Below are 54,139 nucleotides of genomic sequence, written 5' to 3'. Positions count from 1 at the left end.
TCGGGGACGAAGAGGTCCCGGACGGTGTAGTCGCACGAACCCGATCCGGCCAGTCCGGTGGTGGTCCAGGTGTCGATGATCTCGACCTGCTCGTGCGGCATGAAGAACTGCCGCCAGTGGGCGGGGCCGCCGGTCGGGCTCGGCTCCTTCTCGCCGTCGCGGTAGACGAGCGCCCCGCCGATCACCCACTCGGCGTGGGTGACGCCGGAGCCGAAGCGCCAGCGTCCGGTGAGCCGGTAGCCGCCGGGGACGCGCTCGGCCTTCCCCGCGGGCAGGATGAGCCCGGCGGTGATCTGGTCCTGGTCGGCGAACATCTCCTTGGCGGTGGCCTCGTCGAGGTAGGAGGCGTAGATGCCGGTGTCCATGCCGATCATGGCGCACCAGCCGGCCGAGGGGTCGCCGTAGGCGAGCGCCTCGACGACCTCGGTCTGCTCGGGGGAGGTCAAGTCGGGCCCGCCCCAGGAGGCGGGGAAGGCCATGCGGAAGACTCCGGTGTCGCGCAGGGCCTCGACGACGTCTCCGGGGAGGCGCCGGTTCTGTTCGATGCGGTCGGACTGCTCGCGCAGCCAGGGGGCGAGGGCCTTGGCGCGCTTCAGGATCTCCGAGGCGTCGCGGGGCGGCTCGCCGTAGTGCGGGGTCTCGGTGTCGGTCGCTGTGTCAGACACGGGTGGTCGCTTTCTGTTCGGTGCCCCTGGGCGCACTCCCGTCCCGGGTAGGAGGTGGCGGAGTGCGGCGTGAGGGCCGTGAACGATCGGTTTGAACGGTATCCGCTCCCGGGACGGCGCGGTGTTGAGAAATGGCACGGGGTCTGTTGCGTTCGCGTACGCGCTGGAAGGGGCTGTTGAAAGGGGCGGGCGGCCCTGTTGATTTCGCGAACGGGCCGCCCGTGCGTCTATTCTTCGAGCAGGTCGGGCTGTTCGGCGATGATCTCCTCCCACAGCGGCTGGAAGGAGAACCACCCGAGGTGGGGGTTGCCGAACCCGTCCTTGGCCTTGCGGGCCTCGTCGGCGGTCATGGCGTTGACGCCGCCGGCCTGGGAGGCGAGGACCTGGACCTGGGCGCTGGACTCGTAGGTGAAGTACCAGTGGGCGGCCTCGTCGATGGAGCCGCCGACGGTGATCAGGCCGTGGTGGGAGAGCAGGAGGGCGCGGTTGCCGCCGAGGTGCTCGGCGATGGTCCGGCCCATGTCGTAGTCCACCGCCGGGCCGTCGTAGCGGTCGAAGAGCACTTGGTCGCCGTGGAAGGCGGCGGCCTCCTGGTCGACCGGTTCGAGGAGCCTTCCGGCGACGCCGAGCGCGCGGGCGTAGGTCGTGTGCCCGTGGGCGACGGCCTCGACTTCGGGGCGCTGTTCGTGGATGTGGTAGTGGATGACGAAGGCGGAGGGGTTGACGAGTCCGTCCCCTTCGACGACCTTCCCGTCGGGGTCGACGCAGATCAGGTCGGCGACGCGGACCATGGCGAAGGAGCGGCCGAAGGGGTTGACCCAGAAGCGGTCGGGGTACTCGGGGTCGCGCACGGAGAGGTGTCCGGAGATGCCTTCGGCGTAGCCGAACTTTCCGAACAGGCGCATGGCTGCGGCCAGGCGCTGTTTGCGGTGGCGGCGTTCGTCCTCGACGTCGTCGAAGACGGGCCGTTTCGGCAGTGGCAGGCCGGTCTCGTGGTCGGACAGGTGGGCGCGGTGGCCGGTTACGCCGTTCTCGACGGGTTCGGGCGTGCGCTGTGCCGGGATCCCCGGCGTCCGGGAACCGTGCTCTCCGGGCGCTCCCCGTGCGGGGAGGCGGGTCTCCTGCGTGCTGTGTTCCATTGCGGGTCCTTTCATGTCGCGGTGCGGGCGATCGGGGGCGCGGCCGGGCGGGCGGACCGGTCGTGGGCGCTGTGGCAGTCGATGGCCTCGGCGATGTCCACGGCCCGGTCGACCAGGGAGGGCACGCCGAAGGTGAAGAAGAGGGAGCCGGCGGCCAGGTCGCCGAGGACGTACAGGCGCCAGTCGGGGCCGTCGGGGCCCTCGACGCGGCTGGAGGTCGCCTCGATCGCCAGGCCGCCGTAGGCGTGGCTCCGGGCGGTCCCGGCCTTGAGCAGCGACTCCACCAGCGGGGCGGCCAGGGCGGGTATCCGGTGGCGCGGGGCGCTGACTGCGTTGACGACGACGTCGGCGGTGAAGGAGAGCCCTTCGGCCTCCACGGTGAACCCCCCGTCCGCGGGGCGGACGTCGAGGACTCCGCGCACGATGGAGAGCTGTCCGCCGTTGACCATCTCGACCAGGGCGGCGGCGTGTCCGGGGACCATGGGGCAGCACAGGCTCATGAGGGTGCGGTGGTGGACTCCCACGACCGACTCCTTGTCCTTCTCGGGCAGGTGCGGCCACAGGTCCGGGCCGGTCTCGGGGACCGCCTGCTGCAGGATGCGCAGGCCCGGGTCGGTACTGTCCACCAGCGACAGCTGGCGGCGGAGCCGTTCGGACGGCGACTCGGCGGCGACGGAGGCGAACTCGTCGCCGAGCCCGGAGAGGTCGGCCCCGGCGGCCTCCAGCTCGCGGCGCATGAGTTCGGTCAGTTCTTCGATCGTCAGGCGCTCGCGGTCGGCGGCGCGCTTCCTCAGGTAGTCGACAGTGAAGTACTTCAGGTCGTGCGGGCCGTACTTCTGGCGAACGGCGGGCAGGACGCCGTGCCGCGACACCAGGGAGACCGGTCCCCGGTGCCCCTGGGCGCGCAGGGCGGTGACGGTGTCGACGGCGGTCAGGCCGCTGCCGAGGACGGCGACGGCGAGCTCGGGGTCGAGCCCGCGGAGGCGCCGCACGACGGGGTAGGGGTCGGCGATGAAGCCGGCCTCCCCGGAGAGGCGGTAGTGGTCGGACGGCGTTCCCACGCCCGGAGCCAGGACGCCGTAGTCGAAGCCCAGGTGCAGCCCCTTCCCGGTCTGGAGGACGATCTGGTTGGGCGTGCGCGTGGCCGAGACGACCGCGTCGCGGCGCATGACGACCTCTCCGCCTATGCGGCGCAGGCGGTCGGCGGCCTCGGCGGCGGACGCCGCCAGGTAGCGGCCGTAGAACTCCCTGGTGGGGAAGAGGTCTCCGGTGAAGGGGTCGGTCCACTCGGCCAGTTGCGCGGAGGTGGCCTCGTGCTTCGTCCACGCGGTGAAGTGGTCGGGTTCGCCCTTGCGGACGGTCATCTCGCGGGGCGGGGCGTTGACGCGGATCTCGGGGCCGTCCTCGCGGTACGGGCGCCCGCGCCACGGGTGTTCGGCGGGGTCGAAGACGGTCACGTTCGCCCCGGCGACCTCCTTGTCGGCCAGGGCGGTCAGCAGGCAGACGGCCGAGGCGCCGGCCCCCACGACGGCGATCCTCATGCGACCGCCTCCGCGACGCGGCGGAAGCGCCCTTCGAGGAAGACCAGCGGGTCCTCCTCTTCGCGGACGCCGGCGGCGACGACGCGGCCGACGGCCATGGTGTGGTCGCCGAGGGCCAGGGTCTGTTCGAGCTCGCACTCGATCCAGCCGGGGCCGTCCAGGACGAGGGCGCCGGTCGTCCGGCCGGGCGTCCCCTCCATGGCGGCGACGGCCTCGGAGCGGGCGTCCTTGTCCTTGGCCAGCGCCAGTGCGAGATCGGCGTGGCGGGAGGAGAGAATGGACAGTGCCCACCCGCCGGCGCGGCGGAGTCCGTCGAGGAAGCGGGAGTCGTGGCGGAGGCAGAGCGACATCAGGGGCGGGTCCAGCGACAACGAGGTCACCGAGTTGACGGTGACGGCGTCGTGCGGGGAGTCGACGGGCCCGGGGTCGTGTATCGAGGCTACGCACACGCCGGTGGCGAACTGGCGCATGACGAGACGCTGATCGTGGTCCATGGTGCTCGGTGTCCTTCGGATCAGGGTGGAAGGGGATTCTCTCCCCCAATGCGAGATCTTTTCGCGAATTTAAACTTAGGCCCGCGCGCTTGTTCTGGCCATGACAGAAGCGAACCACTATACTTGGGATTGCGAACCCCCTCGGTTCTTCACGAATACCCAAGAGAGAAGGGGAATACCTGGGCTGCAGGCCAGTTGCCCACGGGTCACGATCAGGTGGCCCGGCTCCTTTTCCGCCGGGGAGAGAATTGATCGACCTTAGTGACACCTACCGCGATCGCGTTCTCAACTCATTCTCAGGAATTGTTCCGGAAGCGAACGCGGTCCGGCTCAAGGAGAGGTTCTAATGACAAGGTTGTACACCCCGACGGCCTTCCCGGGGAGGCGCCGAGAGTGCTCCCTGTTCACACTGGCGGGGGAAGTGTCGGACCAGGACACTTTCTCCCACAACACCATCCGTCTCGGCACCGCGTCGATCACGGAGATCCGGCTGCGGCACACCGAGGCCGCCGCCTCCAACCGGCCCGCTCCCGGGTCGGAGTCCGAGCTCGTCGACTTCTGGGTCGTGCGCTCGGGCCGCATGTCGCTGTCGCAGGCGGGCAACACCGCGATCCTCCACAGCGGAGAGATCGTGTCCGCCGTGCGGCGCGACTCCTATGAACTGTTCGCCATGGACAACGCGTCCATCACCCTTTTCTCCATTCCCTACTCCTCGATCGGCATAGAGCCGTGCGGAGTCGGATCGCTCGTCGCGCGTAGCTGGCAGGAGGGCGGCCGGCCGGACCGCTTCCGCGCCCAGGTCGTCTCCTTCGCCGAGAGCGTCGCGACGCTCTGCGAGTCGGCGTCCGTCCAGTACGGCTACCACTGCGTCGAGCTCATGGCGGTGCTGCTGCAGAGCGACTTCGCGCACTGCAAGGAGTACCAGATGAAGGTCCGCGCCCAGACGCTGCAGCGGATGAAGGCGTGGGCCCAGGACCGCCTCGACGACCCCAACCTGTCCATCGGACAGCTGGCCACGGCGCACAACGTCTCGGCCCGCTACGTGCAGAAGCTGTTCAAGGAGCAGGGGCAGAGCCCCAGCAAGTGGATACGCGACCGGCGGCTGGCCCGCTGCCTCGCGGACCTCCAGAACGAGAGGAAGAGACACCAGACCATAGCCCGCATAGCGCGGGAGTGGGGTTTCTGGAACCCCTCCTACTTCACGCGGATCTTCCGCGAACACTACGGAATAACGCCCGCCGCGCTGCGGGCCGGCGAGGCCGTCGCAGTCCCGGGAACGCGGGACCTGGCGGGAGCAGTGGCCCCTTAGACGGCGAGAAGCGGCGGACGGCCCGCGCGATCAGACCGTCCGCCGCTCTCCGACACCCGATCCTCCGCGTCAGTAACGTCCCGGAGCGATGACTCCGGCCGGATCGAGGTGATCTTTGAGCCCGCGGGCCAGGTCGGCCGCCTCCGGGCTCGGGGCGTAGCGCGCACTCTCGCCGGCGTGTCCGACGTCCAGCCTGTAGGGCATGTATCCGGCATCGCCGAACCTCTTGTGCAGGGCGTCGAGCGCCCGGTGCGCCGTCCGCGCCCCCTCTTCCGTGCGGGGGAACCGCACATTCACGACGTAGTCGATGATCTCCGAGTCCAGCGGGTGCAGGGTCGACCCGCAGCGCAGCCCGAACTCCTCGCGGACCTCGCCCAGGAGCCGCTCGGCCCGCAGCACGTCCTCGGCGGTGAAGGGCACCAGGGGGAGGAACAGCAGGAAGCCGACCTCGGCGTCCATGCGGTCGTACGTGGTCCTCACCTTGCGGCGGAAGATAGTGTCCTCCACGTCCGGATCGCCGCCGTAGGCCCTCTCCACCAGGAGCGACAGTTCGTCGTGCTCCTTCTCCCGCCCGTCGACGACGTCGGTGCAGAGGTCGGACTCGCGCGCCTGCGCGACCATCGTGCGCACCGTCGCCTCCACCAGCGGCAGGGACCCGTCGACGCACACGTGCAGCAGGTACCGTCCCTCCGGGCAGCCGTAGGGCGCGGCGGCCGGCGGGTCGTACAGCTTCGGGACCGAGCGCGTATAGCCCTGCGAGACCCAGTAGTGCAGCAGCTCGGTCACCCCGCCCAGCGACTCGGCCTCGAAGTGGAAGGCCAGCAGCCGGACCTCCTCGGGGCGGGGCAGCAGCCGGATCGCCGCGGCCGTCACGATCCCGTAGTCGGACTGGGCGAACAGCCCCAGCGTCGAGGGCCCCAGCCCGTGCGGATAGGGGGAGGCCGTGGACGTGCCCGGCCACCAGCCGACCCGGACGGTGCGCCCGTCGGGCAGGACGACCTCCAGACCGAGGACGTCCTCCGTGCGCTGAGAGCGCAGCCCCACGCCGCGGTCCAGCGCGTTGCCGAGGAAACTCGTGTGGGCCGACGCCACCGTCACATTGGCCATCCGGTCGGTGCCCTCCAGCATCGTGGAGAGCACGCCCTGGGTTACGCCCGGCTCGACCACGGCCCAGCCGCGCTCGGCGTTCAGGTCCCGCACCCGGTCCAGACCCGACAGGTCCAGGGCGGCGACGTCGTCGCGGGCCGGCTCCTTGGAGCCCAGGCCCCAGTTGAAGCCCGTGCTGTAGGGGTGGACGCGCAGCCCGGTCCCGGAGTCGGCGATCGTCCGCAGGATCTCCGGAACCTGGCCGGCCCGGCTCGGGCGCACCCGCACCGGAACCCGCCGGGGGCCGTACATGCCCGTGTCGGGGCCCAGGACGTGCCCGCCGGACTCGGAGACGTCCAGGTTCTCCGCTCCGACGAGAGAGGCGAGGTCCCCGGCGAGCAGGCCGAGGGTGGACTGTTCGGTCATAGCGATCCTTTGCTTCAGAGGCGCGCGCCGTCGACGTCGACGACGGCGCCGGTCATGTGGGAGTTCTCCATGAGGAACAGGGCCGCGTGCGCGGCTTCGGCGGGGGTGCCGGGCCGCCCGAGCGCGTTCGCGCCGGCCGCCTCCGCGAGGTACTCTTCGTGCCGTTCGGGGGACATCCGGTCGGCGAAGGTGTCGATCTGCCCGGGGCTCACCGCGTTGGCGCGCACCGGGGCGATGTCCAGCGCGAGGCCGCGCACCAGCCCCTCGACCGCTCCGTTGGCGATGGCGAAGGGGACGGTGCCCGGCTTGCCCCTGCGGTTGAGGAAACCGGAGAACAGCACGACGGAACCGGTGGGGGACAAGTGCGGCAGGGCGGAGGCCGCGCAGTTGTACTGGCCCCACAGCTTGGTCTCGACGAAGGATCGGACGCGCTCGCGGTCGAGCTCGGCGAACGGCCCGGCGTAGCTCTCGTACGCGCAGGCGGCGAGGTGGTCGAGCGGCCCGATCGCGGCGAAGGCCTCCGCGACGGCACCGGCGTCGGTGACGTCGACGGCGAGGAGGGAGGCACTCGGCCCCAGCCGTTCCACAGCCTCGTCGAGTGCGGACTCGGTGCGCCCCAGGAGCACCGTCGAAGCGCCCCTCGCGACGGCGGCTTCGGCCACGGCGAATCCGATGCCGCCGGCCCCGCCTGTCACGGCGATCTTCTGCCCTCGCAACGACTTCACGGGCACCTCTCCCTCTTCCGTTCGGGCTGGTCCGGGGAGAAGTCTATTCCGACGGCGGGCAGAGGCCACCACTGCTGCGAACGGGCAGCGGTGAGAATGCGAATCCGGGAGGGCGAACGCGGGGGCGCCGACGAGTTCGTTCGCGGACGTGCGCGCGTGCTCGTCGGTCAGAGCGGGTCCGGCGCTTACGAGCCCACGCGCGAACGCGCCGACCCGCCCGTCGGGCGGGAAAACCTGACGCGGCGCCTACACCTCGTAGACGTCGCCGGGCTTGACGATGTCGATCGGCCCGGTGAACGCGCTGCGCGACTCCGCCATGGTGGCGTCCGGCGAACCCCACGGCTCGACCAGGTGCGTCAGCAGCAGGCGGCTGGCGCCGGCCTTGGTGGCGAACTCGCCGGCCTCCTTGCCCGTCAGGTGCACGTCCGGCGGATTGACCCGGCCCTCCAGGTACGAGGCCTCGGCCAGCAGGGTGTCGCAGTGCGCCGCGAGCCGCTCCAACGCCTCGCAGGGACCGGTGTCCGAGGTGTAGCACAGCGACGAGCCGTGGTGCTCGACGCGGACCCCGAACGTCTCCACCGGGTGCGCCACGCGGTCGACCCGGATGGTGAACGGCCCGAGCTCGAACGAGCCGGGCTCCAGGACGCGGAAGTCGTAGACGTCGGTCATGCACGGGCTCTTCAGCTCGCCCTGGCCCCCGTAGGACTGCCGGATGCGGTCGGCCGTCGCCGCCGGGCCGTACATCGGCACCGGGTAGTCGGGGGCGTCGGGCGCGTAGCGCCGCATGACCGCGTAGGCGCAGGCGTCGAAGAAGTGGTCGGCGTGCAGGTGGGTCACGATCACGGCGTCGACGGTGTGCGGGTCGATGTGCTTCTGCAACTCCCCGAGCGAACCGGTGCCGTAGTCCAACAGCAGGCGGAATCCCTCCGCCTCCACCAGGTAGGCCGAACACGGAGTGTCGGGCGCGGGGAAGGACCCCGCGCATCCGATGATCGTCAGTTTCATAGGGAGTGGCACCTCTTAAGTGTGGGCTGAACTCTCGCCGTCGGGTCCAGTCTGGGTGGCCGATTCCGCTGAGTGGGTGACGGAATCGGGGCGGGGAAACACGGTTTCGTCTATCTCGCCGCCGTCTTCCAGGGGTTTGGCGCGTTCCACGAACGCACCGCCGAGGAACCTCTGCGCGTTCTGGGTGAACGCGTCGGGGTCGCCGGTGGCCCGGAAGTCGTGCTGCCCGAGGCCGCCCTGGGGTGCGAGCAGGTCGGCCTTGGTGAGGACGCCGTACAGCTCGCGGGCGCATTCGGAGTCGGAGGACACCAGCGTGACGTCCTCCCCCAGGACCAGGCCGATGAGGCCGGCCAGGAGCGGGTAGTGCGTACAGCCGAGTACGACGGTGTCGACGTCGGCCTCTTGCAGCGGGGCGAGATAGTTCTGGGCCAGCCCGAGCAGCTGGCGGCCGGTCGTCACGCCGCGCTCGACGAAGTCGACGAACGCGGGGGCGGAGACCGTGGTCACGTCCAGGTCGGGGACGGCGTTGAAGGCGTCGGAGTAGGCGCCCGATCCGATGGTGGACTGGGTGGCGACGACGCCGATGCGTCCGCTGCGCGACGAGGCCACTGCGCGGCGGACGGCGGGGCGGATGACTTCCACGACGGGGATGTCGTAGCGGGAGCGGATGTCGGCCAGGGAAGCGGCCGAGGCGCTGTTGCAGGCGACGACGAGGGCCTTGACGCCGCGCTCGACGAGCCTGTCGCAGACGTTCAGGGAGAAGGCGCGCACCTCCGAGATGGGGCGGGGCCCGTACGGCAGGTGGGCCGTGTCGCCCACGTACAGGAGGTTCTCGCCGGGGAGCAGGTCGGCGACCGCTCGGGCGACGGTCAGGCCCCCGATTCCGGAGTCGAATATCCCGATAGGCGCGTCGTTCATCAGGTTGTAAGCCTACGTCCACGACCGCCCCGGTTGCCGCAGCAAACCTATGCAATGTCATCAAAATGACATGGTGTCCGTGAACACACCGGGGCTCGGATGTCGGCGGTCCCCCCCTCGTCAGGCGTTCTTGACCAGGAACGACGCGACGACCAGCGTCAGCGTGGCGCCGAGGAGGAAGAGCCAGGGCGCGGCCTTGAGGCGCGCCGTCGCGAAGGATCCCATCGTGAGGATCATACCGGCCACGCCCGTGCCGGAGAACGCCCAGAGGAACCAGTCGGGGGCCTCCCCTCCCATGATCGGGACGGCGGCGGTGGTCGCGGTGGCGATCCCGGCGACGACCAGCAGGAGCGCCCAGGCGGAGATTCCGGCGAGGACGAGGAGGCGGGGGCCGTCCGACTGCGGTCGAGTCGCGCTCGCGGCGGGCGGCGGCACGCTCTGCGCGTAAGGATTGCTCATGCCCTCAGGCTACCGCCCGGTCGGGAAAACGCGATAGCCGCCGGGGGCTCGTACAACGGAACCGCCGACGTCCGGAAGGTCACGACTCCACCGATCGCCCCGTATAGCGGAACCGCCGACGCGCTCGCGTCGGCGGTTCCACGGGTGTCGGTACGGCGGAGGCTCAGGCCCAGACCTGGCCGTCCAGGTGGGCGGCGGCCTCGTCGACGGGCTCGGAGTAGGCCCCGGTCGAGAGGTACTTCCATCCGCCGTCGGCGACCAGCACCGCGATGTCGGCCTCGCGGCCGGCCTCGACGGCCTTGCGGCCCAGCTGGTGCGCCGCGTGCAGGACCGCGCCGGTCGAGAGGCCGACGAACAGCCCCTCCTCGGCGAGGACCTCGCGGGTCCACCTGAGGGCGTCGTCGGTGCCGACCGACAGGCGCCGCGAGAGCACCTCGGCGTCGTACAGCTCCGGGACGAAACCCTCGTCGAGGTTCCGCAGTCCGTAGACCAGCTCGCCGTAGCGCGGCTCGGCGGCCACGACCTCCACGCCCGGCTTGTGCTCGCGCAGGTAGCGGCCGACGCCCATGAGCGTGGCCGTGGTGCCGAGCCCGGCGACGAAGTGGGTGACCTCGGGGAGGTCGTCCAGGATCTCCGGTCCGGTCGTCTTGTAGTGCGCCGCGGCGTTGGCCGGGTTGGCGTACTGGTTGAGCATCACCCATTCGGGGTGCTCCTTGGCCATCTCGCGGGCCTTCGCCACCGCGGCGTTCGAGCCGCCCGCGGCGGGGGAGAACACGATCTCCGCGCCGTAGGCGCGCAGCAGCTGCGCGCGCTCGACCGAGGTGTTCTCCGGCATGACCGCGATCAGCCGGTAGCCCTTGCGGCGCGCCAGCATCGCCACGGCGATGCCGGTGTTGCCGCTGGTGGGCTCCAGGATGGTGGAGCCCGGGCGGAGCCTCTCGTCGGCCTCGGCCTGGGCGATCATCTCCGCGGCGACCCGGTCCTTGACCGAGCCGGTCGGGTTGAGGCCCTCCAGTTTGGCCCACAGGCGGACCCCGGGTCCCGGGGACAGCCTCGGCAGACCCACCAAGGGAGTCCGGCCTGTGGTGGCGGCCAGATCTTCGTAACGGGCCATGGGAGCGCCTCCCTACATGCCCCCGGCGACGGCCGGGAGGATGGTGACGGAGTCGCCGTCCTTCAGCTCGGCCTCCAGGCCGCCGATGAAGCGGACGTCCTCGTCGTTGACGTAGACGTTGACGAAGCGGTGCAGGGCGCCCTCGTCGGTGATGATGCGGCCCTTGACGCCCGAGTGGCGCGACTCGATGTCGTCGAACAGCGCGGCCAGGTTGTCGCCCTTGCCCTCGACGAGCTTCTCTCCGCCGGTGTAGCTCCGGAGGATGGTGGGGACGCGAACTTCGATGGCCATTGGTCTTCTCCTACTGGTATTTCTCTGTTGGGACGGGTGGAGCGGCCGCGCCGGGGCGCGGCGGCGGCCGGGTACGGGCCCATGACCCCTCAACGGGGGAGAACGGGAAAAAATTTCGAGGACCGACCCGGCCGGAGCGGGTCAGCGACAGTCGTAGACGGTCTGCTCGGGAGTGTGGGCGAAGCGGTAGGTCTGGACCGCGTCAGGGGCCCCCAGGACTTCGATCGGCTCCTCGGTGATCTCGGCGTCGGCCGCGTCTCCGGCGATGGTGAACGAGCGGACCTCGGCCTGCTCGCTCTCCCGGGTGGACACCAGCACGTAGTGCGCGCCCGGAAGGCCCAGCGAGGCGGCGATGCCGGCGTCGGAGCGCGACGGGTACGCCTCGGTGGCCGTGTGCGAATGGTAGGCCACCACGACCTCTTCGTCATTCGCCCACATCTCGTCGTAGACCTGCTTCCACTCCTCCGAGTCGAACTCGTAGAAGGTGGTCGACCGTGCCGCGTTCGTCATGGGGACATGGCGCAGCGCCTCACCCGAACCCTCGGGTCCCACGAGCAGGCCACAGGCCTCCTCGGGGTGGTCGGCCCGGGCATGGGCGACCATCGCTTCCACCAATTCATGCGCTACTCGCAACACACGCCCAGACTACACGGTGTCCCGCTCGGCGCCCTCGTCCTGCTCACGTTGTGAGACGGCGTCGCCGGCGGCCGCTCCGAAGGGCTCGGGAAGCGGGACGACCAGGGACGCGACGAGGACCACCAGCGGCAGGGCCGCCGAGATCCACAGCACTTCGGTGAAGCTCCCGGTCCAGTCGTGGAACACGGAGTACAGCAGCGGCGCCACCGAAGTGCCCGCGATCATGACCGCCGACATGACGCCGCGGATGGCGCCGATGTTCGCGGTGCCGAAGTAGCGGGGCGTCATGCCCGCCTCGATGGCCTTGGCGGTGTTCGCCCCGGCGCCGAAGACCAGGCCGAAGGCGATGGCGTTCCAACCCGGCGCGGCCGCCGTCGCCATGGCCAGGCCCGCCGCGAGGAGGAACATCGACACCGCCAGCAGGACGCGCGGCCCCATGCGGTCGACCAGGTAGCCCGTCAGCAGCGTGGCGGCCGTGCCCGCGATGGTCTGGGGCAGGAAGTTCGCCGCCGCCTCCGTCGTGGACAGCCCGTGCTCGCCCAGCAGGGCGATCTGGTGGAAGCCGATCGAGGTGCCGAAGAACCCGGCCATGCCGACCGCGCCCACCAGCACCCAGTAGAACGGCGTGCGGACAGCCTGGCGGCGCGTCGCCCCGGACTCCGCCTTGGACTCGTGCGCCAGCGCCGGGTCGCCGTCCACGTACTGGCCGACGTCGGCCGGCCGGTTGCGGATCCACAACAGCGCCATGGGCACGGCGACGAGGGCCACCACCGCGGCCTCCACCGCCATGGCCGCCCGCCAGTCGCCGAAGTGCTCGATCAGCCGCTCCAGCCCGATGGGGGACAGGGATATCAGCCCCGCTCCCAGGGCCGCCTGGATGCCGAGCATGAAGCCGCGCTTCTTGTCGTACCAGCGCGACAGCAGCGCCGAGGCCGCCAGCACCATCGCACCCTGGCCCATGGCCCGGATTCCGATGAAGCCGGCCGTCAGCCCGAAGACCTCGACGGCCATGGACAGCCCGCCCAGCGCCAGCGCGAGCGCCGCGCCGATCCACGCCGTCGACACCCGCACGCCGAAGCGGTCGACCAGCTTCCCGATGGTGGGCAGCGCGATGGCGCCGGCCAGAGTGCCCACGAGGTAGGCCGTGGAGATCACCGTCCGGCTCACGCCCAGGTCGGCGATCATCGGGTCGAGGAACACGGAGATCGTCGCCGTCTGACCGGGTGCGGACAGCCCGTACATGAGCGTGGCCATGACCACCATGCGCGGGCCGGAGAACGGGGGCCCGCCGGCGGCGGAGTCGACGCGGCTCGGCGTGGAAGCGGTGTCAGTCAAGGCGGTACCTGGGGAGACTCGAAGCGGGCTCGGACCGGTCCACACTACGCTCGCGCCCGCTCGGCCGTCACCCGGCGGGGTGCCGCCGGTCACCGATGGTGCCGCATTTCACGTGCTTCCTGCAGTCCGGTATTCCCGAACCGGCGGCCGAAACCAGGCGTTAATCTCTATGTCATGCCTTATCTCGACGAAACCGTCGCGCCGGTGCCGACCCGCACCGACCACTACGAGTTCACGATGGTCGACGCCGCGCTGGCCGACGGCACGGCGGACCGCCAGTGCGTCTTCGAGGTCTTCGCCCGCCGCCTTCCCACCGGCCGCCGCTACGGGGTCGTCAGCGGCATCGGCCGCTTCGCCGAGGGCGTCGCCCGGTTCCACTTCGACGACGACACCATCGCCGGACTCCTCGAGAGGGAGGTCATCGGCACCCAAGCCGCCGACTGGCTGGCCGACTACTCCTTCGGCGGGGACATTGACGTCTACCCCGAGGGCGAGCTCTACTTCCCCAACAGCCCCATCGTCACCGTCTCCGGAACCTTCGCCGAGTGCGTCGTCCTGGAGACCCTCGCCCTGTCGATCCTCAACCACGACAGCGCCGTCGCCTCTGCCGCGGCCCGCATGGTCACCGCCGCCCGCGGACGCCCGATCCTGGAGATGGGCACGCGCCGCACCCACGAGGAGGCCGCCGTCGCCTCCGCCCGCTCCGCCTACATCGCCGGCTTCGGCGCCACCTCCAACCTCGAGGCCGGACGCCGCTGGGGCGTGCCCACGGCCGGCACCGCCGCCCACGCCTTCACCCTCCTCCACGACACCGAGCTGGAGGCCTTCAAGGCCCAGGTCGACCGCTACGGCACCGACACCACCCTCCTGGTCGACACCTACGACATCACCCAGGGCATCGAGAACGCCATCGAGGCCGCCGGGACCCGGCTGCGCGCCATCCGCATCGACTCCGGCGACCTGGACGTCATGGCCCAGTCCGCGCGCGAGCAGCTCGACTCCCTGGGCGCCACCGAGACCCGCATCGTCGTCTCGGGGGACCTCGACGAGTACGCCATCGCCGCGCTCGCGGCCGCCCCGGTGGACATGTACGGCGCGGGGACCTCCGTCGTCGTCGGTTCCGGGCACCCCACCGCGCAGCTGGTCTACAAGCTCGTCGAGGTGGAGGGCCGGCCGGTGGCCAAGCGCTCCGAGCACAAGGGGACCGTCGGCGGGAAGAAGACGGCCGTGCGCCGGCACAAGCCGACCGGGACGGCCACCGAGGAGGTCATCGTCTCCCAGGGCGAGCCCGAAGAGCGGCCCGGCGACCTGAAACTGCAGGTTCCGCTGTACCGCGACGGGGAGTTGGTCCATGTCACGAGCCTGGACGCCGCGCGCGAGCGCGTGCGCAAGCGCCTCATCTCCATTCCGTGGGAGGGGCTGAAGCTCTCGCCCGGGGACCCGGCCGTCCCCGTCGTCGCCGAGTGACGGCCCTGGCGTAGCGGGGCGGCCGCTCCGCTACGCCCGTAAGCGCTGTGGCTGTCCTTGCGGTCGTTAGGCCATTTTGGACAACGTTTCGATACGCCCGGAGGCGCTGTGCGGCTCGGGGCCGGTCGCGGCCCCGGCGATGGCAGGCCGTCCGGCGGGCTCCGCTCCCCGGCAATGGGATTGCCAGGGTGGTCGCGCTCACCGACAATGGGGCGCATGGACATCGTACGCATCGGGAGGGACGACCCCGAAGCCTTCGACTCCTTCATGGACCTCGTCGGCGCCGTCCGCCTCCACGACCACCCCGAGAACCGTCCCCCGGTCCGGCGCCTCCTCCAGGTGATGGCGACCGTCCCGAGCCCCCGCTTCCGCCACGAGGTCGACGTGGCGTTCGTCGACGGCCGCGCCGTGGCCGCCGCGAAGCTCATGGTCAATCTCGGCTCCAACGCCCATGTCGCGTCGGCCGAGCTGATCGTCCACCCGGACCACCGCCGCCGGGGCATCGGTTCGGAGCTGTACGGGCGGCTGGCCGCCCGCGCCGTGGAGCAGGGCTGCACGATTCTGAAGGCCACCACGCACGAACAGGTCCCCGACGGTCCGCGCCGGGGTACCGCCGGACGGGACTTCCTCGTGGGGCGCGGCTTCTCCCGGACGCTCTCGATCGTGCAGCGGAGGGCGCCCGTCCCAGAGGAGCCGGGGAGCCCGGACACGCCTCCCGCCTACGACCTGCGGTCGTGGACCGGGGCGATCCCCGAGGAGATGCTGGAGCCCATCGCACTGCTGGACGGCATGATCAACACCGAGATGCCGACCGGCCGGGTCAAGCGGGAGGCGGAGACGTACGACGTGGAAGCGATACGGCGCCAAGAGGACTGGCGGGCTCTAACGGGGTCCGACATCGTCCAGACCGTGGCCGTCCACCGCGCCACCGAGGATGTCGTCGCCAATACCGTCGTCTTCGTGCCGCGGGAGGATCCCGCCCATGTCAACCAGGCCATCACCATCGTCCGCCCCGACCACCGGGGCCGCCGTCTCGGAACGGCGGTCAAACGCAAGAACCTGCGCGCGCTCAAAGAGGCGCACCCGCGAGCGCGGTGGATCTGGACGGGCAACGCCGACGTCAACGTGCACATGAACGCCGTCAACGCCGAGTTCGGCTTCGAACCGGTCGACCTGAGGGTGGAGTACGCCCGCGACCTGTGACGTCCCGTTACCGGGAGCGCCGGTCCTCCTCGACGACCGTCGCGATGACCCGCCGATGCGCGTCCACGTCGCCCGTGTTGTCGTCGATCCCGCTCAGGCAGATCAGGGCCTTCCACAGAGCCCAGCCGCGCGCTCGCCGCCAGGCCCCTTCGTCCAGATCCACTTCCCTGCGAAATGCTTCGCGGCTCTCGCCGGTGAAGAAGGTCCAGGCGATGACCAGGTCGCAGGCGGGGTCTCCGACGCCGCAGGTCCCGAAGTCGATGACGGCGGACAGGCGGCCGTCTCGCACGAGCAGGTTGCCCGGCGCGATGTCGCCGTGGAACCAGGCCGGCGCGGCGTCCGACTCCGCTTCGAGGGCGGCCTGCCAGGTGGTGGCGGCGCCTTCCGTGTCGATGTCGTCTCCCAGGATGTCCAGCGCCTCGACCGTCTGGTCGTGGTAGCGGGCGGGCGGTGCTCCCCGGTGGAAGCTGTGCGCCCCGGCCGCCGGGCCGCCGTCGGCCGGGACGGACCGCAGCGCTTTTAGGAACCGGGCCAGGTCGACCGCGAACCGCGTCATGTCGTTGACGCGCTCGGCCGTGGCGGTCTCCCCATCGAGCCACCGCCGCACCGACCACGGATGCGGGAACTCCTCGTCGGGGGCGCCGAGGCCCAGCGGGACGGGGATCGGCAGAGGCAGCCCTGGCGCCAGTACCGGGAGCCACTCGTTCTCCTTGACCACGGCCGGCGCGTAGCCGGCGGCAGTGGGGAGCCGGACGCTCATGTCGTCCCCGAGCCGGTAGGTCCGGTTGTCCCAGCCGTCCCACTCCACGGGGGTGACCGGCAGGCCGCTCCAACGGGGGAAGCGGCGATCGATCAGTCGCCGGACTAGAGACGCGTCGATCCCGGCGCGACCGTCGGCGAAAGCGTTGCTGGACATGGCGATGAGCCTAATCGCCTCCGAGGAGGGCCGCAACGGGGTTTTCCGCGCCGGTGGTCTACTGGGCGGACCGACCAATGCGAGGAGCAGGACCATGGACCGAGGACTCGATCTGAAGGGCGTCGACCTGGAGGCGCTGGGAAAACTGTCCGACGAGTACCACGATCGCGAGGTGAGGCCCGTGGGAACGCGTTCCCTGGCCGGACACGTCGCGAAGCTCTACGGGATCGAGGCGCCTGGACGAACCGTCACACCCGAACTGATCGACCTGACCGCGTCCATCGCCGAGGACTGGCTCCGGCTGGGCCGCACGCGCTCCTCGACCGGGCTGGCCACCGTCATCACCCACCTCGGCGGCGACGGCGACTACCTGGTCGTCCACTCGTGGATCGGCGGGTTCATGTCCGACATGGCGGTGTTCCACCGGACCGGAGGCGGGGAGTTCCGACCCGGCTGGACCGGGCTGGCCCCCTGCGTCTGGGAGGCCGCCGTCCTCGACCACGAACGCGGGGCCTACTCCCGGCTGCTCGACGGCGACGGCGACCTGCCCCGCCGCATAGAGGCATGGTCGGCCGACGTCCTGTCGGGACCGGTGCGCTGAGGATCCGGGTGCCGATCTTCTGACACTCCAGGGCCGCGGGAGGATCGGAACGCCTGCGAACCCGCGATACCGGGGAGCGCCGTCCCCTACCTCGGGGCTCAGCCTTACGTCGGCCGCGACGAACGCCCCTGTCGCGCCCTATCTCCTTGAAGACGGCGTCCTCGGGACGCGGCGCCGGTCCACCGTCCCACCTCGCCCTCCGCTCGCACCCTCCCCCACAGGGGTTGACAGTTCGCTACACAGCGTTGACACTACGAGTCGTGAAGGGCGACAACCACAAAGACCGCGCACCGGCATGCCCTGCGGGCGGTGCCGGCCATGCCGCCTGCCCTGGCGGCACCAGTACGCCGCGCCGGTCGGAGAGCGGCTCATCGTGGTAGTCGACCGATTCCCCCGGGCGGTTCGCGACCCCTTCGCGAACCCGCACCGACCCGCGGCCGCCAGAAGCCGTGGGAGCCTTCCCCACCCACCAGCGGCCGCCTCCCGTGCCCGTGCGGTCGCGCGACACCCGGAGCGAGGTATCCTCCTTGAGCACCAGCGAGAACCAGACCGCGAACAACCGGCCGATGTACTTCCGCGGAGAGTCGGTCGTCGGGGTCTTCACCGCCGAAGACGGACGCGACTACACCATCACCCTCCCCGACATGGAGGGGCGCAACGCCAACGTCTGGCGGACGGACAGCGCCTACCGCGACAGCGCCAAGGCGCTCGCGATGATGCTGCGGCACCTCCGCGTCGGAGAGGACGGCCGAGTCCAGGCCGACACCCACTTCAACCGGCGCTACTACTCCGACCCGGAGGGCAGGGCCCTGGGCGAGCGGATCGCGCACGACGCGTTGGCGTGCGTGGACGAGCAGAACTCCGCACGGGGATGACCCTCTGATCCGTCCGAGCCGGCGGATCCCCCTCCGCTTCGCATCTTTCCGTCCTTTCACCCGGGGCGGAGGGACTTCTCCTCGGCCGCCGGCCCGGCGCTCTCGGCCCCCGCGTGAGGAGGTGGGGGACCCCGATCCCGCCAAGGGCATGCCGTCCACATCTCCGCCCCCACGTGAAGGGGTGGAGGTATTACCCGTCAGTAGATAGACTCAAGTCTATGACTGGCAGCACCTCGCCCCGCCCGTCGCGTGCGCGGCACCGACACTGGGTCGCGGCCGCGCTCTGCGGGGCCGCGACCTTCGCCGTCCCCGCCGCACTCAGCGCGGCGACCTTCCTAATCGTCCACACCGTCTACCATCCGACGTGCGACCCGATGGAGAACCGCCTCTGTAGCCCCGACGGCAGCGACACGTTCGCGCTCATGGGGGTCGCCGTCGCCGTCATCGGTGTCGTCTGGCTCGTGGCAGCGCCGTTGACCGCCTGGGCCCTGCGATTGCGATGGCCTCCGCTGTTCCTGGTTCCCTTGGTCGTCGGCTGCGCGATCCGGCTGGACTTCCTCTACGGCCGATCCGTCATCGAGACGGCCGTCCTGGGCCTGGCCGTCACCTTCGTGCTCACCGTAGCTCTGGCAGTGGCACTCAATCATTCGCTCCGGCCCACGGCGGACGGTGACCCCGGATCGCCCGCCTGACCGCCGGCGTCGGTCGTGCTCGGTCCATTCCGGCCCGGCCCTGGACGCCCGCCCTCTCCGGGGCTTGACGAACCACAGCGGACTACTTACGGTGATCGAGCAAGTTCCCAAGTCTCCCAATGGATTCGGGAACATCAGAAGCCTCAAGGGGCTTGCGCGGCCCCACGACCCCGATCTCAGGAGTTCCACGATGAAGAAATTCCGAAGCCTCGCCATCGCCGCCGCGGCCGCTCTCGGCGTCGCCCTCACCGCCTCGCCCTCACTCGCCGGACCGGCCGCCGCCGCCAACGTCTGCGGTTCGTCCTTCGCGCAGATCGGCTCCTACAACGGGTCCGGCAACGGCCACTCGGCCCGCCTGGAGGTGTACTACTCCAGCGCCTACAAGCAGAACTGCGCCGTCCTGGTCAACACCAGCAGCGACACCGGCTCCCACCACGGCCTGGCCGTGGAGATCCGGCCCACCGGCGGCTCCGTCGCCCAACCCGGCGGATCCGACGTCGGCCGCTACACCTCTTACGCGGGACCGGTCTACACCGACAAGAACGTGAACATGTCCGGCAAATGCGTCGACGTCGTCGGCCAGGTCTTCGACGAACTGTTCAACTCGAAGTTCGTCGAGATCAAGAAGAACCGCGTCCACTGCGGATGAGGAAGGAGCCCGTCATGAAGAACATCCTGCGCAAGACCGGCCTCGTCCTGGCCGTGGCGCTCGCCGCTATGACCGTGGCCGGCCCGGGCACGGCCCAGGCGGCGGTGACCGGGAACTGCGGCTCCTCGTACGTCCGCGTGGGCCACTGGCCCATCGACGACTCCAAGTACGGCAGGGTCGGCTACGTCGACGTCTACTGGTCGTCCACGGCCAAGCGCAACTGCGCTGTCATGAACGCCACCGGGGCGGCCTACGACTTCGCCGCCGTCAAGTCGGTCGGCATCTGGCCGAGCTCCGACTCGTCCAAGAACGACAACGACTACGGCAACTACCGCTACTACGCCGGGCCGGTCTACACGCCGAAAGGCTATGACATGACCGGCAAGTGCGTCGACATCGGCGGACAGACACAGGTCCCCGACGGGTCCATGGCCTTCGAGGACTTCGCGAACAAGCACTGCGGCTGAGGCCCCTCGGGGCCCCTGGCCACGCACGCTTCCTTCCTGGGGCAGTTTCATAGGAGATGTTCCCCGAGTAGGGATTCTCCGCCCGCTCCGGCGGGCGCACGGACTATTGACGAGTACCGGGGGCGGCCGTTTCGAACGGCCGCCCCGATCTGTGTGCCCCGGTGTAGGGAAATCCCTTGAGTCCGTAGTCCAGGGGTCGACCGATGGTGGCCGTCCGCTGATTCCCCGTGGTCGCCCTGGGCTCGAGGCGGGAGAATCTCCTGCTCAATGGTGGGATTCCAGATGTTCATGAAGGAATCTTGTCAATCAATCATTGAAATCTGCGTATCTATAATCGGTGGCTGAACGACCCCTGCAGCACACTCCCTCTGTACCACAAGGAAAGAGGTACCGATGCGCCCGAGAAAGACAGCCATGGTGCTGGCAGGCGCCGCCGTCCTGGCCGCGTCCGGCCTGGTCGCGGCGAACTCCACGGCCGAACCGCTGGCCGGCGATCCGCCCGACGGCGGACCCGCCATCTGGGAGGTCTCCGACCTCAGCCCCGACGAGGTGCGCGATCTAGAGGAGACCGGTTTCGACGTGGCCGAGTACCACGACGGCACAGCCGACGTGATCGGCGGCGAGGCCGTCGCCGACTCCCTGCGCGAGCGCGGACTGGATCCGCACTTCGAGGACTCCCTTTACAAGTCCGTCGCCGACACCGGCGTCGCTGCCGAAGGCTCCTACTACGGCGGATACAAGACGCCGGACCTCCACATCGACCATCTCGACGAGGTGGCAGCGGACAACCCGGAGCTGGCCACCGCCTACGACGTCGGCGACTCCTGGCTCAAGACCCAGGGCGAGGGCGGGTACGACATCAAGGCCATCTGCCTGACCGACAAGCAAGAGGGGGACTGCGAGCTGTCGCCGGACTCTGCCAAGCCGCGGATCTCCATCGTCGCCCAGATCCACGCCCGCGAGATCGCCACGGGCGAGATCGCCTGGCGGTACATGGACTACCTGGTCGAGGGCTACGGCTCCGACGACCGGGTGACCGAACTACTCGACACCACCGAGGTGTGGATCGTGCCCATCGCCAACCCCGATGGCGTGGACATCGTCGCCTCCGGCGGGGACAGGCCCGTCCTGCAGCGCAAGAACGCCAACGACTCCGGCGGCGAGTGCGGTGGACGGTTCGGCATCGACCTGAACCGCAACCACTCCTACCAGTGGGGCGACGAGACGACCGATCCCTGCGCCGAGACGTATCAGGGCGAGGGCGCCGCGTCCGAGCCCGAGGTCCAGGCCTTGGAGGGCCTGTTCGACAAGATCCACCCCGACCAGCGCGGCGAGGGCGACGGCGAGGCGGCCCCGGCAGACACTCGGGACGTCATGATCTCTCTCCACGCCTATGGCGAGTACGTGATCGTGCCCTGGGGATACACGCCCGACACTCCGCCGAACGACGCCGAGCTGAGGGAACTGGGAGGGGCGATCGCCTCGCACAACGGCTACCGGGTCGGCAGCGGGAGCGAGACCGTCGGATACACCTCCAGCGGCACCACGGACGATTACACCTATGGCGTCATGGGGATCGCCAGCTACACCTTCGAGGTTGGCGGCCAGTCCGGCGAGTGCGGCGGCTTCTTCCCGCAGTACTCCTGCCTGGAGGGCGACCTGTGGAGCACCAACCGCGACGCGCTGACGGAGGCGGGTCTCGCCGCCGGCGCACCCTACGGCGGATAGCGATCAGACCGCCGGCGGCCCGGGGGAGCGGCATTGCCCCCGGGCCGCCGGTATGTCCGCCGTTCACGACGCGTCGACCGGCCCGGCTCTGCTCCAACGGGCGGAACGCTCTGCGGCGGTCTTTCTCGGCGTATCACAGGAGTGGAGTCATTACCCGTCATCCGGCCTGGGCTTTCGGCCGAAAACCGGCCGGCTTCGACGGAACGGCGTCATGTAGAGCCTCGGCCTATTAGGACTCATAGGTGGACATGCCGAGGGAGGGCGACCTCTCCCCGCCGAATGACGCACTCGAAGGGAACCCGATTCTATGAGTTCACGCCGCAGATTCGGCCTGAAACTGGCCACCGGTGCCGCCGCGGCGGCCCTCGGGACGGCGTTCATCGCCGGGCCCGCCGCCGCCCAGCCTTCGCCGCCCGTCGACGACCCGGTCGGCGAGGTTCCGGACCTCCAGGACCTGCTCTGCACGGTCATCTCGCTCGACGTGGTGCTGGAAGGCCTGGTGCTGACCGACGAGGCGGGCAACGAGATCCCGCTCCAGGACTTGACCGGCGCCATCAACGCCACGCCGAGCCTCGGCCAGGACCTCCCGACCGACGACCTGCCGGTCGATGTGCCGCTGGGGCACCAGGTTCCGGACCTGCCGACCGGGGAACCGGTCGATCTCGACATCGCCGATATCGTCCTCGGGTCGGACCCCTTGGCCGGCGGAGAGGCGGAGGGCGCTCCCGCCAGTGCCGTCCTGTCGCAGGTGGAGGACGCGGCCAATGGCGTCCCAGAGCAGGCCTTCCCGAGCGACGAGATCTCCGAACTGCTGTCCCTGGTGGTGAGCGTTCCCAGTGATGTTCTCGCCCAGGCGTCCGACGCCACGGACACTGGGACGTTCGAAGAGCCGACCGCCGAGCTCGTCACCGAGTTGAAGTCGACCGAACCGGTCGGTCTGGACGTCAAGGCCTTTGCCGACGCGGCCGTCGGCAGCGGTGGCGCGGGAGTGCTGGACCTGGGCAACCTGTTGGCCGGACTCGAAGGCCTCGAACTGAAGGACCAGGCGGGCACCGTCTATACGCTCACTTCCGGGGCCGCCAACGGCGGAATCGGCGACCGGCCCGAGTAGTCGATCGCGGGTCTGGTCTACTCGCCGCAATGCGGCCTGAGTCTCCAAGACAACGCGGACAGGGCCGCCGGGGCAACCACGTGCCCCGGCGGCCCTTTTCAGCCGTCCCCGTTTGAACTGACGCCCTCGATTGCAAGACCGAGGGACATCGCTGTCGGGTAGTCATGGTGCGAGCCGGTTGTAAGATCCGTGGAGAACCCGGTTCCGGAATCCCCGGGAGAGACCGGTCGTTCGGCAGGAGACGAAACGGACAGTGGACCACCGCAGAAGCATGCGCGCGAAGACGGAACTCCTGCGCGACCCCGCGAATTATAGCCGGGCCCTGGGCGCGATGCTCTGCGAGTACGACATCGAACCCCTTGTGGATAAGGGAATCGAAGAGTCGGAGATCTACGCTGAGACCGAGGAGGCCTTTCACCTCCCGCTCTTCCGCTGGGAAGGTTCGCCGGGCGCGTTCGGCGGCTCCGAGAAGGACGGCCTGTCCGCGGAGCTGTTGGAGTTCGTCGATGAGTTCGGGCCCATGGAACTGGCCGACTTCGCACTGCACGTCGAAGTGCAGCCGTGTTCCCCCGACATGGACGGATTGAATTACGGAAGGAACGGCGGCGACCTGGTCGAGATCGGGACCATCGGATCACAGGTTAGCTACGGGGACTTGGCCGTTCTGGAAGACCGTGGGGACCACAGCGTGCTCGTATACTCGCGGTTCTGGAAGCAGGAGGGGGTCTCCACGGGAGTCCTGGCCGAGTATGACGGCTTCTGCGCGTTCATGGACCGGTTCGTTCTGGGAGGCGACTACCTCAACGAGTACTCTCGCTTCCACGATTACGATGGCGGCGGCATGTGGACGGACTTCCTGGAGAAGCTCGGATTCAGGGAATGACCGCGATGGGGCACCCTCGAGCTGCGGGGTGCAGCCGGCGGCAACCGTGTTCATCAAGGACCGGTGGTCGAACGTCTCCATCAGGAAAAGGACCAACTGAGTCCGCGAATCTTGCGGGCGCCTTCACCACAGTCGGCCATAGACTGGAGCCATGGCACCGAACCAAGCACACCAGTCCGACTCCGGAGAGCCCGCCTCGACGGGCACCGACGAGTACTCCACCAAGGGAGCCTACGTCACCGGCGAGGAGTTCACGAGGGACACCAACTACATCGAGGACCGCGTCGTGGCCGACGTCGAGGCCGTCAGGGCCGCGCCGGCCGAGGAACCGTCCAAGATCGGCGATCCGAGGATCTCCGGCCTCACCGAGGGGGCGGAGGCCTGGCCGGTGGAGCCCGGCCGCTACCGGCTCGTCGCCGCGAGAGCCTGCCCGTGGGCGCACCGGTCGATCATCATCCGCCGCCTGCTGGGGCTCGAAGAGGTCATCTCACTGGCCACTCCCGGGCCGACCCACGACGTCCGTTCGTGGACCTTCGACCTCACCGAGGACGGCAGAGACCCGGTCCTCGGCACGGAGCGGCTGCAGGAGAACTACTTCAAACGCTTTCCCGACTATCCCCGGGGCATCACGGTGCCCGCGCTCGTGGACGTCCCGTCCGGCGGCGTGGTCACCAACAACTATCCTCAGTTGACCTTCGACTTCTCCACCCAGTGGGCCGCCTTCCACCGCGAGGGCGCTCCGAACCTGATTCCGGACGACCTGGCCGAGGAGATGCTTCCGGTGATCAAGCGGATCTTCACCGAGGTCAACAACGGCGTGTACCGGGCGGGGTTCGCCGGTTCCCAGAAGGCCTACGAGGACGCCTACGCGCGGCTGTTCGAGGCGCTGGACTGGCTGGAGGACAGGCTGGCCGACAGCCGGTACCTGATGGGGGACACCATCACGGAGGCGGACGTCCGGCTCTTCACCACTCTGGTGCGGTTCGACCCCGTCTACCACGGGCATTTCAAGTGCAATCGGAACAAACTGACGGAGATGCCGAACCTCTGGGGCTACGCGCGGGACCTCTTCCAGACCCCGGGATTCGGCGACACCGTCGACTTCGACCAGATCAAACGCCATTACTACGTGGTTCACGAGGACATCAACCCGACTCAGGTCGTGCCGTCCGGACCCGACCTGGAGAACTGGCTCTCCGACCACGGACGGGAGAGGCTGGGCGGGACGCCGTTCGGCGACGGTACGGCTCCCGGCCCCGTGTCCGCTGAAGAGCGGCCGCCGGGAGCCAATCCGTTGTACAGGGGCTAGAAGCGATCCCGACCGCGATCGCCGCCGGAGCGGGAGTCACGGCCCCTTCTGTCCTGGATGATTCTCGTTCCGTAGGGGCCGAGACCGGTACTCGGCCCCGGATCTCCGGCGGACGGTCGGGGCAGTGCTCTGCTGTCCAAAGTGCCTGTTGCGCGGATATTGGTATTCTCAGTATGCGTGTTACCGTAGTCAATGGTGCGTGATCCTATGTGACAAAACGACTCTCGTTCCCCCGCTGCCCCCGAATAGGCGAGAACGGCATGAGGCGGGCGATATTCGCCCAGTGCCGCTATGCAGTACCTGTGAAGAGCGAAGCAGTCCATTGCGGAGGTCAGGTCTCCAGAAGGCATGGAGGTATCGGCACGAAGCGCCTCCAGTGGGAGTGTCGAAGTCGCTGCGGCTCAGGGGAGCGCGCCTGCCTGGGCTGGTGGTTCAGGCAGTGGAGCCAGGTGGTGCGAACAATTCCGCTTGAAAGCGCACAAGGGCCTTCAAGCGAAACAGGCAGTGCGACGAGCCGAGATGGAGAATCAGATGGATGACTTGAGAACGGCGGTAGGCCGGCTTGAAAACGCGCTGTGGATCATCGGCACGACCGCGTCGAACCTCGTTATTCCGGGCATCGGCGTCATTGTCGCCATATGGCTCTCGTGCACTCTATTGCGAGAGGCGTCCAGTGCGGTTCGCACCGGGATGATCACCATTAACATCGTTTTCGCCGTCTACCCTCTCATGGTCTTCTTCTCGTTCTAGAGTTCGCAGAGCTGGAACCGGCTTCGAGTTCGGACCGCGCGTCGTCGACAACAGGCGAGCACACAAGCGATCTGAGCGAGTTCCTTTTTGGGTTCCAATGATGGTTCACCGCGCCCTTCCCTGCCGGTTCCGCTCCATCCGCTCGGAATCCCACTTCATCTGGTGCCTCGCGCGATCAAGGCCCATCATGGAATGTCCGTTATGGATCTGGTGGAGTCATGGAGATCAGTATTGAAGGACCGTCAACGTGTTCACGTGGGGAGAACGCTCCATAATGGATGCAAATTTCATTGCCGAGGCGAGCGCATTCCGGGCGGTATCGACACCCCTCGTTTGAGTAAAACTTCATTCTAGGGTCAGTGTCTGACAAGAAACCTTCAGGTGTCTATACGGATAAAACACCAGCTAGTGGCCTGCACGGACGCCTGAGTAGCCACAAAATGTGACTTATGTCATATAGACAGGACTCCTGTCGCATCGGCATACTCAGAATGACCGAACCGACGAGTTCGGGCTCACTACAGGACTCCGTTCCGGGCCGACCGGATCGGACGCGAGCCTCCTCCGATCTAGACGGAGAACGGCTCGACACCTTGACACCTTCCGGCACACCGATACAGTAGGCACCTGATTCCAAGTCTCCCAATGGATTTGGACAGCGACAGCCTCAATAGGACCTTCAAGAACCGACCCCGCTCTGACCAGGAGAACCGCCTTGAAGAAATTCCGTCGCCTCGCCGTCGCCGCCGCCGCTCTCGGCGCGGCCTTCGCTCTCTCCCCGGTGCTCACCGGCACCGCCGCCGCAGCGAACGTCTGCGGCTCCTCCTTCGGACTCGTCGGCAGCTACGACAAGTCCGGCAACGGCCACTCCGGGCGTCTGGAGGTGTACTACTCCAGCTCCTACCGGCAGAACTGCGCGGTCCTCGTGAACACCAGCAGCGACACCGGGTCCCACCACGGCATGGGAGTTCAGATCAAGCCCACCGGGGGTTCGGTCGCCTCGCCCGGCGGTACCGATGAGGGTCGCTACCTGTCGTACGCCGGCCCTGTATACACCTCTGCCAGCGTCGACATGTCCGGGCGTTGCGTGGACGTCAAGGGCTACATCGCCGACGAGCTGTTCCAGACGGAGTTCGTCAGCTGGAACCTCAGTGGAGCCCATTGCGGCTGACGCATCGGACGGTGCGAGCCGTGCACGGCGGGCTTCGAGACTCCATGTGCAAGTCGAGCCGTCTCGCCGTCGATAACTTCGCGGTACCGACGAAGGCGAGGACTCCTTCTCCTACTCCGGCTCCGCCCGCACTGATGCCGACCATGCCATGTCCGGGAAGTACGTGTCCGTATTCGGGCTCGTCGAAAAGGCCCGATTGCGGCACCGCCGATGGAATGGCCACTGCGGGTGGCCGCAGCCCATCGCCGATCAAAGGAGGGTGACATGACGTGAGCCCCGAGTTCCAGAAGACGACACGATCCGAACCCCACACCGTCCGTTTCTAGGAGGGAACATGCAAGACATCCCATCGAAGCGACCGCGCCTTCTGGCGCTGCTCCTCGCGACCCTGGTCGGCCTGGCCACCGGTCTCTCCGCGATATCGCCGGCGTCGGCCGCCACCGCCCGCAACGGCGTCTGCGAGTCCGGCGAGTTCTGCCTCTACTACAACAGCGGCAACCAGGGCTCGGTGAGCGACTTCGCCGGGTCCGTCACCAACTACGGAGCCTCTCAGCCGACCTGTTACGAGTACAAGGGTTCCGGCGCGGGAAAGGGCCAGTGCGTCAAGAACAACGCCGCCTCCGCGTGGAACCGCACCGGCAAGTACGTCACCATCTTCTACAAGAGCGGGTACAAGGGGGCGATCGACAACTTCAGCCCCGGTGCGAAGGCGAACCTCCGCGCGGCGCTCAAGAATGACAACGCCGGGCACCGGTTCGGCGTCAGCGGCAAGGCCAGTGACGCACTGAGCTACGGCACCTACCACTCGACCTCGGCGAGGGTCACCGCGTACTTCGACGGTTACCTCAACACTTCGGGCCGCCATGAGGGCACCGACGTCCGCCTCAGCGTCGGCTCCTCCGTGTACGCGCCCGTCTCCGGCACCGTGACCCGCAAGACCGAGGGTTACCGGGGCTCGGGAGGCCTGTCCACGCTGGCGATCTACAACTCGAACCTCAATAAGACGATCGTGTACCTGCACCTGAACCCGAACAACGGCCTCTCTCCCGGAGACAGGGTCTCCAAGGGGCAGAAGATCGGCATCGAGGACTGGAGGGGCGTCAGCTCGTCCGGCGCGGCGCACACCCACGTGGAAATGCGCAGCGGCCGCCACACCGCCGCCGCCAAGAGCGTCGGCGACCCCAACCTGCAGAACCCGAACCCCACTGGCTTCTGGGAGGCCAGGGGATACAACATCTGCTGCCAGTTCTCGTAGAACACCCTCGACACTGGGCCCGTGCCGCGTGCGGTGCGGGCCCCGCACTCCCGACACCACCACACCTCACGAGGAGCACACAATGAACGATCCGCAATCGCCGGCCTTCTCTCGTCGCCGGCTGCTCACCACCGGGCTGGCCGCCGCCGGCGCGGTGGCCGTACCCCAGCTGTTCGGCTCACCGGCGAACGCCCAGACCACGGTGAACATGGAGCTGGTCGTCGTGGCCGCGACGGTGGACCCGCCCAAGGCCGGACAGGACACGACCCTCAACGCCGGGCCCCACGTAGAAGCGGTGGAGGACGGCCTGGCCTCCAAGGGACACCTCAGTTCGGCCTATGTAGATGGACACTACGGGTCTTCGACCGTCAACGCCTATGCCGCATGGCAGCGCGCCCTCGGCTACAGCGGTCTGGACGCCAACGGGCTGCCCGGTCCCACCTCGTTGAACCGGCTCGGCCAGGACTCGGGCTTCTCCGTGAGCCGCGTGATCGACATCGGTACCCGGACCGACTCCTACAGCGGCATGCAGGTCAACACCCGCACCAAGAACATGCTGGCGGCCGCCGACTCCAAGGTGTCGTGGAACCTCGTCCTGACACAGGGGTCGTACAGTACGAGCGACCCGACCTCCGCCGGAACGCACGACGGCGGCGGAGCGGTCGACCTCAGCGTGAACGGACTGACGACCGCGCAGCGGTGGAGGACCGTGAAGGCCCTGCGCGAAGTGGGTTTCGCCGCCTGGCTGCGCACCCCGTCCCAGGGCAACTGGCCTTATCACATCCATGCCGTCGCGGTGGCCGACACCGATATGTCCGGGCCGGCCCAGCCGCAGATCCACGACTACTTCGTCGGGAAGAACGGGCTGGCCAACCACGCTCCCGACAACACGCCTCCCGAGTACCGGGTGGCGTTCACCTGGTGGGAGAAGTACAACCGCGGCTGACCGCAGAACGGTGGCCCGCCGGGGCCACCGTTTTCGCGTTCCCACCCGCCGGACCGATCGTCTGGGGCGGCTCCGCCGATGGCACAGGCTACTTCGACCAAGCCCGCTTCGGCCACGAGAGTCGGTCGTTCACCGGGCTCACGCCGCTACGTCGGAGTCCGGAGGTGGCTCCCGTGCGAACATCCCGGCCGCGAGCTCGAGATCCGGCCGCTGCCGGTTGATTGATTTCTTGCAGGTCCGAGAGCTCACGACACGATAATCTGGGGGCGACCCAAAGCAAAGGAGAACCTCGTGGGCAAGGTAGTCATGTACAGTTCGGTGTCGGTGGACGGCTTCATCGCGGACCGGAACGACCAGCCCGGACCGCTGTTCGACTGGCTGCTCAACGGTGACGTCCCGCTGGACGAGAGCGGCGAGTTGAATGTTTCGCAGGAATCCTACGACTACACCCGGCCGTACTGGGACCAGGTCGGGGTGACGATCGCCGGCCGCCACGTCTTCGATCTCACGGACGGATGGGACGGGACGCCTCCGAGCGGGATCGACCACGTGGTCGTCGTGACGCACCGGCCGAAGCCCGAGGGTTGGGACCCCGAGGCGCCGTTTCACTTCGTCGACGGCGTCGAGGCCGCCATGGCCAAGGCGCAGGAGCTTGCGGGTGACCGCTTGGTCGAGGTCGCCGCCGGAGACGTCGGTGGCCAGATGCTCGCCGCAGGCCTGGTCGACGAAGTGAGAATGGACGTCGCACCCGTCGTGTTCGGGTCCGGCAAGCGCTACTTCGGGGCGGTCGACGCGCAGCACCTGTTGGAGGATCCTGACGCGGTGATTCAGGGGAATAGGGTGCTCCACCTGCGCTATCAGGTGCGTCGTTGACCGGTCTGAGTGGGTATGCGAGAAAGGCACGGAAGAACGGTGATGCAAGGGCGAGCCTCTGGCTGAGGGTGCATATCGCTGTTCCAGGTGTGGCTGCCGACGTCGATCCGCCTCGGCACCCCACCTGCGGCACGTTCAACTCAAGATCACTGGTCGTCGGTTCCCATCGCATCTCGGGCCGAACCCAGGAAGAGCAATTCTTCCCCATTGGCGGAATTGACGTAAGACCCTCCTAGCGGTCAGCTGTGAACTGCCTTTAGGTGAACTGTCGCAACGGGCCGTCGATCTCGGCTCTCGTCATCCGGTTGGCGAACGTGGACAGCGTGTACGCGGCGATGCCCAGGACGACTTCGAGGGCGTTGGCCGTCGAGTATCCCTGTGCCAGGAAGGCCTCCATCGCCTCGTCGGACACTTCGCCACGGGTTTCCATCGCCTCGACGGCGAAGAGCCTCATGGTCTCCAACCTGGCCTTGCCGATGGCCCGCTGCTCTTTCACGGCGTTCACCGTCGCGTCGTCCGCTTCGAGTCTCACCATCTCGGCGGTGTGCATGGCTACGCACACCTCACATCCGTTGCGCACCGCGACCGTCATGATGAGGACTTCGCGTTCCAAGGGGGCGAGATCGGTGGAGGCGAAGACCGCGTTGAGGCGCTGGAAAGCTCTGAACACTTCAGGGGATCGAGCCATCCGGGCGGCTGCGTTCGGGACGAAACCGATCTTCGCCTTGACGGCCTTCAGGTCTTTGGACGACGCTGCGGGGACTTCGGGGAAATACGTCATGTGGACTCCTGTGTGAGTAAAGTGGCTTTCCTTACTTGAGTAAACCTGTTTTACTCGTATGTGTCAAGATGGATTCATGGACGATTCCAGGGAGCCCGAACTGCTCTTCCAGCTCGGCATGGCCTTCCAGATGCTGTTGACAGAGTTCACCGCGCGGATGTCCGAGGCCGGGTACGACGACCTCCGGCCTGTGCACGGTTACGCCTTTCAGGCGCTCAAGGAAGGTGGGGCCACGTCGACCGAGCTGTCGCAGCACCTCGGCGTGACCAAGCAGGCCGCGGGCCAGATAGTCGACCACCTCACCGGGCGCGGGTACGTCGAGCGTCTACCCCATCCCGACGGCGGGCGGCGCAAACTGGTCGTCCTCACGGACAAGGGGTGGCGGCACATGGCGGACGCCGGCCGGATCCTCCGGAGCTTGGAGGCCGAGGTCGCCTCCGGATACGGAGACCTGAGCGGCTTGAAGTCGAATTTGTCCTCGCTCCTGGGTGCCCTGGGCGACGGCGAACTCCCACCCTTCCGACCGGTCTGGTGAACGGGTACTTGAGCTGCCTGGCGGCGTCCCCGTTCCTGAGGAACTGGCCCAATCGCATTCATTACGTCGTGGTGGCCGACACGGACTTGTCCGGCCGCAGTTCAACGATTTTGTCGTCAGCGAGATCGGGCTGGCCAACATCATGATCGGAATGGATCATTGTGATGGGCTGGACTGAGGTAGGCAGTTTCGGCCACAACATTGAAGGCGGCGAGCGAAAAATACGCCAACTATCGGTTCCGGCTCTGCGCATGGAGGATGATGCAAGAATCGTATTTTGATCCGACGAAGGTCATGGCATTCGATACTCTGATGACTTGCGTGGATCTTCCCGAACCCGGAGACCAACTCTTCGAAAGTCTAATGGTGACGATGGGAGTCTCTTCAGTGTCGAAGGGCATTGCGGCCACGGCTGAGGTAATCGAGCTTCTACTGGACGGCGGGTGGGCGACAATAGATCCCGGAGGCTTGAAGACAGCCGACATCAGAACCATGAGCGAGCGGGCGGGCCAAGGATATCTCGCGGTTCTGCATGAACTGATGGGCTTTGACATTCAGGCCACAGAAAGCGGACGTGGCCTTGTCCATGAGGCAGATGCGATCCTGAGGGCCGGCCTGTCCAGCGCCCTCTCGCATGGCTCGTGCGATACGGCTAAGGTCGCAGAGGTCGCATGTCAGGCATACCTGCGAACTTTCGAACCTTCCAGGTGCGCTGGGGCCTATGTCGAATTCAAGGACGACAGGCTGTCGTTCTCGATCATTCACTGGGCCCTGTTCACGATGACTCTCATGGATGTGGCCATGATCGACAGAAATGATAGTGGAGGCAGCTGGGTTGCTCTTACTGAAGAGGCCCTCGGATCCTTTGACGGATTGTCCTCGACCGGAAGATTCGTGCGTCCTGCCGAATTCCCGGACACGCTGCTGTTTCGGAAAATTCATTGACGGCACTGTCCCGCTGCTAGCGCTGGGACGGCCTGGATGTTCGCTCTAGTCTTGAGTCTCTGGCAGTGAATTGCGAGCCGGTGGGAGAACCGCCCGGCGAAGGGGCTGCCGATGGGCAGAAGGGTGGCACCTGAGGCACTGGAATCCATAGGCCCTGCTGGGACGCGATGATTGTGTGCCAGCTACATCTGCAACTAGGATAGTTTGCCGTCTCCCAACGGGGTCGAGTAAACGTCCGCACAGTGCCTTTCGCCGGCAAGGGGTCAGTCGAAAGTGTAGAGTCGGCCGAAGTTTCCCCTGCATCGGCATCTACACGACTGTGGGAAAATGCTGGCATGACAGAAGAGCCCGGTACAGATATCCACCCGCTCGACCAGCATCGCGACCCGCTGCACGCGGCCGGCGTCCGGGGCTTGGCCGCCGAGGTGGCGGCGCAATACGGCGGCGAACTCACCCGGATGCGGCGAGCGAACGGGTACTCGAACGCGACGTGGGTCGGTGACGGCATCGCCGTGCGGATCGCGCATACGCCTGTCGACATGGCTCGCGAGGCCGCGCTCGTGCGTGCTCTGCCGCGAGAGGTCGGGCACCCTGAGATCCTTGGGGAGGGCACGACCGACGGCCACGGTTGGATCGTGTCCGCGGAGGTTCGCGGCCAGAACCTGCATGAGGTATGGCCGACGCTGTCACCAGTGGAGCGACGACGGGCGGTGCATCAACTGTGGGCTCGGGCCCATATTGTGTACGATGCGAGTCCGTCGCTCAGACCGCATGTCGCAACTCACGGAGGCTACGTACCGGCATCGCTCGGCGATGCCACAGCGGCAGTGAGACGCGCCGAAGCCGCGCTGAGACTGACCAGCGCTCAGCGTTCGCGGCTCCACGAACTAGTAGAGGGCTACTTCCGGGCCGCACCCGTGGCCGAACAGACTGTCAACCATGGCGATCTTGCGCTGATGAACGCCCTCTGGGACGGCGAGGTCGTTGCGCTGCTGGACTTTGAGTTCGCTGTGCTCGGTCCGGTTGAGATCGACCTATCCCGACTTGTATGCGAGGCGTGCGTATCCGAGGAAGGCCGGCCCGTTGATTCGGAGGCAGGCGCTGCCGCAGTCGAGATCGCAGTTCGTCACATGGATCCGGTTCATGGTCGCGCGCTTATCCACGGTGCCGCGATTCTCGACCAGCTCCGCGACCTTGACATCTGGCTCGCCCATGACAGCGCCGAAGGACGTGTTGAGGACTGGCGCCCGTGCCGCCTGCTCACTGACTTGCTCGATGCCAAGGGCGGCTATATCGCGCCCCTGCTCAGGTAACCGGCTACTGCGCGGTGGTCGGGTGGGATCGTGAAAGGCCGGATTTTCTGACAGCGTGGCCCAAGAAACTCACTGGGCCACCGTTGGGTTGCCGAAAAAGTCTCGGTCACCGTTGTCGGCGGTGTAAAAGTCGGGATCGTCATAGCCGCCAAGCCGGTTCTCGCAGGCCTCCGCATCGGTGCGGACAAGGAATGTGCACGTCCATCGCCATGTGGATCCAGATTAAGGAAGAGCGGAACGAGGAACTGAGCGGTTCCTGTCCAATGCAAGCGATCTAACGCGAGGTACCCGGATCCCTTGGCGGTGGGTAATTTCTCGACGAGTGGTTCGGGCGGTCTCACCGGCTACCGAGCTTCCAAGCTTGACTGCGACATTGAAGCAAGGCCAATCGTTCGAGAATCGATGGGCTCGGAGGCAAGCTTTGACAAGTCGGCCGAAGACCTCCAGTCTGCGGGGCAAATGGGGAACCCTGTCCACGAGTGTGCCCATGACGGGAAGGCTCCGATAGTCGGCACGGGTCCTTCCATAGTTCGAACTGACGGGTGAGCGCCGACGTTGCTCGACGTTCACCCGTCAGACGCAGACTAGATAGAGGACGTCAGACATTTTGCTACCGTGCAAGGCCGCCGGCCATCACGGCGAGACCAGGCGCGCTCTTGACGACCATGAGCGGCTCCATCCACATGGACAGCCGGCCGCACTCGCAGCGCGCGTACACCACGGTCCCGGTCGAAGTGCGGTGGCGGGAAACGACGGTCATTGCCTCGCTCATGCGGAGCTCGCAGATCGGGCAACGGGCTTCGGTGGACTTCTCACTGTTGATCATGAGCCAATTGTCGATCTATAATCGTTCGAGAGCAACGAAAGTTTTCGTATCGAACCGTGCGAGGTATTCGAATGATCGACCAGAAGCTGCACACCCTCCGCGTTCTGCGGTCGCATGGCACGGTCACCGCGACCGCTCTCGCCCTGCACCTCACGCCTTCCACGGTGTCGCACCAGCTCAAACAGCTGGCACACGAGCACGGCATCAAATTGCTGGAGCCAAACGGCCGCAGGGTTCGTCTGACCGCCGCGGCGAAACTCCTGCTCGAACACGCCGACATCATGAACGCCCAATGGGAACAGGCCAAAGTCGACCTGGACGCGCTCGCCGAGGGAAGGAAGGGAAGTCTGCGAATATGCGGCCTCTCCAGCACAGTCTCGGCCTACATGGCCCCGGCGGCGAAACAACTGCGTCAGACGAGCCCCGGAGTACGACTGCAATTGACTGCGGCCGAGTCGGACGAGGTCTTTCACCTGTTGGAGGCCGGCGAGGCCGACATCGGGATCATCAATCCGACCGATGACACGCCTCCTCCCAGCGACCGGCGTTTCGAGCAGCACTTCCTGGCGGACGACGTGGAGGACCTGCTGGTGCCGGTCGGGCACCCGTTCGCCGAACGCGAGAGCGTGGAACTGGCCGAAGCCGCGAACGAGGAATGGATCAGCACTCCCAAGTGCATAGACCAGGACCAGCTTTTCCTCAGTTCCGCAGCTGCGGCGGGATTCGCGCCGGACATCGTGCACAGGGCCGATTCCTGGTCGAGCACGTCGGGGCTGGTGTGCAACGGCTTCGGAGTGAGCCTGTTCTCCCGCCTGGCGCCGATTCCGGCCGAGCACAACGTCGTGCGGGTGCCGATTCATGGGAATCTGGTGCCGACCCGGCGGTTGTTCACGGCGGTGAGGCGCGGCAGCATGGAGCAGCCGATGATCGCCGACGGACTGGCAGCGATTCGCGAAATCGCCACGCGCTGGCGCACCTCCGCCGCCTCGGCGTAGGCGAACGACTCTTCGGCCGGCTCAAGCGCTTCCGGGCAGTGGCGATCAGCTTCGACAAGCTGGCGGTGCGCCGCCTGTCCACACTCCATCCTCGACTGGAGACCGAAATTCATAAACGCGACTTAGGATGCGCGAAGCGCCGCCCCCACTTGAGGTGACGGCGTAGGTCGAATCGCACTCCGGCATCGTCACCCGTACCTCAGATCAAATTCCCGAGATCTCAGAGCCCCAGGCTTCTGCCGTTGTCTATAGCGCCGCGCTGATAGAGGGGCGAGGCGGTTTGATTTCTTCTTGAAGGCTCTTAACCCAACCCTCAAGACTGGCTCTCCACCTGCAAGCATTGCGAAATTGACTGCAATTCCCACTGCGCCACAGATGAAGGCCAGAATCTTTATCCACCACGCACTAGCTCGAAGGCCTGTCAGGGAGGCGATTGCGGCAACGAGGATTCCGATACCCGGCCACAGAACTCCGGACAGCGTGGTAATGACGAACCACAGGACTATCTCAGTGGCACTTGACTTGGATCCTTGAATTTCTGTAGTCATGGATTCACCCTAGTATCCTTTTACGGTTCCGTCGTGATAGAGGTTGACGTGCATGCTGTGACTTGCATGCGAGGTGACAGGACCGAAGTTTGATTCGACTTTGAACTTGTCCCACTCGGAAATCGCAGGCATGCTGAGATCATTCCTCGGCTGCGTATCGCAAGTAATCGTCGTGATATCGAACCCTTGCCCTTGCGATTCAGCACAGTCGTGTCTTCCTTGATGCCCTCTTTGTTTCTTCGTGGACTAGACGTTTCCATTGCCATCGAAGAAGAAGGTTCCACTATGCTTCTCCTTCCATACGCCGAAGAACTTCGCTTCGATCGTTTGATCCCACGGCAGGGTTCCGATCCTTCCCGCTTCCAGGGCGTCTTCCACAGTCACACCCTGTTGGGACTCCTGATCAGAGCCGATGCCGTGGGGCGTCGTCGAGACCCATTTGACCGGCCATACCCTGAGGGTTATCTGCGTCTCGCACGGCCCGGGCTTGTTCGTCTTCTTCCGAGCTTCTTCGCATACGGGGTCAGAGCCGATAGAGGTAGTGGATTTCGCTCCTTCCGATTCTGTTGAAGTGCCGAGGTCGTTAGAGGGCTCAGCTGGAGAGGTTCCTGCTGACATCAGAATCATGCCCAATGCAGCGACCGCAATTATCGATTGCCTGGCGGACATAGAGATCCTTTCATGCGATCTGGGTAGATTCTGATTGTAGGTCGTTGTGCGGGACTCGGCACTTAGCCACTATCCAGGGCCCTCTGTCGGATTTTTGATAGCAGCGCCCTCCAATTAAATCGTTGGGCAGCGACCATCGACACAGCCTTTTTGGTGTCTGAAATCCCGAGAAAGAAATAGCCGTTAAGAAGGTGGATAGTTCCATATTGCAATGAACTACTCACATTTTCGAGTATCATTAATACTGTTCTCTCGCCTGGCGCCGATTCCGACCGAGCACAACGTCGTGCGGGTGCCGATTCATGGGAATCCGGTGCCGACCCGGCGTTTGTTCACTGCGGTGAGGCGCGGCAGCATGGAACAGCCGATGATCGCCGGCGGACTGGCGGCGATCCGCGAAATGGCCGCGCGCTGGCGCACGTCCGTCGTCTCGGCGTAGGAGCCATCGAACGCTTCAAGCGCTTTTGGGCAGTCGCGACCAGATTCGACAAGCCGGCGGTGCGCTACCTGGCCGCGCTTCATTCCAGGGCGCGCTTGAGTTCCAGAATCGAGCGGAAGTAGCGATCCCTGATGGCTTGGGTCGCATAGAAAAGCAGACGCGGTCCTTGACATCATGTGCCAGCTTAGATCGAATGGCGCTCAAGGATGACCGTGTCTGCCGCTTCATTCTCTCGAGCGCTTTCTGTCCTGTCTATCCCGAGGGAGGCAGGTCGTGACGACCCTCCCGACCTGCACCAGCATCTCGACCAAGTCCACGACCCTGCTCAAGAAAGGGTCGCTAGCCCGATCGCCTCGCCCTGGCCGCCGGGTCAACCCGGCGGCCCGCATAGCCGTCTATCGGGAATTACTCGAAACAACCAGTAGCGAACGAGACTTCCGGTAGACGAGCGTCGGTTCTACTGCAAGGACGGGGGCTGGAGGCTTCTGAGGCGTTCGTTGTGCTGCTGCTTGGCCTCTGCGATCGTCTCTGTGACGATTGGACCCAATGCTTCCCGAAGCCGGATTCCGGTGGGTGTGATGGCGACGTCTTCGACATCGCCGCGACCGGAGACGGTCACTGTGACCGCACCTTGGTCGTCGGTCAGGACGGTCTTGAGCCCCAGGGTCTGAGAGTGCGCGGATTCCAGGCTCGAGAGTCGCTCACGAGCCTGTGCCTGGAGGGCCTCGAGTTTTTCAATGGTGGCCCGCTGGTCGCTTCCGTCGAACAGTGTCATCGTGAAGGTCCGTTCTGTCGCATGCTCATCAGCGCTTCGCTGAGCTCCCGGCCGGCCTTGTCGCTGGCCTCCTTGACGAGCTTCAGAGTGAGTTCGCTCAGCTCTTCGGAGCCGAGCCGGAACGCACGGGCCGAGTACCGGACGTCCTGGACCCGGCTACCCGACTTGGAGATGACGACGACCGAGCGGTCTTCTGCGGCAGCCTCGGCCTCGATAGTGTCGGAGAGGCGGCGCATGCGCTCGATGTCGAATTCGTTTTCCGGCATTGCTGGTACTCCCGTATTGGTTGCTCGTCAGACTTGGATCGGTCCCTGGTCCTGGCCGTTGCCCGGGGGCTGCGCCGGAGGGATGGGGATGATCTCACCCGGCGGGTCCACCCTTTCGGTGACTCCAGAGAGGAACTCCAACAGGTCCATGGTTTGGGAGAAGACCTGCTCGAGTTGGCTGCACAGCTGGCTGCCCGCGAGGTAGATCTGGGCGACCTGCAGAGCGATTCCGACGAGATCGAGGTACAGGCGAATGAGCGCGACGGAGAGGTCGATCGCGATGAAGGGAATCGACAGGTAACCGTACTTGGCGATGTCCTCGAGCGCCCCGATGATGAGCGCCACCGAGTCGGCGATTCCCTGTTTGAACCGGTCTTGGACACGCTCGGCGAACTCGACGAAGAGCCCGACCAAATCGGAAAGGTTAGAGGATGTGACCGAAGCTACGCCCACGGCGTCCACGAACTCGCTGGTTCGCACCATGGCGGCGTCGCAAGACTCTCCTTCCCAGTTGGGCTTGATGTTGGTCAGCGCCTCGTTGCCGTAGGCCTCCGCGAGTGTGGCAAGGGAATCTGACGTGAACGTCCAGGACTCGGCCGTCGTCTTCAGGCGCTCCGGGTTCCCCATGACAGTCCCGACGAGATCCTGGATGGGTTGCACCGAGGAGAACAGCCAGTCCAGGCCGGCCTTCACGCCGGCGGCGGCCCAGTAGCCCAAGTCGGGGCCGTCAGCGTTCGACACTCCAGCATCGAAGGCGTCCACGCACTGGCGGGCGATGTCGGCGACCATTTGGGTGAGAGCGAGGGCGTCGCTCATGGTCGCTTCCCCGTCGAACAAGCGGTTGATCGCTTCCGAGTTCCCGACCAGGTCGTCCTTGATGTTGTTGATCTGGGCATAGATCGGGGTGTTGCCCTTGATGGCGTCCAGGGCGTTGCCACCGGGGTCGTTGAGGTACCCGCCGTCCTTGTTCTCGAAGAACTCCTGTTGGCGAGGAGCCTCTGAGAAGTCGATGACCGAGCCGTCTCCGTCCGTCATGCCGAAAGCTCCGATCCGGCCTGGCCGATTCCCTGGGCTCCTTGCGAGTCTGCGTTCTCATACCGGGAGCAGCTGTTGCCGATGAGGCGGCCGAGTCCTTCCCCGGCTGGCTCCATCTTCTTAATGAGCTCCTGAACCTTCTCGGCGCTGTCGAAGTACTGTGTGGCCAGGGGCATGCCGATGAGTCCGAACACCTGGACATCGCCTTCTTCGTCCTTCGCGTACTCGGCGAGCTGGCCGAAGTCACTGCTCATGGTGGAGAATTGCTCCGAGGCGCCTCGGCACTTCTCCACATCCATACTGAAACCTTGCACTGGCCTGATTACTCCTTGTGGTCAGGGGAGTGAGCGATGGTCTGGTCGTCGGCCTATGATAGACGGGAGACGCCAGTCAGTGTGAAACGGATTCCCGACGGGAGAAAGATGCGGAATGCAACGGAACAACTACCCGAATAATCCGGCGCCTCAGCCATCCGATGGTCGTCGGCAACCGCAGTACCTTCAGCAATATCCGCAGCACGGTCAGCAGTTTCCGGCTTCGCAGCCTGAACCCTGGCGGCCGAATGTGCCCAAGATGTTGAGGAACCAACTCATCGCGTTCTGCATCATGCTGACGATGTACGTCATTCTCATCGTCGGTTCTCTGTTCTCGTAGAAGCCGAGTCGGCCCATCGTGCGAAAGAGAGTGATCCCCACCGTGTCCCATAATCCCGATCAGTACCCCCCGACGCCGCCGAGCCCGCCTCCTTCCGTTAAGCGGGGGCTGCCGCTGTCGCCGAAGGTCTGGAAGCCTTATATGACGCCGAGGCAGTGGCGTCGCTATATTTCGATTTGGTGGGCGAACACCATCATCATCTGCTCTGCTCCAGTCGTCCTGCTTTTGATTGATCACTTTAAAGGGGAGCAGTTAGTCGGGCAGGACGTGCTTGGGTTTCGGTCGTATCGTGATTCCGAGTGCATATAGGGACGGAACCCCCCCCCTCAGCCGTCGTGTCGCGTCGATTCCGGTACTCCAGAACGCACTCAGGCTCCAGTGTTCGGGCAGCGCGAAGAAGCTTGCGAATGGGAATGGCGGATGCTGTGGCAGTGTTGTCGATCGGGCCGGACTCGGGGCGAATGGTCGCCCCGACCCCGCTGGCGTGACGTCAGCGCTCGGCACTGGAAGTCGTGTTGCTGATCCGGGTATTTCTACTGAATCTTCCACTGTCTGCGGAAGGTTGGGGTGAACGGCCTTGAACTGCTGTTCAGGTATGTCGACCGACCACGTTGGCTGCGACCGCAGGGAAGTCGAATGAGGCAACACCTTGACAAGAGGTTAACGCTGTCTGGCTCCCCGATGGGAATGGCAAGAGCTTCTCTTTGGTGCATTCCTCGACTTCACTGTTGCGATCATCGGCGACGGGAGTGATGCCAAATGAGGGGAAGACTACGGGGGATTTGCTGTAAATCTCTATGGTGCCAAGTTTACCTGTCGAGCCGAAGCCAAAATAGGAATGCTCGACGATAAAGAAATCTTTGAGCGGCGCTGGCAATTGGTTCTCCGTGCTTCTCGAAGATGTCCGTGTAAATCAACTGCATTCTCACTAGTCCGTTCGCGAGTAGGATAGCACTGGTGAACGCTACTGTGCAGAAGATTCCGAATCCACGCTCCCCATTGCCGGATGCTATGGTGATCACCAGGATTATCAGCGAAACTGCGATGGCAAAGACTGTAGCTTGAAGTAGTCGAAAATGATGTGACCGTATAAACTCATCGACTATTCTGTCGACCCCCGTTGCGGGATCTTCATATTCTTTAGTCATAGTCTCAATCTGGCCTCAGTAGATGATAATTTTCCTGAAACGCCTGCATGAAGATAATGATGTCACTCCGATAATTTCAGTCATTTCTAAAATGCAGATGTGTAGATATTATATCACTCCGCTATCAGGGTTCCCCGAGGTTATTGCTGGGGCGTGAATGGCGATACGCAGATCGGCCCGAGGAACCTAAAGTGGCGCCCCGAGCCGATCGCAGATGTCAGCGCCTGGCTTCGACAGGTCCTTCGCTCAACCATGGTCGGACGGTGTGGGCGATTTTGTCGGCGAGGTCGGTCGTCCAGTTGGAGAAGAGGATCGACTGCTGGTAGAGGGCGTCGGTGTAGATGACGAGTTTTGGTTCGGGCCATGGGTTGCAGTTGGCGATCACGGCCGGCGGGCGTTCGCGGGTCGGGCGGTCGTCTTCGTCGGGTAGGAGGAGGAAGACGGTCTTTGACCTCTGGTCGAGGTGTGCGTGGAAGGTTTGTTCGTCGTGTGTGATGGTGCCGAGGTCGGTGGTGTCAGAGGGCAGGTAGACGACTGGCATGGTCGGTTCCTTTCCGGATTTCGTCGGCGAAGCGTTGCGGTAGGGGGATGGCGAAGGCGGCGTGTTCGACCACGGCGCGGAACCGTTGTTCGAGCGCGAGTTGGAGTCGGGTGCCGTTTGTGACCAGGGCGTGGCGGGCGGGTGTGTCAGCCCAGTGCACGGTGGCGGGTGGGCCGGTGGTCCAGTCGAGGGAGGCGACGTGGGTTTCGTGCCCGCCTGGTTCGATGGCGACGACGGAGGCGACGGTGCGGCCTATGGCGCGGACGTCGAAGGATCGGGCGAGGAAGGAGACCGACCCCAGGACCGGGCCGTTCGTGTGCGGTGGGTAGGGCCGGGGCGTGGGGTGCTGCCGAGATGGTGGTGTTCGTCCTGGGCTGGGTCGTGGTGGTGGTGTGGTGATGAGTCCGCCGATGAGCACGGCTGTGGTGATGGCGGTGAGGTGAGTGATCAGGTCGGTCATAGGGCGGTGCTCCTTTCGGGGTCGAGTCGGCGGAGGGCGAGGACGGCGAAGGTGCGCCGGAGGATCCAGAAGCGGAGTTGGTCGCTGATTCGCCATCCGTGGAGGGGGAGGAGGAAGTGCCCTTTGGTGTTGATGGTGGCGGCTTTGCGGCCTTCGATGTAGACCCAGAGTGTGTGTTTGCCGGAGCGTTTGACGATGTCAATCCGGTTCCATGCCAGACTGAAAGTCGCGATTGTCGTTGGCATCGAGTTGTTCCCAGTCTCCTCTGTACAGAGGTTCGTTGAAGTGGTCGGGGAAGGTGATCGCCGTCGGGTGGGCATGCCGGTTTGGCCGGTCGGGGCCCGGTGTGAAGAGAAGGACGCTGAGAAGCAGCGTGATGACGGCGAGTGCGGTGAAGAGAAGCCCGGTCATCGCCGGGTGGGCGAGTGCGGCGGTGGGACGCGCCGTGGCTTCGGGTGACGGAGCTGGTTTCGGGCAGCTCGATGCACTAGTATTGGCCAGTACATGACGACTCCTTCCGAGGAGTTTGAAATGTGGTGGGCGGCTCGCCAGAGGAAAGTTGGTAGCTATCGCTGGCGAGCCGCTGTTTTAAGAAGACTGGCTGTCTACTCGCAACCTCGGCCGTTGTCGGAACGGGCCGACCAAGGTTCAGTGTTGAACACGCGGTATGGAATGTCAACGTTCACCGCGCGTGTCGTCGAGAGAAAATGAGAATACTCCGGAGGCTATTCCTCAGCTGTCAGCCAGTAGTCGGCAATGGTGTTGGCATCAGCCAAGTAATTCTCCAGGTTCGCGCTGACGAAATCGTCTGTGATCACTGCGTTCCTGATGGCGAGAAGCTGCGCACGAAGTTGCTCCTCGGAAGAAATCTCGTCGAGCAGATGGTCCTCGTCGAATAGTACGACGCGTACGATCCCTTCGAGGACGAGGGTTTTCAATGGAGGCTCGACATTGCGGCAAGCATGGCGCATCTGGTCGATGTACCGATTCGCGGCGTCGCGGCTTTGGTCGTCCTTGAAAGTTCGTTCCATGATGGCTGTGAACATGGCGGATGCGTAGATGCCCCAGGCTTCTTCGGCTCCTTCAGGAATGTCGCGGATCAGATCGGCGGCACCGGGCTCCGCCAAGGCGAGCGCCCGCATGGTGGCTTTGAAGTGGTCACTGTGTTCCATTGCCGTCCTTCTTTCTCTTTGGCATGAACCTGGTTGCGGCCTCGAACGCCACGGCACCGGCTACGAAGAGGCTACCAACCGCGTCCACTATCTTCACATCAGCTTGTGGAGGGTTTGTCGCAGTCGGGGTTTGGGGCGTGGAGGTTTCGGTCCGAGCGTCTGGGCCCCAAGGATCGACACCGTCTTGCTGTCCGGCGATGGATCCAGCCTGATCCTTTAGCGACTTTTGAAGGTTTCCGGTGTTGCGAACGAATTTTCGGCCGAGTCGGCGGACTTTCGACTTATCGCCGTCATCGTCCGCTTCCTGGTTCTCCTTCTCGAACGATCCGGGTGAGGTGAACAGGTTCGGGTCGCTCTTCTCCTGCACAGTCACGCTGAAGGGTATGTCTCCAGTCGGCGACTTTGAGGAGCCGCCTTGCTGGTTCATCGCTTGGTCGATGAGTTCCAGTGCCGAATCGACCATTGTGTCCAGCGTGGTCAGGGTGACTCTGCCGCCCTCGAACCGGCCGGCCGCGTTCCGCAGGGTGTCAGCCGAGCCCTCGGTGCCAATGTTCCCCAGGCGATCCGCCAGTTCCTCAGTGTCGATCTGGGCAGCGCCGGTCTGCGCCTTCAGCTCGTTGACCCGCTCCTTGAACGCGGCGAACCGGGAGCGGAGCTCTTCCAGTTGAGACATGACCGCCGACCTACTTCCTCAGCTGAGCGATCATGGCGGAGGCCTCCGCGACTTGGTTGTCGAACCGTCCCAAGGTCTCGTGGAGCTGTTCTGTCACCTCAGCAGCCGAACTGACCGGCTGGGCGTTGGCTGCACCGATCGCCGCCAGCTGCCCGGCAAGCGCCTTCGCCTCTGTACCGAGAGACGACGCCTCGCCCTTCAGCTTGTCGCTCAAGGTGGTCAGTGCGGCAGTGAGTCCGTGCAGTTCGCCGAAACTGCTCAAGGGGGTGGTCCTTCCTCAGTTGTGGAGGAGGTGCAACAGTGCACCCACTGGGAAGGTTAGCGAACGTGTTCTATACGTAATGAAATGGGTTGCGGCCCACGCGTATCTGGCCGTGGGGTGACAGGCGGGTGCCGTCCTATACCGGTGTACCGATACTGGACATGGGGTTAACCGGTGTACCGGTAGAGAAGCTCCGCAAAAAACGGGGAAGAAAAACTGGGAGGACCCGTAACCAGACCGTCCCCCGCTCGTTGAACCCCTAAGCAACGAAAAAGGCGCCCAGGCCTTCGTCGCCAAACGTTCCTGGACGCCCCACTCAATCCACCAGCCGCGCATTGCGCGGCCAGAAAGGATTTCCACGGTACCATGCGTCCTGACCTCATCACTGCGTGCCGCGATCGTGTCCTCAAGAGCCGCGAGAAGGCCGTCCTCCTCATCCTCGCCACCTTCGCCGACGAAGGCGCAACCACACCTAGACTGCTGGTCACGACCCTCGCCGAGCTCTCCGGATTCTCCAAGCGCACGGTCCAGCGAGCGCTCAACGGACTCGCCGACGAGGGCCTCGTCCAGCGGCACAGCGCCTACCGGCGCCCCAACAGCTTCACCATTTCGGTCGACACACTATCGATGTCGGCCCAAGCCGTCCTGCCGACGGAAGAAACCCGCGTACAGCCGAGGACCGTGCCGGAGCGGGTATCGACGGCGCTTCAGGCCGCCGAAAGGGCTTGGGTACCCGGCATCGTGCGAGCCGCTGGACCGAGGAGCAGCCTCGCCGCTGAGGCGATACCGAGGCCTGCGTCAGGCCGGGAGCGGGAAAACGAGCCGAACGCGGCCTCATTGCTTGAATCCGTCGGTAAGCCAGCGCCGACTGCCGGCCCCCTCCGGGAAGCAGCGCCGAAACCCGCACGAGTTCCGGAGACCGCGCCAGCGCCTGAAACCGCCGCAGGAGCGGACTCGGGCGAGAAACCGAACTCCGCAACGGTTCCGGACTCGGCGACTGCGCCCGAGCCCGAGCGCGAACCCGTGCCGGAGGCCGAGCCCAAGGCCGAGTCCGGGCCCGAGGTCGAGGTCGATGAGGGTGCTCTGGCGGAAGCGCTCCATACGGTCGGGGAGTTCTGGGAGATCCATGGGCGCGGCCGGAGATTCATCCGCGACCACGTCGCCCGCCTCGTGGCGGCCGGTTGGGACAGCGACTCCATCTGCCGGTGGCTCGGCCCGCGCACCGAAGACGTCCGCAACCCCTTCGGCGTCATCAAACACCGCCTCGACCGCCTCCGAAACCTCGAACCGCCCTTCAAGGACGGCAGACTGCCCCAACGCCGATTCCGCTGCTGGACCTGCAACACCCCCACCGACAACGACACCCGCTACTGCGACGTCTGCACCGCCGAACAAGCCAAACCACGCACCAAGAACCGCAGCTGGCGCGACATCGCCGACGAGGAGGGCACCTCGATTCCCGACCCTCGGCGGCAGAACGGCTCAGCGCCCGACGACCGATGAGATCCGGCCGCCGACGGTGTCCGCGATGCTCCGCCCGTCAGGCGTAAGGCGCGTTGTCGTAGAGGTTCACCGCGAGGTACGGCACCGATGACAGAAGGGCCTCGGTCTGATCGCCCTGGCCGGTGGCTTCGACCGCTATGAACAGGTTTCCGGCGATGCCCGCGGCCGTCACGGTCACCGTCCCGGCGTCCGACCCGCTTTCGGTGTCGACGGTTACCTCGGAGTCCTCCCAGTTCTCGCTGAAATGGGCGTCGGCCTCGACGGGTTCGGCCGAACCCAGCAGGGGCCCACGGAGGCCGCTCACGTCGTCCAGGCTGTGGGCGGGATTCGGGAGCCACACGTAGTCGATCACGGCGACGCCGGCCATGCGAGTACCGCCGAGACCGCCGTAACGGCAGGTCAATTTCTTGTGGCCCATGGCGAAGAACTCGGAGAGGTCTTCTTCCCGGAGGAGTTCGTATTCGTCGCTGAATTCGTCGTCGTAGTCGGCGGCCAAATCGCCCGGGTTGAGGAACTGCTGAGGCAGTTGGCCGGCGACGTTCTCCTGAGAAGGGCATTCGCTGCCGTCGACGGCGAGGATGTCGAACTGCGTGTCGAGCTCGGGGCCGTGGCCGGCGGGAGGCTCGTCGTCGCTGAGAAGGACGATGGTCGTGACGACCGCGATGATCGTCGCGACCACCGCGATGAGCAGTCCCCGGATCAGCGGGAGGACCGGGCGGTCGTCGAGTGCTCTCATGGCGGGGCTTTCACGGTTGAGGGGCTGGTCATTCATCAGGCACGGTCTGTGCGGCATCGATCGTCGCGCTTCTGAACGCTGCCTCCACCGGCGGGCGTCGACGATGGTGGAGGGGCTCCCAGCGGATTTACCGTCCGTCGGGGCAGGCGGGGCGTTCGCGAGGCGTCCGAAGGGGATCCGGCTACGCGGTGACGGCGAGGGCCGGTAGACGGGCCGGACGAACGGTAACGCCTTGGTGCTCCGCTATCGCGGCGGAGCACCCGGGCGGGATTCCGATCGTCTATGGTGCGCGGCCTAGTACCAGCCGACGTTCTCGCTGTGGTTCCAGGCCTCGCACGGGGTCCCGTAGCGGCCCTTGATGTAGCCCAGCCCCCAACGGATCTGCGTGACGGGGTTGGACTCCCAGTCGGAGCCCTCGCTGGACATCTTGCTGCCGGGGAGCGCCTGCGGGATGCCGTAGGCGCCAGAACCGTTGGCGGCCGTTTCGCTCCATCCGGACTCGCGGGTCCAGAGGGCCTCCAGGCAGCCGAACTCCTCGATGGGGAAACCCTGGTCCAGCATGATCGCGCAGCCGGTGGCGCGGTTGCCGGAGAACTCCTCGCAGGAGCCGGGGATGTCCACGTTCGTGGGGTTCTTGTTGGCCTCCTCTTCGGCCTTGCGCTCTTCCTCGGCCTTCTTCTCCTCTTCGACCTGCACCTGGTAGCCCTGGAACTCCTCGGACTTGTCCTTGGCGTAGGTCGCGAGCGCGGCGGCCTTGGTGGAGGCGTCGGACTCGGCGGTCTCGGCGATGTAGTTGGCGTGGTTGATGCGCAGGGCACCGTACGCCTCTTCGGCCCGCTTCTGCTGCTCAATGGCGGCCTGGCTGGGGTGTTGGCTGTCGCCCTCGTTGATGTCCTGGCCGTCGAGCCTGACGACGATGACGGCGGCGATGACGACTACGGCGAGCGCCGCGAGGCGCGCTCCGTATTTGGTAAGGAGTGGGATCATTTTCTCGTCCTTAGGCTTGCCCTTCGGGGACAGAATGCCAGACCCGCGCCACGGCGGGGCTCCCGGGCGGTCGTGTCTGTGCGATTCGCTTGCCCGGGAGCCGTTTCGAGCCACCCGAACGGGTGACACCGCTCAGTGCGGGGCCGGGGGAATGTAGTCCTCCAGCAGGGCGGGAGTGAGCCCGGCGTCGGCGATGGCGTTCAGCGCGGCGAGGTAGTCCTCGACGAAGTCGTCGCGGAAGTGCAGGAGCAGCATGTCGCCCGGTTGAACGGTGTCGCCCTCCTGGAACGCGACCTCGCCGCCGTCGACGACCTCCTTCCAGTGCAGGACGGCGTCCATCCCGCACGCGGAGGCCGCCTTGAGGGTGTCGTCGTCGAACTCCCCGAACGGGGGCCGGAAGAGGCGGGGCCGTTCCCCGAAGGTGTCCCCGAGCCGGTCGGCGGACGTGCAGATCTCCCTCTTCTGCTTCTTGTAGCTCAGGTCCGGCATGGAGCGGTGGCTGTTGGTGTGCGTCTGGACGGTCGCCCCGGCGTCCACCAGCTCCTGGAACGCGTCCGGGTCCTGGTCGACGGCCGGTGGCAGGAGGAAGTACGTCGCGGGCACCCCGGCCTCTCGCACCAGTTCGAGGGCGTCGGGAGGGAGGGTCCAGCCGTCGTCGATGGTTATGAAGGCGACCTTGTCGTCGGTCGGGACGCGGTAGTAGATCGGTGCGGGATCGGAGGGGACGTGCCGCACGTCGGGTTCGTCCGGCGGATCGGGGAAGTCGGGGATCAGCTCGGCGAACTTCGATTCGGGTGTGGGGGAGGGGGAGGGCGCGGAGGCGTCCTGGTTGGCGGGCTCGCTGTCGGTCGGTGACGAGGGGTCCGTACAGGCGGCCAAAACGAACAGCACGAGGGCGGCCAGGGCCGCGGTCGTGGTCCTCTTCGTCGCTGGCGGGATCGTCATGGCGATTACTCTACGGCGTCGGACGAGTCGAATCGGTAGGAACGCGGAGGCGTCGAGGGGGTGAACAGCACTGTGACGCAGGCGATCCGGCCTGGTCAGAGGGGATGCGACGGAATCCGCAGGGGCCTAGGGGGATCGGGCGCGCGAAGGGGTGCGAGCCGGTGTGACTCGCACCCCTTACCGGTATGCCGGTTGACCTCGCCTTATGTTTCGAGGAGGTTCGTCACCATTTCGGCGATCGGGGAGCGCTCCGACCGGGTCAGGGTGACGTGTGCGAACAACGGATGCCCCTTCAGCGCGTCGATGACGGAGGTGACCCCGTCGTGGCGTCCGACGCGCAGGTTGTCCCGCTGGGCGATGTCGTGGGTCAGGATGACCCGCGACCCGGCGCCGATGCGGGAGAGGACGGTGAGGAGGACGCCGCGCTCCAGGCTCTGGGCCTCGTCGACGATGACGAAGCTGTCGTGCAGCGAGCGCCCCCGGATGTGGGTGAGCGGCAGGACTTCCAGCATGCCCTGGCCGATCACTTCGTCGATGACGTTCTCACTGGTGAGCGCCCCGAGAGTGTCGTGCACGGCCTGGGCCCACGGCGCCATCTTCTCCGACTCGCTGCCGGGGAGGTAGCCGAGGTTCTGCCCGCCCACCGCGTACAGCGGCCGGAAGACGACGACCTTCTTGTGCCGCTGCTGTTCCAGGGTCTTCTCCAGCCCCGCGCACAGCGCCAGCGCCGACTTACCGGTGCCGGCCTTGCCGCCGAGGGAGACGATCCCGACCTCGTCGTCGAGCAGGAGGTCGAGCGCCATGCGCTGCTCGGCCGAGCGGCCGTGGATCCCGAAGGCGCTCAGGTCGCCGCGGACGGCCTTGACGCTCTTGTCGACCTGGATCCTGCCCAGCCCCGAGGAGCTCGGAGAGGTCAGGACTACGCCGGTGTGCACCGGAAGGTCGTGGTCGAGGTGCACCGAGCCCTCGGAGTACAGCCGCGCCATGTCCTGGTCGTTGACGGACAGTTCGGCAGTGCCGGTCCACGTGGGGTCGGCGGCCTGGCCGTGGCGGTACTCCTCCGTCTCGACCCCGACGGCGGCGGCCTTGACGCGCAGCGGAACGTCCTTGGTGACGAGCACGGCGCCCAGGTTCGCCGCCACCGCGAGGATGCGGCTGTCATTGGTGTGGACGGCCATGTCCTGCGGCAGGGCGGAGGTGTCGACGGAGTTGATTTCGACTCGGAGATCACCTCCCCTGTCTCCTATCGGGACCGGCTTGTCGAGCCGGCTGTGCGCCACCCTGAGGTCCTCGAGTCCGCGGAGGGCCTCGCGGGCGAACCATCCCAGTTCGGGGTGGTGCCGTTTGCCTTCCAGCTCGGTGACGACGACCAAGGGGACGACGACGTGGTGTTCGGAGAATCGGAAGAAAGCGCCTGGATCAGAGAGAAGGACGCTGGTGTCGAGGACATAAGTGCGTTGTTCAGGCACGGGTGCCTCCTCGTCGTTCTTCGCCACTCATAGTGAGCGGCTCTCGGCTTAGCGTTCGCTAATCCTTTGATCTCCTCACTGTAGTGGAGACCACCGACGATTTCCAGGGTTGGCCCGGAGGATTACCTGATCAGCAGGTGAATAATCCTCAACGGGGGCTCGTCGGAAATCCGACATTCAGGACACGGGAAAACGCCATTCGGGGGATGGACGCCCCCTCGCTGCCCCACAATGTCCTATGTGTCAACAGTTAGCGTTTCGGAACTCAAGGGCGCCATCGACGCCGCTCTCGAACAGGTGCGCGGAGGGCAGGCCGCCATCAACGCCGCCTCCCAGAGCATCGAACTGGCCCAGAGCGGGCTGGGCGCCGTCTGCAACGGCACCGGCCACCAGGCCGTCCTGGGCGCGCAGTCCGCGCTCGCCCAGGCCGCCGTCGAACTGGAGCAGTCCCTGGCCGCCACCAACGCCGCCACCGAACAGGCCGAGGCCTATGCCGCGAGCCTATAGCCCGCCCGAACCGCTCGCCGGCCCGTCCGGCTGAACGGCCGCGAACCACCCAACCCCTCGCCGGGCGGCGGGTCCACACCACCGGATCCGCCGCCCCGCCAGACCCATCGGAGAAGGAGAACCGTGGACATCGCCGCCCTCGCCGCCAGACTCAGGTCCCTCGCCGAAGAACTGCCCCAGGGAGGCGTCGCCGCCGCCGACGAGCAGCTCGAGTCCGCCCACGCGAGCCTCACCGAAGCGGCCCGGGACTCCGCCTGCGACCCGGGGCTCACGCAGTTGTCCCGCAGCCGCGAACACCTCGGCAAGACCAAGAGCGCCCTGACCGAGGCCGCCGACTCCATCGACGGCTACCTCGCCGCCATCGGCGTCGGGCTCGCCGCCGGGCCGGTCAAGGCGCCGAAGGCCAAGCGCGACAAGAACGCGCAGAACGACACCCGGGGCGCTTGGTGGATCGACCGAGTCAACGAACTGTGCGACCGCAAGGGCAAGCCCAGCCCGCACCACCTCAGCCCCACCCGGTTGCTGCAGGAACTCACCCTGGCCGCCACCGAGAACAACGCCGGGCTGTACTACAAGCGCCTGCGCGACACCAGGCCCTCCGGCGCCACCCGACTGCCAGCCCTTACCTGGCCGGTGATCCGCAGCCTCGCCGAGGACCACTGGGGCGGAAGGGGCGACGACAAGAAGATCGAGGCGCTCTCCAAGAAGCTCTACGGCCCCCTCAAGGCCCTCATGCCGGGACTGCAACCCGAAGACCCCGGAACCGTCCTGCGCCGCGCCTGCAACCACATCGACGACGACGCCGGCTCCGACCCGGCCACCCACGCCGCCATCGGGCCCGCGATCGCGGCCCGGCTCAGCCTCCTGCCCCGCAAGACGAGAAAACACGACTGACGGAGGAACCCCTCATGGCCCTGTGGAAACGCCGACTCGTCGACGACCTGCGAACGCGGATCGCCGACGTCTCCGCCCGCGCGGACGCCCTCGACGCCCTCCGGCGCGGCGAACGCGACCGCGTCGTCCGCGAAGCCGTGGAGGCCATCTCCGAGGGCGAGCGTAAACTCCGCACCCTGGCCGAAGTCCACGAGAGGGCCCGCGCGACGCTGGACAAGCGGAGGCGCAACACTCTCCACGCCCAAGCGGCGGAAGTGCACCGCGAGGCCTCCCGTCACGCGCGCGGCCCGGCCGCCCAGCCGTGGCCCGTCTGGCGTCCGGCCACCGACGCCTGCCAGGCCACCGGCCCCCTCATCCGCGTCGGCTCCACCGCCGGAGAGACACCCGCCCTCGTCGAACTGACCGACCGCTCCCACCTCTCCATCGACTCCGGCGCCGTCGGCGCGCTCCCGGGAATCCTCCTGCGCGCCATGGGATCGGTCAAACCCGGAGACCTGCGCGTCCACCTCTACGACCCCGAGTCGCTCGGACAGACCCTCGCGGCCTTCGCGCCCCTGGCCCGCGCCGGCCTCCTCACCTTCATCGGGCCCTCCGGACTGCGCGACACCCTCGACACGCTCGTCGAACACGTGCGGCGCGTCAACGCCGACGTGCTCGCCGGCCAGTACGGCTCGCTGGCAGAGGTGGCCGCCCGCAACGGCGCCACGCCCGAACCGCGCCACCTGCTCGTGCTCCACAAGGCCCGCCTGGGCGACTGGCACGACCAGGACACCGACCAACTCGCCCGGCTGCGCCGCACAGGAACCGCCGCCGGAGTCACCATCCTGACCGTCGGCGACGACCTGGAGGGCGCCCCGCGTCTCACCACGACCTCGTACTCCGCCCTCCCCGGCTGCGCGATCGAACTCGACCCGCCGCCGCCCGCCCGGCTCATCACCACCGGCGCGGCCGCCATCGCCGACGCCCACCACCGCTCGGCCAACGACCTCACCCTCACCGACCTCCTCCCCGAGGAGTACGGGACCGGCGACTCCGCCTCCGGACTCACCGTCCCCATCGGACGAGGACGCGACGGCCGCCCGGTGGACCTCACCCTCGGCGACAACCCGCCCCACGCCCTCGTCGGAGGCCCCTCCGGCACCGGCAAGACCAACCTCCTCTACGCCTGGATCGCCGCCCTCACGACCAAATACCGGCCCAAGGACCTGGAGCTGTACCTCCTCGACTTCAAGGAGGGCGTCTCCTTCGCCCGCTACGCCGCCGGAAAACGCGACCGCACCTGGCTGCCCAACGCCCGCCTCGTCGGCATCAACATCAACGACGACCGCGAGTTCGGCCTCGCCATGCTCCGCCACCTCAAGGACGAACTGCGCCAGAGGGCCGAGGCGGCCAAACGCCACGAGGCGGTCAAACTCTCCGAACTGCGCCGCGCCGACCCAGACAACGACTGGCCCCGCATCGTCGCCGTCATCGACGAGTTCCAGGTCCTCCTCGAGAACCGCGACTCGGTCACCGAAGAGGCCGTGGCCCTCCTCGACGACCTCGCCCGACGCGGACGCAGCCAGGGCATCCACCTCATCCTCGCCAGCCAGGACGTGGCCGGCATCGAGGCCCTGTGGGGACGCCCCAGCCTCGTCGCCCAGTTCAGCCTCCGCATCGCCCTGCCCAAGGCCCGGCGCCTCCTGGCCGACAACAACCACGCCGCCGACACCATCCCCCGCCACCACGCCGTCGTCAACGCCGAGTCCGGACAGGCCGAGGCCAACCAGATCACCGCCCTGCCCGACGCCGGCGGCGCCGAGACCTGGCGGCCGATCCAACAGGCGCTCTGGGAACGCGACTCGGGACGCGGACCGGTCCTCTTCGACGGCGAGGACATCCCCGCCCTGCCCCGCCGCGACGACGACCAGTCCATCCCCATCGGACAGACCATCGACGTGGAAGGGCGGCCCGCCGTCTTCCGCCTCAGCCGCTCTCCCGGACGCAACCTCGCCGTCATCGGCACCCGCACCGCCGAGGCCCACGACGTCCTCGCCTCCGCCGCGCTGCGGCTGCGCGGCACCGCCGTGGCCCTCTGCAGCTGCGACTCCGGCAGCGACGCCCACGCCATGGCGCTCGCCGCCGCCCTGGAGGCCAGGGGCACCGAGGTCCACTGGTACGACGGGCTCGAAGAGCTCACCGAGGACTGGCCGCGCCGGGACGGGCCGGTGCTCAACCTCGTCTACGCCGTCGACGCCGGCACCGCCCGCATGGACGCCGCCGCGCGCGCCGAGCTGCGGGCCATGCTCGTCGACGGGCCCGAGAACCGCTGCCACACCGTCGGCTGGTGGCGCGGCGTGCCCCGCCTCCGCGACGACCTCGGCGGCTACAGCGCCCGCTTCGACGCCGTCGACGGCTGGGTCGCCCTCGACTGCCACGGCAGCGAACTGGCGCCCCTGACCCCCTCGAACAACGGCCCGACCTGGTACCCGCGCACGCGGCGGGCCCTTTACTTCGACCGCGCCCACCACCGCGTCCCCGGCGTCGTCATCCCCTACGACACCGCGCCCGACCTTGACATCGGTCCGCCCGCCTTCCTCGGAGGGCCCTTGACCGACCCCGTCCGCGACAGCCCCGTCCTCGAAGGAGCGGCCGATGCCCAGTAGCTACACCGAGGCGATGGGCTCCTACCTCGCCCGCGAGGCCGAGGCCGCCGCCGAGCTGGAGGCGCTCCAGGCCGAGTACGAGTCCGAGCGCGCCCGCCTGCAGCACGAAGTGGACCGCGCCCGGGAACGGCGCGAGGTCTCCGAACTGGCCGCCGCCGAGGCCGAGAACCTCAAGACCGACGTCGACCGCCGCTCCACGCGCCTGTGGGCCGACCTGGCGGCCTTCGTCGGAACCCAGCACTGTGGGACCTTTCCCGCGAAGACCGCCCCCTCCTCGGACGAAGAGCCCCGCCCCGACGACATCGCCGCTCAGATGGACGACGCCGAGAGGACGCTGCGCTCGGCCCGGCGGGGCGAGGTTCCCATCGAGCCGCCGC

61 protein-coding genes (2 of these 61 running past the window's edge) are annotated in these 54,139 nt (G+C 66.7%); 28 read left to right on the top strand and 33 right to left on the bottom strand.

The genetic code is table 11. The annotated features are described in order from the left end of the window. The 4 genes from ACFTE1_RS15725 to ACFTE1_RS15710 form a co-directional block, all read right to left on the bottom strand. Positions 1–665, bottom strand: the 5' portion of a protein-coding gene (locus ACFTE1_RS15725) for an acyl-CoA dehydrogenase family protein (RefSeq protein ID WP_380621252.1). It extends 559 nt beyond the left edge of the window; 665 of the gene's 1,224 nt are visible here — the first part of the coding sequence; its start codon is at positions 663–665; its stop codon lies off the left edge, out of view. Between the two features lie 227 nt (positions 666–892). After that, on the bottom strand, positions 893–1,804 hold the full coding sequence (locus tag ACFTE1_RS15720; RefSeq protein WP_380621250.1) for a class II aldolase/adducin family protein: 912 nt from the start codon (positions 1,802–1,804) through the stop codon (positions 893–895). A gap of 11 nt (positions 1,805–1,815) precedes the next feature. Beyond that, on the bottom strand, positions 1,816–3,345 hold the full coding sequence (locus ACFTE1_RS15715) for an FAD/NAD(P)-binding protein (protein ID WP_380621248.1): 1,530 nt from the start codon (positions 3,343–3,345) through the stop codon (positions 1,816–1,818). Continuing rightward, on the bottom strand, positions 3,342–3,839 hold the full coding sequence (locus tag ACFTE1_RS15710; protein ID WP_380621246.1) for a flavin reductase family protein: 498 nt from the start codon (positions 3,837–3,839) through the stop codon (positions 3,342–3,344). The genes ACFTE1_RS15715 and ACFTE1_RS15710 overlap by 4 nt, the downstream gene beginning before the upstream one ends. A gap of 346 nt (positions 3,840–4,185) precedes the next feature. Between ACFTE1_RS15710 and ACFTE1_RS15705 the strand changes: the two genes are divergently transcribed. Beyond that, positions 4,186–5,148: a helix-turn-helix transcriptional regulator gene (locus ACFTE1_RS15705; RefSeq protein ID WP_380621244.1), complete on the top strand. Its 963-nt coding sequence runs from the start codon at positions 4,186–4,188 to the stop codon at positions 5,146–5,148. Positions 5,149–5,217: 69 nt separating this feature from the next. Here the strand turns inward: ACFTE1_RS15705 and ACFTE1_RS15700 are convergent, their stop codons facing one another. From ACFTE1_RS15700 to ACFTE1_RS15660, 9 genes are all read right to left on the bottom strand, one after another. Then, positions 5,218–6,660: an FAD-binding oxidoreductase gene (locus ACFTE1_RS15700; protein ID WP_380621242.1), complete on the bottom strand. Its 1,443-nt coding sequence runs from the start codon at positions 6,658–6,660 to the stop codon at positions 5,218–5,220. Positions 6,661–6,674: 14 nt separating this feature from the next. Continuing rightward, positions 6,675–7,385 (bottom strand): SDR family NAD(P)-dependent oxidoreductase, encoded by a 711-nt coding sequence (locus ACFTE1_RS15695; protein WP_380621240.1) that lies wholly within the window; start codon positions 7,383–7,385, stop codon positions 6,675–6,677. Positions 7,386–7,631: 246 nt separating this feature from the next. Then, positions 7,632–8,390, bottom strand: a complete 759-nt coding sequence (locus ACFTE1_RS15690; RefSeq protein WP_380621238.1) for an MBL fold metallo-hydrolase — start codon at positions 8,388–8,390, stop codon at positions 7,632–7,634. A 15-nt stretch (positions 8,391–8,405) separates the two neighbouring features. After that, positions 8,406–9,308, bottom strand: coding sequence for a glutamate racemase (gene murI, locus ACFTE1_RS15685; RefSeq protein WP_380621236.1), 903 nt, complete (start codon positions 9,306–9,308; stop codon positions 8,406–8,408). 120 nt (positions 9,309–9,428) lie between these two features. Further along, positions 9,429–9,767 (bottom strand): hypothetical protein, encoded by a 339-nt coding sequence (locus ACFTE1_RS15680; protein ID WP_380621234.1) that lies wholly within the window; start codon positions 9,765–9,767, stop codon positions 9,429–9,431. Between the two features lie 163 nt (positions 9,768–9,930). Next, on the bottom strand, positions 9,931–10,881 hold the full coding sequence (locus ACFTE1_RS15675) for a PLP-dependent cysteine synthase family protein (protein WP_380621232.1): 951 nt from the start codon (positions 10,879–10,881) through the stop codon (positions 9,931–9,933). Between the two features lie 12 nt (positions 10,882–10,893). Then, the gene (locus ACFTE1_RS15670) at positions 10,894–11,172 is read right to left on the bottom strand and encodes a MoaD family protein (protein ID WP_380621230.1); all 279 of its coding nucleotides are present in this window, start codon (positions 11,170–11,172) and stop codon (positions 10,894–10,896) included. Positions 11,173–11,313: 141 nt separating this feature from the next. Further along, entirely contained in the window at positions 11,314–11,808 is a 495-nt protein-coding gene (locus ACFTE1_RS15665) for a Mov34/MPN/PAD-1 family protein (RefSeq protein WP_380621228.1), read from the bottom strand. Positions 11,809–11,817: 9 nt separating this feature from the next. Next, positions 11,818–13,143, bottom strand: a complete 1,326-nt coding sequence (locus ACFTE1_RS15660; RefSeq protein WP_380621226.1) for an MFS transporter — start codon at positions 13,141–13,143, stop codon at positions 11,818–11,820. Between the two features lie 174 nt (positions 13,144–13,317). Between ACFTE1_RS15660 and ACFTE1_RS15655 the strand changes: the two genes are divergently transcribed. Then, positions 13,318–14,610, top strand: coding sequence for a nicotinate phosphoribosyltransferase (locus tag ACFTE1_RS15655; RefSeq protein WP_380621224.1), 1,293 nt, complete (start codon positions 13,318–13,320; stop codon positions 14,608–14,610). 216 nt (positions 14,611–14,826) lie between these two features. After that, positions 14,827–15,813: a GNAT family N-acetyltransferase gene (locus tag ACFTE1_RS15650; RefSeq protein ID WP_380621222.1), complete on the top strand. Its 987-nt coding sequence runs from the start codon at positions 14,827–14,829 to the stop codon at positions 15,811–15,813. 7 nt (positions 15,814–15,820) lie between these two features. Here ACFTE1_RS15650 and ACFTE1_RS15645 read toward each other — a convergent pair whose 3' ends face one another. Further along, entirely contained in the window at positions 15,821–16,729 is a 909-nt protein-coding gene (locus ACFTE1_RS15645; protein WP_380621220.1) for an aminoglycoside phosphotransferase family protein, read from the bottom strand. A gap of 94 nt (positions 16,730–16,823) precedes the next feature. Between ACFTE1_RS15645 and ACFTE1_RS15640 the strand changes: the two genes are divergently transcribed. The 14 genes from ACFTE1_RS15640 (at position 16,824) to ACFTE1_RS15575 (ending at position 30,039) form a co-directional block, all read left to right on the top strand. Continuing rightward, the gene (locus ACFTE1_RS15640; protein ID WP_380621218.1) at positions 16,824–17,330 is read left to right on the top strand and encodes a hypothetical protein; all 507 of its coding nucleotides are present in this window, start codon (positions 16,824–16,826) and stop codon (positions 17,328–17,330) included. 527 nt (positions 17,331–17,857) lie between these two features. After that, complete coding sequence (locus ACFTE1_RS15635; RefSeq protein WP_380621216.1) at positions 17,858–18,205, top strand: hypothetical protein; 348 nt, start codon at positions 17,858–17,860, stop codon at positions 18,203–18,205. Positions 18,206–18,423: 218 nt separating this feature from the next. After that, positions 18,424–18,897: a hypothetical protein gene (locus tag ACFTE1_RS15630; RefSeq protein ID WP_380621214.1), complete on the top strand. Its 474-nt coding sequence runs from the start codon at positions 18,424–18,426 to the stop codon at positions 18,895–18,897. Positions 18,898–19,087: 190 nt separating this feature from the next. Beyond that, positions 19,088–19,546 carry a hypothetical protein gene (locus ACFTE1_RS15625; protein ID WP_380621212.1) on the top strand — a complete coding sequence of 153 codons (459 nt, stop codon included), beginning with the start codon at positions 19,088–19,090 and terminating at the stop codon, positions 19,544–19,546. Between the two features lie 14 nt (positions 19,547–19,560). Beyond that, a complete protein-coding gene (locus tag ACFTE1_RS15620; protein ID WP_380621210.1) occupies positions 19,561–20,013 on the top strand; it encodes a hypothetical protein in 453 nt (150 codons plus the stop codon). Between the two features lie 393 nt (positions 20,014–20,406). Further along, the gene (locus ACFTE1_RS15615; protein ID WP_380621208.1) at positions 20,407–21,741 is read left to right on the top strand and encodes a M14 family zinc carboxypeptidase; all 1,335 of its coding nucleotides are present in this window, start codon (positions 20,407–20,409) and stop codon (positions 21,739–21,741) included. A 307-nt stretch (positions 21,742–22,048) separates the two neighbouring features. Beyond that, positions 22,049–22,852: a hypothetical protein gene (locus tag ACFTE1_RS15610; protein ID WP_380621206.1), complete on the top strand. Its 804-nt coding sequence runs from the start codon at positions 22,049–22,051 to the stop codon at positions 22,850–22,852. Between the two features lie 271 nt (positions 22,853–23,123). Beyond that, positions 23,124–23,735, top strand: coding sequence for a hypothetical protein (locus ACFTE1_RS15605; RefSeq protein ID WP_380621204.1), 612 nt, complete (start codon positions 23,124–23,126; stop codon positions 23,733–23,735). A gap of 151 nt (positions 23,736–23,886) precedes the next feature. Continuing rightward, positions 23,887–25,044: a glutathione S-transferase family protein gene (locus ACFTE1_RS15600; protein WP_380621202.1), complete on the top strand. Its 1,158-nt coding sequence runs from the start codon at positions 23,887–23,889 to the stop codon at positions 25,042–25,044. A 531-nt stretch (positions 25,045–25,575) separates the two neighbouring features. Next, a complete protein-coding gene (locus ACFTE1_RS15595) occupies positions 25,576–25,794 on the top strand; it encodes a hypothetical protein (RefSeq protein WP_380621200.1) in 219 nt (72 codons plus the stop codon). A gap of 715 nt (positions 25,795–26,509) precedes the next feature. Continuing rightward, the gene (locus ACFTE1_RS15590) at positions 26,510–26,965 is read left to right on the top strand and encodes a spore-associated protein A (RefSeq protein ID WP_380621198.1); all 456 of its coding nucleotides are present in this window, start codon (positions 26,510–26,512) and stop codon (positions 26,963–26,965) included. A 334-nt stretch (positions 26,966–27,299) separates the two neighbouring features. Next, positions 27,300–28,220: a peptidase inhibitor family I36 protein gene (locus ACFTE1_RS15585; RefSeq protein WP_380621196.1), complete on the top strand. Its 921-nt coding sequence runs from the start codon at positions 27,300–27,302 to the stop codon at positions 28,218–28,220. A gap of 82 nt (positions 28,221–28,302) precedes the next feature. Further along, positions 28,303–29,166 (top strand): peptidoglycan-binding protein, encoded by an 864-nt coding sequence (locus ACFTE1_RS15580; RefSeq protein ID WP_380621194.1) that lies wholly within the window; start codon positions 28,303–28,305, stop codon positions 29,164–29,166. Positions 29,167–29,457: 291 nt separating this feature from the next. After that, complete coding sequence (locus ACFTE1_RS15575) at positions 29,458–30,039, top strand: dihydrofolate reductase family protein (RefSeq protein WP_380621192.1); 582 nt, start codon at positions 29,458–29,460, stop codon at positions 30,037–30,039. A 256-nt stretch (positions 30,040–30,295) separates the two neighbouring features. Here ACFTE1_RS15575 and ACFTE1_RS15570 read toward each other — a convergent pair whose 3' ends face one another. Further along, positions 30,296–30,820 (bottom strand): carboxymuconolactone decarboxylase family protein, encoded by a 525-nt coding sequence (locus ACFTE1_RS15570; RefSeq protein ID WP_380621190.1) that lies wholly within the window; start codon positions 30,818–30,820, stop codon positions 30,296–30,298. Positions 30,821–30,896: 76 nt separating this feature from the next. Here ACFTE1_RS15570 and ACFTE1_RS15565 point away from each other — a divergent pair, with 76 nt between their 5' ends. From ACFTE1_RS15565 to ACFTE1_RS15555, 3 genes are all read left to right on the top strand, one after another. Further along, on the top strand, positions 30,897–31,355 hold the full coding sequence (locus tag ACFTE1_RS15565) for a MarR family winged helix-turn-helix transcriptional regulator (RefSeq protein WP_380621188.1): 459 nt from the start codon (positions 30,897–30,899) through the stop codon (positions 31,353–31,355). A gap of 258 nt (positions 31,356–31,613) precedes the next feature. Continuing rightward, on the top strand, positions 31,614–32,300 hold the full coding sequence (locus tag ACFTE1_RS15560) for a hypothetical protein (RefSeq protein ID WP_380621186.1): 687 nt from the start codon (positions 31,614–31,616) through the stop codon (positions 32,298–32,300). A gap of 335 nt (positions 32,301–32,635) precedes the next feature. After that, entirely contained in the window at positions 32,636–33,613 is a 978-nt protein-coding gene (locus tag ACFTE1_RS15555; RefSeq protein ID WP_380621184.1) for a phosphotransferase family protein, read from the top strand. Between the two features lie 610 nt (positions 33,614–34,223). Here the strand turns inward: ACFTE1_RS15555 and ACFTE1_RS15550 are convergent. Beyond that, the gene (locus ACFTE1_RS15550; protein ID WP_380621182.1) at positions 34,224–34,439 is read right to left on the bottom strand and encodes a hypothetical protein; all 216 of its coding nucleotides are present in this window, start codon (positions 34,437–34,439) and stop codon (positions 34,224–34,226) included. 71 nt (positions 34,440–34,510) lie between these two features. On the opposite strand from ACFTE1_RS15550, the gene ACFTE1_RS15545 reads away from it, so the two are divergent. Next, positions 34,511–35,434 carry a LysR substrate-binding domain-containing protein gene (locus ACFTE1_RS15545; RefSeq protein ID WP_380621180.1) on the top strand — a complete coding sequence of 308 codons (924 nt, stop codon included), beginning with the start codon at positions 34,511–34,513 and terminating at the stop codon, positions 35,432–35,434. A gap of 188 nt (positions 35,435–35,622) precedes the next feature. On the opposite strand, the gene ACFTE1_RS15540 is transcribed toward ACFTE1_RS15545, so the two are convergent. After that, entirely contained in the window at positions 35,623–35,982 is a 360-nt protein-coding gene (locus tag ACFTE1_RS15540) for a hypothetical protein (RefSeq protein WP_380621178.1), read from the bottom strand. 246 nt (positions 35,983–36,228) lie between these two features. Next, entirely contained in the window at positions 36,229–36,651 is a 423-nt protein-coding gene (locus ACFTE1_RS15535; RefSeq protein ID WP_380621176.1) for a hypothetical protein, read from the bottom strand. A 211-nt stretch (positions 36,652–36,862) separates the two neighbouring features. On the opposite strand from ACFTE1_RS15535, the gene ACFTE1_RS15530 reads away from it, so the two are divergent. After that, a complete protein-coding gene (locus ACFTE1_RS15530; RefSeq protein ID WP_380621174.1) occupies positions 36,863–37,090 on the top strand; it encodes a hypothetical protein in 228 nt (75 codons plus the stop codon). 457 nt (positions 37,091–37,547) lie between these two features. Here ACFTE1_RS15530 and ACFTE1_RS15525 read toward each other — a convergent pair whose 3' ends face one another. From ACFTE1_RS15525 to ACFTE1_RS15510, 4 genes are read right to left on the bottom strand one after another with little or no spacing between them, the layout of a single operon-like run. Then, positions 37,548–37,865, bottom strand: coding sequence for a YbaB/EbfC family nucleoid-associated protein (locus tag ACFTE1_RS15525; RefSeq protein WP_380621172.1), 318 nt, complete (start codon positions 37,863–37,865; stop codon positions 37,548–37,550). Further along, a complete protein-coding gene (locus ACFTE1_RS15520) occupies positions 37,862–38,131 on the bottom strand; it encodes a hypothetical protein (protein ID WP_380621170.1) in 270 nt (89 codons plus the stop codon). Before ACFTE1_RS15520 ends, ACFTE1_RS15525 begins: the two co-directional genes overlap by 4 nt. A 27-nt stretch (positions 38,132–38,158) precedes the next feature. Next, on the bottom strand, positions 38,159–39,166 hold the full coding sequence (locus tag ACFTE1_RS15515; protein WP_380621168.1) for a hypothetical protein: 1,008 nt from the start codon (positions 39,164–39,166) through the stop codon (positions 38,159–38,161). After that, on the bottom strand, positions 39,163–39,420 hold the full coding sequence (locus ACFTE1_RS15510; RefSeq protein WP_380762772.1) for a hypothetical protein: 258 nt from the start codon (positions 39,418–39,420) through the stop codon (positions 39,163–39,165). The genes ACFTE1_RS15515 and ACFTE1_RS15510 overlap by 4 nt, the downstream gene beginning before the upstream one ends. A gap of 175 nt (positions 39,421–39,595) precedes the next feature. Here ACFTE1_RS15510 and ACFTE1_RS15505 point away from each other — a divergent pair, with 175 nt between their 5' ends. Beyond that, entirely contained in the window at positions 39,596–39,820 is a 225-nt protein-coding gene (locus ACFTE1_RS15505; protein ID WP_380621163.1) for a hypothetical protein, read from the top strand. A 589-nt stretch (positions 39,821–40,409) separates the two neighbouring features. Here the strand turns inward: ACFTE1_RS15505 and ACFTE1_RS15500 are convergent. The 7 genes from ACFTE1_RS15500 to ACFTE1_RS15470 all read right to left on the bottom strand — a co-directional run bounded on the left by ACFTE1_RS15500 (position 40,410) and on the right by ACFTE1_RS15470 (position 44,076). Further along, the gene (locus ACFTE1_RS15500) at positions 40,410–40,697 is read right to left on the bottom strand and encodes a hypothetical protein (protein ID WP_380621161.1); all 288 of its coding nucleotides are present in this window, start codon (positions 40,695–40,697) and stop codon (positions 40,410–40,412) included. Between the two features lie 488 nt (positions 40,698–41,185). Then, positions 41,186–41,509: a hypothetical protein gene (locus tag ACFTE1_RS15495; RefSeq protein WP_380621159.1), complete on the bottom strand. Its 324-nt coding sequence runs from the start codon at positions 41,507–41,509 to the stop codon at positions 41,186–41,188. Further along, entirely contained in the window at positions 41,484–41,969 is a 486-nt protein-coding gene (locus tag ACFTE1_RS15490) for a hypothetical protein (RefSeq protein WP_380621157.1), read from the bottom strand. Before ACFTE1_RS15490 ends, ACFTE1_RS15495 begins: the two co-directional genes overlap by 26 nt. Continuing rightward, positions 41,966–42,214: a hypothetical protein gene (locus tag ACFTE1_RS15485; protein WP_380621155.1), complete on the bottom strand. Its 249-nt coding sequence runs from the start codon at positions 42,212–42,214 to the stop codon at positions 41,966–41,968. The genes ACFTE1_RS15490 and ACFTE1_RS15485 overlap by 4 nt, the downstream gene beginning before the upstream one ends. A gap of 480 nt (positions 42,215–42,694) precedes the next feature. Then, a complete protein-coding gene (locus ACFTE1_RS15480; RefSeq protein ID WP_380621153.1) occupies positions 42,695–43,141 on the bottom strand; it encodes a hypothetical protein in 447 nt (148 codons plus the stop codon). Continuing rightward, positions 43,128–43,814, bottom strand: coding sequence for a hypothetical protein (locus tag ACFTE1_RS15475; protein ID WP_380621151.1), 687 nt, complete (start codon positions 43,812–43,814; stop codon positions 43,128–43,130). The genes ACFTE1_RS15480 and ACFTE1_RS15475 overlap by 14 nt, the downstream gene beginning before the upstream one ends. A gap of 10 nt (positions 43,815–43,824) precedes the next feature. Then, a complete protein-coding gene (locus ACFTE1_RS15470; protein ID WP_380621149.1) occupies positions 43,825–44,076 on the bottom strand; it encodes a hypothetical protein in 252 nt (83 codons plus the stop codon). A gap of 366 nt (positions 44,077–44,442) precedes the next feature. Between ACFTE1_RS15470 and ACFTE1_RS15465 the strand changes: the two genes are divergently transcribed. Next, entirely contained in the window at positions 44,443–45,579 is a 1,137-nt protein-coding gene (locus tag ACFTE1_RS15465; RefSeq protein ID WP_380621147.1) for a helix-turn-helix domain-containing protein, read from the top strand. A 37-nt stretch (positions 45,580–45,616) separates the two neighbouring features. On the opposite strand, the gene ACFTE1_RS15460 is transcribed toward ACFTE1_RS15465, so the two are convergent. The 4 genes from ACFTE1_RS15460 to ACFTE1_RS15445 form a co-directional block, all read right to left on the bottom strand. Further along, positions 45,617–46,351, bottom strand: coding sequence for a hypothetical protein (locus tag ACFTE1_RS15460; RefSeq protein ID WP_380621145.1), 735 nt, complete (start codon positions 46,349–46,351; stop codon positions 45,617–45,619). 258 nt (positions 46,352–46,609) lie between these two features. After that, positions 46,610–47,302, bottom strand: a complete 693-nt coding sequence (locus ACFTE1_RS15455) for an aggregation-promoting factor C-terminal-like domain-containing protein (protein ID WP_380621143.1) — start codon at positions 47,300–47,302, stop codon at positions 46,610–46,612. A gap of 132 nt (positions 47,303–47,434) precedes the next feature. Beyond that, complete coding sequence (locus tag ACFTE1_RS15450; protein WP_380621141.1) at positions 47,435–48,247, bottom strand: polysaccharide deacetylase family protein; 813 nt, start codon at positions 48,245–48,247, stop codon at positions 47,435–47,437. A gap of 203 nt (positions 48,248–48,450) precedes the next feature. Further along, on the bottom strand, positions 48,451–49,743 hold the full coding sequence (locus ACFTE1_RS15445; RefSeq protein ID WP_380621139.1) for a PhoH family protein: 1,293 nt from the start codon (positions 49,741–49,743) through the stop codon (positions 48,451–48,453). A 213-nt stretch (positions 49,744–49,956) separates the two neighbouring features. Here ACFTE1_RS15445 and ACFTE1_RS15440 point away from each other — a divergent pair, with 213 nt between their 5' ends. The 4 genes from ACFTE1_RS15440 to ACFTE1_RS15425 form a co-directional block, all read left to right on the top strand. After that, complete coding sequence (locus ACFTE1_RS15440; protein ID WP_380621137.1) at positions 49,957–50,223, top strand: hypothetical protein; 267 nt, start codon at positions 49,957–49,959, stop codon at positions 50,221–50,223. A 123-nt stretch (positions 50,224–50,346) separates the two neighbouring features. Beyond that, on the top strand, positions 50,347–51,117 hold the full coding sequence (locus ACFTE1_RS15435; RefSeq protein ID WP_380621135.1) for a hypothetical protein: 771 nt from the start codon (positions 50,347–50,349) through the stop codon (positions 51,115–51,117). 14 nt (positions 51,118–51,131) lie between these two features. Then, a complete protein-coding gene (locus ACFTE1_RS15430) occupies positions 51,132–53,762 on the top strand; it encodes an FtsK/SpoIIIE domain-containing protein (RefSeq protein ID WP_380621133.1) in 2,631 nt (876 codons plus the stop codon). Further along, positions 53,752–54,139 carry the 5' portion of a hypothetical protein gene (locus ACFTE1_RS15425; RefSeq protein ID WP_380621131.1) on the top strand. Its footprint extends 275 nt past the window's final position, so 388 of the gene's 663 nt are visible here — the first part of the coding sequence; it begins with the start codon at positions 53,752–53,754; its stop codon lies beyond the right edge, outside the window. The genes ACFTE1_RS15430 and ACFTE1_RS15425 overlap by 11 nt, the downstream gene beginning before the upstream one ends.

It is taken from the genome of Salininema proteolyticum (genome assembly GCF_042685645.1).
Taxonomy (GTDB): Bacteria; Actinomycetota; Actinomycetes; order Mycobacteriales; family Micromonosporaceae; genus Salininema; species Salininema proteolyticum.
Note: the sequence above shows the minus strand (reverse complement) of the source record. Positions and strands in the feature narration are given on the sequence as shown.

What these genes read in the sequence shown, in the direction of transcription:
- ACFTE1_RS15720 (WP_380621250.1), bottom strand. Translation starts at nt 1,804, where the DNA reads ATGGAACACAGCACGCAGGAGACCCGCCTCCCCGCACGGGGAGCGCCC.
- ACFTE1_RS15715 (WP_380621248.1), bottom strand. Translation starts at nt 3,345, where the DNA reads ATGAGGATCGCCGTCGTGGGGGCCGGCGCCTCGGCCGTCTGCCTGCTG.
- ACFTE1_RS15710 (WP_380621246.1), bottom strand. Translation starts at nt 3,839, where the DNA reads ATGGACCACGATCAGCGTCTCGTCATGCGCCAGTTCGCCACCGGCGTG.
- ACFTE1_RS15705 (WP_380621244.1), top strand. Translation starts at nt 4,186, where the DNA reads ATGACAAGGTTGTACACCCCGACGGCCTTCCCGGGGAGGCGCCGAGAG.
- ACFTE1_RS15700 (WP_380621242.1), bottom strand. Translation starts at nt 6,660, where the DNA reads ATGACCGAACAGTCCACCCTCGGCCTGCTCGCCGGGGACCTCGCCTCT.
- ACFTE1_RS15690 (WP_380621238.1), bottom strand. Translation starts at nt 8,390, where the DNA reads ATGAAACTGACGATCATCGGATGCGCGGGGTCCTTCCCCGCGCCCGAC.
- murI (WP_380621236.1), bottom strand. Translation starts at nt 9,308, where the DNA reads ATGAACGACGCGCCTATCGGGATATTCGACTCCGGAATCGGGGGCCTG.
- ACFTE1_RS15680 (WP_380621234.1), bottom strand. Translation starts at nt 9,767, where the DNA reads ATGAGCAATCCTTACGCGCAGAGCGTGCCGCCGCCCGCCGCGAGCGCG.
- ACFTE1_RS15675 (WP_380621232.1), bottom strand. Translation starts at nt 10,881, where the DNA reads ATGGCCCGTTACGAAGATCTGGCCGCCACCACAGGCCGGACTCCCTTG.
- ACFTE1_RS15670 (WP_380621230.1), bottom strand. Translation starts at nt 11,172, where the DNA reads ATGGCCATCGAAGTTCGCGTCCCCACCATCCTCCGGAGCTACACCGGC.
- ACFTE1_RS15655 (WP_380621224.1), top strand. Translation starts at nt 13,318, where the DNA reads ATGCCTTATCTCGACGAAACCGTCGCGCCGGTGCCGACCCGCACCGAC.
- ACFTE1_RS15650 (WP_380621222.1), top strand. Translation starts at nt 14,827, where the DNA reads ATGGACATCGTACGCATCGGGAGGGACGACCCCGAAGCCTTCGACTCC.
- ACFTE1_RS15645 (WP_380621220.1), bottom strand. Translation starts at nt 16,729, where the DNA reads ATGTCCAGCAACGCTTTCGCCGACGGTCGCGCCGGGATCGACGCGTCT.
- ACFTE1_RS15640 (WP_380621218.1), top strand. Translation starts at nt 16,824, where the DNA reads ATGGACCGAGGACTCGATCTGAAGGGCGTCGACCTGGAGGCGCTGGGA.
- ACFTE1_RS15630 (WP_380621214.1), top strand. Translation starts at nt 18,424, where the DNA reads ATGACTGGCAGCACCTCGCCCCGCCCGTCGCGTGCGCGGCACCGACAC.
- ACFTE1_RS15625 (WP_380621212.1), top strand. Translation starts at nt 19,088, where the DNA reads ATGAAGAAATTCCGAAGCCTCGCCATCGCCGCCGCGGCCGCTCTCGGC.
- ACFTE1_RS15620 (WP_380621210.1), top strand. Translation starts at nt 19,561, where the DNA reads ATGAAGAACATCCTGCGCAAGACCGGCCTCGTCCTGGCCGTGGCGCTC.
- ACFTE1_RS15615 (WP_380621208.1), top strand. Translation starts at nt 20,407, where the DNA reads ATGCGCCCGAGAAAGACAGCCATGGTGCTGGCAGGCGCCGCCGTCCTG.
- ACFTE1_RS15610 (WP_380621206.1), top strand. Translation starts at nt 22,049, where the DNA reads ATGAGTTCACGCCGCAGATTCGGCCTGAAACTGGCCACCGGTGCCGCC.
- ACFTE1_RS15605 (WP_380621204.1), top strand. Translation starts at nt 23,124, where the DNA reads ATGCGCGCGAAGACGGAACTCCTGCGCGACCCCGCGAATTATAGCCGG.
- ACFTE1_RS15600 (WP_380621202.1), top strand. Translation starts at nt 23,887, where the DNA reads ATGGCACCGAACCAAGCACACCAGTCCGACTCCGGAGAGCCCGCCTCG.
- ACFTE1_RS15595 (WP_380621200.1), top strand. Translation starts at nt 25,576, where the DNA reads ATGGATGACTTGAGAACGGCGGTAGGCCGGCTTGAAAACGCGCTGTGG.
- ACFTE1_RS15585 (WP_380621196.1), top strand. Translation starts at nt 27,300, where the DNA reads ATGCAAGACATCCCATCGAAGCGACCGCGCCTTCTGGCGCTGCTCCTC.
- ACFTE1_RS15580 (WP_380621194.1), top strand. Translation starts at nt 28,303, where the DNA reads ATGAACGATCCGCAATCGCCGGCCTTCTCTCGTCGCCGGCTGCTCACC.
- ACFTE1_RS15570 (WP_380621190.1), bottom strand. Translation starts at nt 30,820, where the DNA reads ATGACGTATTTCCCCGAAGTCCCCGCAGCGTCGTCCAAAGACCTGAAG.
- ACFTE1_RS15565 (WP_380621188.1), top strand. Translation starts at nt 30,897, where the DNA reads ATGGACGATTCCAGGGAGCCCGAACTGCTCTTCCAGCTCGGCATGGCC.
- ACFTE1_RS15560 (WP_380621186.1), top strand. Translation starts at nt 31,614, where the DNA reads ATGATGCAAGAATCGTATTTTGATCCGACGAAGGTCATGGCATTCGAT.
- ACFTE1_RS15555 (WP_380621184.1), top strand. Translation starts at nt 32,636, where the DNA reads ATGACAGAAGAGCCCGGTACAGATATCCACCCGCTCGACCAGCATCGC.
- ACFTE1_RS15550 (WP_380621182.1), bottom strand. Translation starts at nt 34,439, where the DNA reads ATGATCAACAGTGAGAAGTCCACCGAAGCCCGTTGCCCGATCTGCGAG.
- ACFTE1_RS15545 (WP_380621180.1), top strand. Translation starts at nt 34,511, where the DNA reads ATGATCGACCAGAAGCTGCACACCCTCCGCGTTCTGCGGTCGCATGGC.
- ACFTE1_RS15540 (WP_380621178.1), bottom strand. Translation starts at nt 35,982, where the DNA reads ATGACTACAGAAATTCAAGGATCCAAGTCAAGTGCCACTGAGATAGTC.
- ACFTE1_RS15535 (WP_380621176.1), bottom strand. Translation starts at nt 36,651, where the DNA reads ATGTCCGCCAGGCAATCGATAATTGCGGTCGCTGCATTGGGCATGATT.
- ACFTE1_RS15530 (WP_380621174.1), top strand. Translation starts at nt 36,863, where the DNA reads ATGAACTACTCACATTTTCGAGTATCATTAATACTGTTCTCTCGCCTG.
- ACFTE1_RS15525 (WP_380621172.1), bottom strand. Translation starts at nt 37,865, where the DNA reads ATGACACTGTTCGACGGAAGCGACCAGCGGGCCACCATTGAAAAACTC.
- ACFTE1_RS15520 (WP_380621170.1), bottom strand. Translation starts at nt 38,131, where the DNA reads ATGCCGGAAAACGAATTCGACATCGAGCGCATGCGCCGCCTCTCCGAC.
- ACFTE1_RS15515 (WP_380621168.1), bottom strand. Translation starts at nt 39,166, where the DNA reads ATGACGGACGGAGACGGCTCGGTCATCGACTTCTCAGAGGCTCCTCGC.
- ACFTE1_RS15510 (WP_380762772.1), bottom strand. Translation starts at nt 39,420, where the DNA reads ATGAGCAGTGACTTCGGCCAGCTCGCCGAGTACGCGAAGGACGAAGAA.
- ACFTE1_RS15505 (WP_380621163.1), top strand. Translation starts at nt 39,596, where the DNA reads ATGCAACGGAACAACTACCCGAATAATCCGGCGCCTCAGCCATCCGAT.
- ACFTE1_RS15495 (WP_380621159.1), bottom strand. Translation starts at nt 41,509, where the DNA reads ATGCCAGTCGTCTACCTGCCCTCTGACACCACCGACCTCGGCACCATC.
- ACFTE1_RS15490 (WP_380621157.1), bottom strand. Translation starts at nt 41,969, where the DNA reads ATGACCGACCTGATCACTCACCTCACCGCCATCACCACAGCCGTGCTC.
- ACFTE1_RS15485 (WP_380621155.1), bottom strand. Translation starts at nt 42,214, where the DNA reads ATGCCAACGACAATCGCGACTTTCAGTCTGGCATGGAACCGGATTGAC.
- ACFTE1_RS15480 (WP_380621153.1), bottom strand. Translation starts at nt 43,141, where the DNA reads ATGGAACACAGTGACCACTTCAAAGCCACCATGCGGGCGCTCGCCTTG.
- ACFTE1_RS15475 (WP_380621151.1), bottom strand. Translation starts at nt 43,814, where the DNA reads ATGTCTCAACTGGAAGAGCTCCGCTCCCGGTTCGCCGCGTTCAAGGAG.
- ACFTE1_RS15465 (WP_380621147.1), top strand. Translation starts at nt 44,443, where the DNA reads ATGCGTCCTGACCTCATCACTGCGTGCCGCGATCGTGTCCTCAAGAGC.
- ACFTE1_RS15460 (WP_380621145.1), bottom strand. Translation starts at nt 46,351, where the DNA reads ATGAATGACCAGCCCCTCAACCGTGAAAGCCCCGCCATGAGAGCACTC.
- ACFTE1_RS15455 (WP_380621143.1), bottom strand. Translation starts at nt 47,302, where the DNA reads ATGATCCCACTCCTTACCAAATACGGAGCGCGCCTCGCGGCGCTCGCC.
- ACFTE1_RS15450 (WP_380621141.1), bottom strand. Translation starts at nt 48,247, where the DNA reads ATGACGATCCCGCCAGCGACGAAGAGGACCACGACCGCGGCCCTGGCC.
- ACFTE1_RS15430 (WP_380621133.1), top strand. Translation starts at nt 51,132, where the DNA reads ATGGCCCTGTGGAAACGCCGACTCGTCGACGACCTGCGAACGCGGATC.